At 61.2% G+C, this 45,336-nt stretch carries 35 protein-coding genes, 1 tRNA gene, 2 rRNA genes and 4 pseudogenes (2 of these 42 running past the window's edge); 21 read left to right on the top strand and 21 right to left on the bottom strand.

The window, feature by feature from the left end; all coding sequences use genetic code 11:
* The 3 genes from IZV00_RS17330 to IZV00_RS17320 all read left to right on the top strand — a co-directional run.
* Window positions 1-2,304, top strand: a 23S ribosomal RNA gene (locus tag IZV00_RS17330); it begins 490 nt to the left of the window's first position.
* Between the two features lie 170 nt (window positions 2,305-2,474).
* Window positions 2,475-2,589 (top strand): 5S ribosomal RNA (gene rrf / locus IZV00_RS17325).
* Window positions 2,590-2,673: 84 nt separating this feature from the next.
* Window positions 2,674-2,750: transfer RNA gene (locus tag IZV00_RS17320), tRNA-Met, on the top strand.
* Here IZV00_RS17320 and IZV00_RS21560 read toward each other — a convergent pair.
* Genes IZV00_RS21560 through IZV00_RS21245 form a run of 3 tightly spaced genes read right to left on the bottom strand, consistent with a single transcriptional unit; the run spans window position 2,707 to window position 4,344 of the window.
* Window positions 2,707-3,402, bottom strand: coding sequence for a recombinase zinc beta ribbon domain-containing protein (locus IZV00_RS21560; protein WP_443020085.1), 696 nt, complete (start codon window positions 3,400-3,402; stop codon window positions 2,707-2,709). The two genes, IZV00_RS17320 and IZV00_RS21560, sit on opposite strands and share 44 nt — an antisense overlap.
* On the bottom strand, window positions 3,362-4,192 hold the full coding sequence (locus IZV00_RS17310) for a recombinase family protein (RefSeq protein WP_196226862.1): 831 nt from the start codon (window positions 4,190-4,192) through the stop codon (window positions 3,362-3,364). The genes IZV00_RS21560 and IZV00_RS17310 overlap by 41 nt, the downstream gene beginning before the upstream one ends.
* Window positions 4,186-4,344 (bottom strand): hypothetical protein, encoded by a 159-nt coding sequence (locus IZV00_RS21245; RefSeq protein WP_230463400.1) that lies wholly within the window; start codon window positions 4,342-4,344, stop codon window positions 4,186-4,188. The genes IZV00_RS17310 and IZV00_RS21245 overlap by 7 nt, the downstream gene beginning before the upstream one ends.
* A 34-nt stretch (window positions 4,345-4,378) precedes the next feature.
* On the opposite strand from IZV00_RS21245, the gene IZV00_RS17305 reads away from it, so the two are divergent.
* Both IZV00_RS17305 and IZV00_RS17300 read left to right on the top strand, forming a co-directional pair.
* Window positions 4,379-4,636: a helix-turn-helix domain-containing protein gene (locus IZV00_RS17305; RefSeq protein WP_196226861.1), complete on the top strand. Its 258-nt coding sequence runs from the start codon at window positions 4,379-4,381 to the stop codon at window positions 4,634-4,636.
* Between the two features lie 54 nt (window positions 4,637-4,690).
* Window positions 4,691-5,432, top strand: a pseudogene (locus IZV00_RS17300) (IS3 family transposase); the annotation flags it as partial.
* Between the two features lie 221 nt (window positions 5,433-5,653).
* Here the strand turns inward: IZV00_RS17300 and IZV00_RS17295 are convergent.
* The 3 genes from IZV00_RS17295 to IZV00_RS17285 form a co-directional block, all read right to left on the bottom strand.
* The gene (locus IZV00_RS17295) at window positions 5,654-8,503 is read right to left on the bottom strand and encodes a TonB-dependent receptor domain-containing protein (RefSeq protein ID WP_196226860.1); all 2,850 of its coding nucleotides are present in this window, start codon (window positions 8,501-8,503) and stop codon (window positions 5,654-5,656) included.
* A 222-nt stretch (window positions 8,504-8,725) separates the two neighbouring features.
* Window positions 8,726-9,229 (bottom strand): MarR family winged helix-turn-helix transcriptional regulator, encoded by a 504-nt coding sequence (locus IZV00_RS17290; RefSeq protein ID WP_196226859.1) that lies wholly within the window; start codon window positions 9,227-9,229, stop codon window positions 8,726-8,728.
* A 95-nt stretch (window positions 9,230-9,324) separates the two neighbouring features.
* On the bottom strand, window positions 9,325-10,113 hold the full coding sequence (locus IZV00_RS17285; protein ID WP_196226858.1) for an HpcH/HpaI aldolase family protein: 789 nt from the start codon (window positions 10,111-10,113) through the stop codon (window positions 9,325-9,327).
* A gap of 147 nt (window positions 10,114-10,260) precedes the next feature.
* Between IZV00_RS17285 and IZV00_RS17280 the strand changes: the two genes are divergently transcribed.
* The 7 genes from IZV00_RS17280 to hpaH are packed head-to-tail and all read left to right on the top strand — an operon-like array spanning window position 10,261 to window position 18,168.
* Window positions 10,261-11,733, top strand: coding sequence for an aldehyde dehydrogenase family protein (locus IZV00_RS17280; RefSeq protein ID WP_196226857.1), 1,473 nt, complete (start codon window positions 10,261-10,263; stop codon window positions 11,731-11,733).
* A gap of 25 nt (window positions 11,734-11,758) precedes the next feature.
* Window positions 11,759-12,616, top strand: a complete 858-nt coding sequence (locus tag IZV00_RS17275) for an extradiol ring-cleavage dioxygenase (RefSeq protein ID WP_196226856.1) — start codon at window positions 11,759-11,761, stop codon at window positions 12,614-12,616.
* Between the two features lie 2 nt (window positions 12,617-12,618).
* Window positions 12,619-13,527 (top strand): fumarylacetoacetate hydrolase family protein, encoded by a 909-nt coding sequence (locus IZV00_RS17270; protein WP_196226855.1) that lies wholly within the window; start codon window positions 12,619-12,621, stop codon window positions 13,525-13,527.
* Window positions 13,524-14,501 carry a 2-dehydropantoate 2-reductase gene (locus tag IZV00_RS17265; RefSeq protein WP_196226854.1) on the top strand — a complete coding sequence of 326 codons (978 nt, stop codon included), beginning with the start codon at window positions 13,524-13,526 and terminating at the stop codon, window positions 14,499-14,501. The genes IZV00_RS17270 and IZV00_RS17265 overlap by 4 nt, the downstream gene beginning before the upstream one ends.
* Window positions 14,498-15,910 carry an FAD-binding oxidoreductase gene (locus tag IZV00_RS17260; protein WP_196226853.1) on the top strand — a complete coding sequence of 471 codons (1,413 nt, stop codon included), beginning with the start codon at window positions 14,498-14,500 and terminating at the stop codon, window positions 15,908-15,910. Before IZV00_RS17265 ends, IZV00_RS17260 begins: the two co-directional genes overlap by 4 nt.
* A gap of 7 nt (window positions 15,911-15,917) precedes the next feature.
* Window positions 15,918-17,351 carry an aldehyde dehydrogenase family protein gene (locus tag IZV00_RS17255; protein WP_196226852.1) on the top strand — a complete coding sequence of 478 codons (1,434 nt, stop codon included), beginning with the start codon at window positions 15,918-15,920 and terminating at the stop codon, window positions 17,349-17,351.
* A gap of 10 nt (window positions 17,352-17,361) precedes the next feature.
* Window positions 17,362-18,168: a 2-oxo-hept-4-ene-1,7-dioate hydratase gene (gene hpaH / locus IZV00_RS17250; protein WP_196227497.1), complete on the top strand. Its 807-nt coding sequence runs from the start codon at window positions 17,362-17,364 to the stop codon at window positions 18,166-18,168.
* Window positions 18,169-18,187: 19 nt separating this feature from the next.
* On the opposite strand, the gene IZV00_RS17245 is transcribed toward hpaH, so the two are convergent.
* A complete protein-coding gene (locus IZV00_RS17245) occupies window positions 18,188-19,087 on the bottom strand; it encodes a LysR family transcriptional regulator (protein ID WP_196226851.1) in 900 nt (299 codons plus the stop codon).
* Window positions 19,088-19,309: 222 nt separating this feature from the next.
* Here IZV00_RS17245 and IZV00_RS17240 point away from each other — a divergent pair, with 222 nt between their 5' ends.
* The 4 genes from IZV00_RS17240 to IZV00_RS17225 are packed head-to-tail and all read left to right on the top strand — an operon-like array spanning window position 19,310 to window position 23,855.
* The gene (locus tag IZV00_RS17240) at window positions 19,310-20,542 is read left to right on the top strand and encodes an aromatic amino acid transaminase (RefSeq protein ID WP_329604509.1); all 1,233 of its coding nucleotides are present in this window, start codon (window positions 19,310-19,312) and stop codon (window positions 20,540-20,542) included.
* Between the two features lie 36 nt (window positions 20,543-20,578).
* Entirely contained in the window at window positions 20,579-21,340 is a 762-nt protein-coding gene (locus IZV00_RS17235) for an SDR family NAD(P)-dependent oxidoreductase (protein ID WP_196226849.1), read from the top strand.
* Window positions 21,340-22,248, top strand: coding sequence for a DMT family transporter (locus tag IZV00_RS17230; protein ID WP_196226848.1), 909 nt, complete (start codon window positions 21,340-21,342; stop codon window positions 22,246-22,248). Before IZV00_RS17235 ends, IZV00_RS17230 begins: the two co-directional genes overlap by 1 nt.
* Window positions 22,249-22,274: 26 nt before the next feature.
* Window positions 22,275-23,855 (top strand): FAD-dependent oxidoreductase, encoded by a 1,581-nt coding sequence (locus IZV00_RS17225; protein ID WP_196226847.1) that lies wholly within the window; start codon window positions 22,275-22,277, stop codon window positions 23,853-23,855.
* A 58-nt stretch (window positions 23,856-23,913) separates the two neighbouring features.
* Here the strand turns inward: IZV00_RS17225 and IZV00_RS17220 are convergent.
* From IZV00_RS17220 to IZV00_RS17160, 13 genes and pseudogenes are all read right to left on the bottom strand, one after another.
* Window positions 23,914-24,150, bottom strand: a pseudogene (locus IZV00_RS17220) (cation transporter); the annotation flags it as partial.
* Window positions 24,143-24,619 (bottom strand): annotated as a pseudogene (locus tag IZV00_RS17215) (efflux RND transporter permease subunit); the annotation flags it as partial. The pseudogenes IZV00_RS17220 and IZV00_RS17215, both read right to left, overlap by 8 nt.
* 207 nt (window positions 24,620-24,826) lie before the next feature.
* Complete coding sequence (locus IZV00_RS17210; RefSeq protein ID WP_196226845.1) at window positions 24,827-28,156, bottom strand: glycosyl hydrolase; 3,330 nt, start codon at window positions 28,154-28,156, stop codon at window positions 24,827-24,829.
* 16 nt (window positions 28,157-28,172) lie between these two features.
* On the bottom strand, window positions 28,173-29,111 hold the full coding sequence (locus IZV00_RS17205) for an alpha/beta hydrolase (protein ID WP_196226844.1): 939 nt from the start codon (window positions 29,109-29,111) through the stop codon (window positions 28,173-28,175).
* Between the two features lie 27 nt (window positions 29,112-29,138).
* Window positions 29,139-30,449 (bottom strand): family 1 glycosylhydrolase, encoded by a 1,311-nt coding sequence (locus IZV00_RS17200; protein ID WP_196226843.1) that lies wholly within the window; start codon window positions 30,447-30,449, stop codon window positions 29,139-29,141.
* 20 nt (window positions 30,450-30,469) lie between these two features.
* The gene (locus tag IZV00_RS17195; protein ID WP_196226842.1) at window positions 30,470-31,309 is read right to left on the bottom strand and encodes an alpha/beta hydrolase; all 840 of its coding nucleotides are present in this window, start codon (window positions 31,307-31,309) and stop codon (window positions 30,470-30,472) included.
* 67 nt (window positions 31,310-31,376) lie between these two features.
* Window positions 31,377-33,731 (bottom strand): TonB-dependent receptor, encoded by a 2,355-nt coding sequence (locus IZV00_RS17190; RefSeq protein ID WP_196226841.1) that lies wholly within the window; start codon window positions 33,729-33,731, stop codon window positions 31,377-31,379.
* 24 nt (window positions 33,732-33,755) lie between these two features.
* Window positions 33,756-34,580, bottom strand: a complete 825-nt coding sequence (locus tag IZV00_RS17185; RefSeq protein WP_196226840.1) for a fumarylacetoacetate hydrolase family protein — start codon at window positions 34,578-34,580, stop codon at window positions 33,756-33,758.
* Window positions 34,580-35,479 carry a VOC family protein gene (locus IZV00_RS17180; protein ID WP_196226839.1) on the bottom strand — a complete coding sequence of 300 codons (900 nt, stop codon included), beginning with the start codon at window positions 35,477-35,479 and terminating at the stop codon, window positions 34,580-34,582. Before IZV00_RS17180 ends, IZV00_RS17185 begins: the two co-directional genes overlap by 1 nt.
* On the bottom strand, window positions 35,476-35,907 hold the full coding sequence (locus tag IZV00_RS17175) for a GlcG/HbpS family heme-binding protein (protein ID WP_196226838.1): 432 nt from the start codon (window positions 35,905-35,907) through the stop codon (window positions 35,476-35,478). Before IZV00_RS17175 ends, IZV00_RS17180 begins: the two co-directional genes overlap by 4 nt.
* Window positions 35,904-37,367: a bifunctional 3-(3-hydroxy-phenyl)propionate/3-hydroxycinnamic acid hydroxylase gene (locus tag IZV00_RS17170; protein ID WP_196226837.1), complete on the bottom strand. Its 1,464-nt coding sequence runs from the start codon at window positions 37,365-37,367 to the stop codon at window positions 35,904-35,906. Before IZV00_RS17170 ends, IZV00_RS17175 begins: the two co-directional genes overlap by 4 nt.
* An 18-nt stretch (window positions 37,368-37,385) precedes the next feature.
* Window positions 37,386-38,615, bottom strand: coding sequence for an amidohydrolase family protein (locus IZV00_RS17165; RefSeq protein WP_196226836.1), 1,230 nt, complete (start codon window positions 38,613-38,615; stop codon window positions 37,386-37,388).
* Window positions 38,616-38,706: 91 nt separating this feature from the next.
* Window positions 38,707-39,597, bottom strand: a complete 891-nt coding sequence (locus tag IZV00_RS17160) for a LysR family transcriptional regulator (protein ID WP_196226835.1) — start codon at window positions 39,595-39,597, stop codon at window positions 38,707-38,709.
* A gap of 446 nt (window positions 39,598-40,043) precedes the next feature.
* On the opposite strand from IZV00_RS17160, the pseudogene IZV00_RS17155 reads away from it, so the two are divergent.
* The 4 genes and pseudogenes from IZV00_RS17155 to IZV00_RS17140 all read left to right on the top strand — a co-directional run.
* Window positions 40,044-40,727 (top strand): annotated as a pseudogene (locus IZV00_RS17155) (transposase); the annotation flags it as partial.
* 81 nt (window positions 40,728-40,808) lie between these two features.
* Window positions 40,809-41,921 carry a helix-turn-helix transcriptional regulator gene (locus IZV00_RS17150; protein WP_196226834.1) on the top strand — a complete coding sequence of 371 codons (1,113 nt, stop codon included), beginning with the start codon at window positions 40,809-40,811 and terminating at the stop codon, window positions 41,919-41,921.
* A gap of 109 nt (window positions 41,922-42,030) precedes the next feature.
* Entirely contained in the window at window positions 42,031-43,215 is a 1,185-nt protein-coding gene (locus IZV00_RS17145; protein ID WP_196226833.1) for a cytochrome P450, read from the top strand.
* A 10-nt stretch (window positions 43,216-43,225) separates the two neighbouring features.
* A complete protein-coding gene (locus tag IZV00_RS17140) occupies window positions 43,226-43,546 on the top strand; it encodes a 2Fe-2S iron-sulfur cluster-binding protein (protein ID WP_196226832.1) in 321 nt (106 codons plus the stop codon).
* Here IZV00_RS17140 and IZV00_RS17135 read toward each other — a convergent pair.
* Window positions 43,515-45,131: a hypothetical protein gene (locus IZV00_RS17135; RefSeq protein WP_196226831.1), complete on the bottom strand. Its 1,617-nt coding sequence runs from the start codon at window positions 45,129-45,131 to the stop codon at window positions 43,515-43,517. The two genes, IZV00_RS17140 and IZV00_RS17135, sit on opposite strands and share 32 nt — an antisense overlap.
* 181 nt (window positions 45,132-45,312) lie before the next feature.
* Between IZV00_RS17135 and IZV00_RS17130 the strand changes: the two genes are divergently transcribed.
* Window positions 45,313-45,336 carry the 5' end (the start) of a TetR family transcriptional regulator gene (locus IZV00_RS17130; protein ID WP_196226830.1) on the top strand. Its footprint extends 687 nt past the window's final position, so only the first 24 of its 711 coding nucleotides appear in the window; the start codon lies at window positions 45,313-45,315; its stop codon lies off the right edge, out of view.

Genomic DNA, 45,336 nt, shown 5'->3' with positions numbered 1-45,336 from the left:
ACCGTGAGGGAAAGGTGAAAAGCACCCCGATGAGGGGAGTGAAACAGTACCTGAAACCGGATGCCTACAAGCAGTGGGAGGGTCCTTGAGACCTGACCGCGTACCTCTTGCATAATGGGTCTGTGACTTAGTGTATCGAGCAAGCTTAAGCCGTTAGGTGTAGGCGCAGCGAAAGCGAGTCTGAATAGGGCGAATGAGTTCGATGCATTAGACCCGAAACCCGGCGATCTATGCATGACCAGGTTGAAGGTGCGGTAACACGCACTGGAGGACCGAACCGTTTAATGTTGAAAAATTATCGGATGAGTTGTGCTTAGGGGTGAAAGGCCAATCAAGCCGGGAAATAGCTGGTTCTCCGCGAAATCTATTGAGGTAGAGCGTCGGATGATTGCCGTTGGGGGTAGAGCACTGGATGGTTGCGGGGGTCGCGAGATCTACCAATACTAACCAAACTCCGAATACCAACGAGTCTAGTCCGGCAGACAGACGGCGGGTGCTAAGGTCCGTCGTCAAAAGGGAAACAGCCCTAACCTACAGCTAAGGTCCCCAAGTCACGTCTAAGTGGGAAAGCATGTGGAACTTCCAAAACAACCAGGAGGTTGGCTTAGAAGCAGCCATCCTTTAAAGAAAGCGTAACAGCTCACTGGTCTAAATAAGAGGTTCTGCGGCGAAGATGTAACGGGGCTCAAGACGTGCACCGAAGCTTAGGGTGTGATCCTTTGGATCACGCGGTAGCGGAGCGTTCCGTAGGCCGTTGAAGCGATCTGGTAATGGGTCGTGGAGGTATCGGAAGTGCGAATGCAGACATGAGTAGCGATTAACAGTGTGAGATGCACTGTCGCCGAAATTCCAAGGGTTCCTGCTTAAAGCTAATCTGAGCAGGGTAAGCCGGCCCCTAAGACGAGCCCGAAGGGGGTAGTCGATGGGAACCACGTTAATATTCGTGGGCCTGGAGGTGTGTGACGGATGGCGTAAATTGTTCGGCCTTATTGGATTGGTCCGGGCAGTGAAGTTGTCCCAGGAAATAGCCCCTCCGTATAGACCGTACCCTAAACCGACACAGGTGGAATGGTAGAGTATACCAAGGCGTTTGAGAGAAGTATCCTGAAGGAACTCGGCAAATTGCCTCCGTACCTTCGGAAGAAGGAGGCCCCACATTAAGGCAACTTTTTGTGGGGGGCACAGGCCAGGGGGTAGCGACTGTTTAGCAAAAACACAGGGCTCTGCTAAGTCGGCTTCAAGACGACGTATAGGGCCTGACGCCTGCCCGGTGCCTGAAGGTTAAGAGGAGGAGTGCAAGCTCTGAATTGAAGCCCAGGTAAACGGCGGCCGTAACTATAACGGTCCTAAGGTAGCGAAATTCCTTGTCGGGTAAGTTCCGACCTGCACGAATGGCGTAACGACTTCCCCACTGTCTCCAGGATATGCTCAGCGAAATTGAATTCTCCGTGAAGATGCGGAGTACCCGCGGTTAGACGGAAAGACCCCGTGCACCTTTACTGCAGCTTCAGAGTGGCATTAGGAAAGAACTGTGTAGCATAGGTGGGAGGCTTTGAAGCGATGACGCCAGTTGTCGTGGAGCCATAGGTGAAATACCACCCTGTTGTTTTCTGATGTCTAACCTCGCACCGTTATCCGGTGCAGGGACCCTCTGTGGCGGGTAGTTTGACTGGGGCGGTCGCCTCCTAAAGAGTAACGGAGGCGCGCGATGGTGGGCTCAGGACGGTTGGAAACCGTCTGTTAGAGTGCAATGGCATAAGCCCGCCTGACTGCGAGACTGACAAGTCGAGCAGAGACGAAAGTCGGTCATAGTGATCCGGTGGTCCCTCGTGGAAGGGCCATCGCTCAACGGATAAAAGGTACGCCGGGGATAACAGGCTGATGATTCCCAAGAGCTCATATCGACGGAATCGTTTGGCACCTCGATGTCGGCTCATCACATCCTGGGGCTGGAGCAGGTCCCAAGGGTTTGGCTGTTCGCCAATTAAAGTGGTACGTGAGCTGGGTTCAGAACGTCGCGAGACAGTTTGGTCCCTATCTGCCGTGGGCGTCGAAATTTGAGAGGAGTTGACCCTAGTACGAGAGGACCGGGTTGAACATACCTCTGGTGTACCTGTCGTCGTGCCAACGGCGCAGCAGGGTAGCTATGTATGGACGGGATAACCGCTGAAAGCATCTAAGCGGGAAGCCTCCCTCAAGATAAGATTTCTTCGAGCGGTCGTAGACCACGACCTTGATAGGCCGGATGTAGAAGTGTGGTAACATATGGAGCTAACCGGTCCTAATTGCTCTGATCGCGCTTAAACGGTCCCTGCAAAAGTAATACTTTTGTAGGATCGTAGAGTCCCACCATCAATGACAATGCTGGAAACAGCGTCAGCCATTGAGCGTGGTGATCACCTCAAGCCAGATAACAACTGAAATACACTTACCGTGCACGGCATCGATTATAACCCAAAGCGCAAGCTTCATTGCTTGGTGACCATAGCGTCTGTGACCCACCCGATCCCATCCCGAACTCGGCCGTGAAACCAGTCTGCGCCGATGGTACTGTGGCTCAAGCCCCGGAAGAGTAGGGCGTCGCCAGGCATTGAAGCTTGCGCTTTGAAATAAAAACCCATCACATGTTTTACAAAAGGGCGGCCCATAAAGCCGCCCTTTTGCCTTTGGTGACGCGGGATGGAGCAGCCCGGTAGCTCGTCAGGCTCATAACCTGAAGGTCGTAGGTTCAAATCCTACTCCCGCAACCAACGCCATAGAACTCGATACGCCGCCCCACGGGGCGGCGTTGTCGTTCAGGGCGAATGCCGCCAGATCCGCCACCTTCGACACAATCTCTGCCTCGGGGCCGTTCGCGCCATCGGGGTAGATGGTCACCTTCTCGATCAACTGGTCCATCAACGCAGCCGCTTCGCTGCGGATCGCGCCATCGTCCAGCGTCTCGCGCAGCGTCGCAATCTTCTTTGCGAACATCTCCATCAAAACAGGGGCGGGCAGAATCTGCGCGGACGGTTGTGGCGGCGCCGTTCTTGGCAGGCGGAGCTCAATTTCGGTTTTCTCCGCTTCGCGGTCTGCAAGCAACTTCGCAAGCGCGGGGTTGAGAACGCCGCTCAGCATATTGGCTGCGAGATTGGCAAGTTCCGTCTCAACAACCGCCAGACGCTCCTTCTGCGCCGCACAGCGATAATAATCCTTGCCGCTGATCGTATAATTGGATCCGCAGCAACTGCACTTGATGAGGCCGGACAGGAGATGCTTCTTGCGGTTCTGGTCCGCAGGCGAAATCTCGCCGCCGGTCCGCTGGCGGCGTTTGATCTCGGCCTGCACGGCTTCCCACAGTCCATCGTCGACGATGCGCAGATCAGGCACTTCGATCTCCAGCCATTCCGACCGGTCGCGCATCTTGTAGCGCCGTTCGCGGTTCTCGCTGTCCGGATTGCCGCCACTGGCGTCGTCCCCAGACCACGCGGCCGACATAGAGCGGATTGTTGAGGATGTCGGCGTGTCGCTTGGGATCGCCGCGGATGGTGGACGCGTTCCACGCACCACCACGCGGACCCGCTATGCCCTCCTCGTTGAGCGCCTTGGCGATTTGGATCGAGGAAAGCCCATTCGCAAAATCACGGTAGATACGGCGCACGACCTCGGCCTTCTCCGGCGCAATCTCCAGATAGCCGCGAATTCGCTCGCCATCCTGATCGTACAGCTTTTGACTGGCATATCCATAGGATCGGCCGCCTGCGATCGGTCCGGCGGCCACCGCAGCGGCCATGCCGTGCAGCGTCTTGTCGACCAGGTTCTTGAGGAAAATGGCCCCGAGCAGAGCTGCGACGCCGAACTTGATCTGATCCACATGACCTTCAGTCACCGTATGGAGGCCGATACCGTGATAGCTGAGTTTCTTGCCCAACCAGGCGATGTCTTCGCCGTCGCGCGCTATGCGATCCAGCGCTTCGCAGACGATCATATCGGCGCTGCCGTCTTCGATCATGCGCAGCAACTGCTTCAATCCCGGCCTGTTCCGCTTGTAGCCTGATTCCGCCGGATCGTGGAAGGTCGCGACGACCGTCCCGTTCAGATAATCCACCAGCTTCATGCACGAAGCGGTCTGATGCTCGCTCGAGGTGACCGTTTGTAGGCTGGTGGAGTGGCGACCATAAAGTATGATCCGTGGTGCGGATTTCGTCAGCACGAGACATTGTCCTTCTTGGCGGAAGCGTTGTAAGATGGTTCGGCGGGATGCCCAGTGCAATGGGCGTGCGGGGCCTGCCTGGCGATCAGGCGCACGAGATCGGCCAGCGCGCGCTGCGCTGCCTCATCCCGTCGTGAACCTTCCTTGCCCATAAGGCATTTTTAGTACGGCGCTTTTAAGGCGTGCATGGACGTTACACATCGGCTTGGAAGCCTCCATGTCCCGCAACCTTCGACCTACCGTTACCGCCTGCCGCGCGGTTACAGTCACCTCAAGCCCGACATCGGAGGGATCATCAAGAAGCTGCGCCAAGACAGCGCGATGAAGCAGGAGTCGCTGGCCCATGATGTCGGCATCAGCAGAGGCGCCTTGTCGCGGATCGAGAACGGGGCCGCACTGCCGAGCCCCGAGACGCTCGACCGCCTTATCGAAGTGGACTTGTAACGGTTTTGTGCCGGTCACTTGAGAGTTTAGAGCTCGATCAAGGAGACCGACGAGATGATGAAGCATAGCGAAGAGTTCAAGCAGGAGGCGGTGCGCATTGCGTTGACCAGCGGTTTGCGTCGGATTTGGGGGCCGGCAAGTCGACGCTGAACAAGTGGGTGTCGCAGTATCGGCCCAGTGATCTGGTTTCAGCGCCGCAGGCAGATCTGGCGCGCGAGAATGAACGGCTTCGCCTTGAGAACCGTGTGTTCCGGGAGGAGAGGGAAGTTCTAAAAAAGGCCACGCAGTTCTTCGCGTGCCAAAGGCCGTGAAGTTCGCCTTTGTGCATAGCTGGCGGCACCGCTGGCCTGTTGAACTGCTCTGCCCCGTCGCTTGTCAGTGAACGCGGCTATCGCTCCTGGCGCTCGCGACCGATCAGCCGCCGGGAACAGACAGACATGAAGGTTTTGGCCCATATCCGCGAACAATACAGGCTGAGCCTTGGCAGCTACGGCCGCCCTCGCATGACGATGGAGTTGAAAGAAGTGGGGCTCGATGTTGGTGAGCGCCGGGTCGGGCGTCTGATGACCCGAAGGGCGGCGTAGCCAACAAGGACCCGGCGATCAGGGCATTGGATATGGCGGTGCGCCTGCGCCAGCCTCCGGAGGGCTGCTTTTTTTTTCATTCGGATCGGGGCAGCCAATATTGTTCTTACGACTATCAGAAAAAGCTGCAGGCCTATGGCCTGCGTCCATCGATGAGCGGCAAGGGTAATTGTTACGACAACGCCTCTGTTGAGACGTTCTTCAAATCCCTGACCGGCACAAAACCGTTACAAGTCCAGTTCGCCATCGGCCTCTGAGCGGCGAAGAAGTTCAAGCTCTACCCACGAGCGCCCGAGGAGCCGCATCGGTGGAATGCTGGAGGTGAAGATGATGGGAAGTGAGCAGCCTCGCGGCAGTTGCTTCCTGTTGAACGTCAAAAATTTGCCCAGCAAATTGCCTGCGCACAGTTTTACTTGTGCGCAGGCGGGGTGCATTACATCTTCACATTGACCCCGAAGCTGAACATCCGGCCGACCATGTCGAACAATGAGCCGTTCGTTTGCGCCGGATTTGAGGTGCTGCCGCTGGGATAGACAGGCGGCGTCTTGTTGAGCAGATTACGGACGTTCAGATAGAGCTCGACTGGCGTACCTTCCGGGCGGACAGCAATCTGGCCGTCGAAATAAAGGCGGCCTTTCACCTTCTGGTCCAGCAATGTCCCGGCCGCCGCCCGGACGCTATCGACAATTCCGCCACCAATATAGCGGGCTTGCAGGAAACCGGTGAAGCGCTCGCTGCCATAGGTCAACTGCGTGGTGTTGCGCCATTTGGGATTGGCGAAGAGGCCGACGTCGCCCGCTTGCTCCTGTGGAGTTGCGCCTGGATTGGTCAGCTTCTGCGAGATCAGCCGGTTCGTAACAGACCGCAAATTGAGCGTGTCGCCACCAGCGAGCGGAAGGGTGTAGTTCAGGTCGATATCGACACCGCGTGTCTGGAATGCGGCATAGTTGATCGGCCGGAGCAGCACCGTGCTCAAATTGCCATTTGCATCGCGAATGAAGTTGGAACAGGCGGCATTCACGCCGTTAAAGCATTGATTGAGCAGGTTCTGCGGTGTCAGCGTCGTGACGGCGCCCTTGATCTTGATGTCATAATAATCGACCGACAGGGTGAGCCGCGGCATGAAGCTTGGCTGGAACACGACGCCATAAGTCTGGGTATCGCTCTTTTCAGGCTTCAGGTCAGGATTGCCCGACGTCAGCTGGAGGATGCGAAACACCTGAACGTTGCCCTGGAAGGGGTCGGTTCCATTAAAGACGTCCTGCGTTCCTGCCACGAACAACTCGCTAAGCGAAGGTGCCCGGATGTCGCGCGACCGCGTGGCACGGAAACGGATATCGTCAACCGGCGTCCAGCTGCCGCTGACCTTCCAGGTATTGACCGATCCGCTGGTGCTGTAATGCGTGCGCCGTCCCGCCAAGTCCAAGGTGAGTTCACGGGCGAAAGCTACGTCGCGCAAGAGTGGGATCGAAGCTTCCAGATAGCCTTCCTGGACTTTCTGGCTAGCTGACCAGGGCAGCACATTCTGGATGTTGTAGGCGCGCTGTTGTGAAAGGGCGTCGGACGTGACGGCGGTCTTCTCCCACCGTGCTTCGAAACCGGCCGCAGCCTTGATCGGGCCAGCCCATCCTTCGAACAGCGTGCCGGAGAAGTTGATGCCCGCATTCTTCAGTGTGTTGTGAGTACGCGCGACGGCGGTTCCCGTGACGTAATCCACCGCTGCCGCGGATGGCGATCCCGCGCCGAAGATGTTGAAGGGCACGCAGCCATCATTGGGATTGGTCAGCGTCGAACGGCAGACGATTTGACCATTGGGAGCGGTGACCGCATCAACTGCGCGCGCATAATTGGCGATGATATAGTTGGAGGAGACTGCGTTGCTTGCCTTTGCATCCCCGTAGGAGAAGAAGGCATCGACATTCCAGCTGCCGATCTGGCCCTTGATCCCGGCAAGTCCGCGAGCGACCTTTTCGTTGTTGCGGGAGAAGAGATAGCCGTCCTCGCTATCGACGCGTGAGACAGTAAGGCTGGTCACGCCAGTCGCCAGCATTTGATCTCTTACCGACTGCGGAAGATAGGCATTATCCTGCTGGATGGTGAGATTTGTCGATCCCAGATGCAGGTTGGGGCCGTTGACATAGGCTGCCTTGACCTGACCGTACGATCCTTCGGCGAAGATTTCCCAACCGTCTGCGACTTCGTAATCCACATGGCCATAGATGGTCTTGCGATTATTCGGGCGGTTGAGCGGTTGGGTCGTCGTTGTATCAAAGCCGCTGCCGCCCGACTGAGTCCCGCTGGTCGTCAGCGTGCCATAGTCATAAGTGCCGACCGTGCCGCCGGGGCCGAACATGATGCCAGTGAACGCGGCGTTGGCGGCGGGAGTACCGCCATTACCCGACACGACATAGCCGCCGGTCGTGGCGCGGATGCGGGCATTGGGAGCAAGGATCTGTGCCGGGCTTCCCGTCGGATTGTTGATGACATTGATCCCACGGCGGGCCCAATCCCGTTCTCCGGGCGCGACGCCATTGTTCCTGAAATATTCGGCGCCGATGGAGACATGCAACTTGCCATCCATGAAGGCATGCCCGGCGGCAAATGTCAGCAGCCTTTCAGCATTGTCGCCATACTGGCTGATGCCCGCCTGCGCCTTGGCCCGAATGCCTTCCAGCTTTGTGTTGAGGACGAAGTTGACAACGCCCGCAACAGCGTCCGAGCCATAGGCGGCTGATCCACCGCCGGTCACGACGTCAATGCGTTCCAGCAATGCGGACGGGATAAGGTTGGCATCGACAAGCCCGGTCGAGGTTGCGGGCACGAAGCGACGGCCATCGACAAGCGTTAGCGTCCGGCTGGCGCCAAGCCCGCGAAGATCAAGGAAGCTGGCGCCGCCGTTGGATGCGCCGCCGGTAGATGGGTTGCGCGTGCTGGTGGCGGTTGCGGACAGCGCCGGTAGATCGCGGAGAGCGGCGACGGGGGTGGAGGGGTTGCCGCGTTGAAGCGACTCGCTCGACACCATTGTGACGGGAGTGGGCGTACGGGCACCACTTGCAATACGAGACCCGGTGACGACGATTTCTCCGCCGTCATCGGCGCTTTGCGGCGCGTCGGCGGGCTGCTCCGATGTCACTGCTGCCACGGGCGCGGGTTCGGCCTGCGCCTGGGCAAGCTGCGGGAAAGCGGCCAGTGCGATTACGGTCGCCAGACCTGAAACGCTGCCCCCCTGATAGAGAAACCGGCGGAAAGACGTTTGAACTATAGTCGCTTCACATGAGCGCATGACGGCCACCCCTCAATTAGTGATTTTTGGGAAAGTCCTATTTCCAGGATTTCTCATTCCCATGTGAAGAGATCAGCACTATTCTAATTGTAAAACAAATGAAACATTCGGATATCTTTGTTTAGAAAATTTCACAATATAATAGATTTAGGGATAAACAACATTAAAATGCCAAATAAATGGCACCGAAATATACAGTAGTATTGAGAATGATGTTCTAATTTATTCTATCCACTCGTCATCATCTACATTGGATTGAAGATGATCTTCAAGGCGATCGAGAAAGTTGAAAAACTGCTCGGCCTCCTCGGGCGAAAAACATTCGAGAAGAGCTTCACCCACTTGCTTGCGCTGCGGGGCGATTGCGTCATGGGCCGCAGCGCCTTCGGCCGTCAGGCTGATGATCTGCTTGCGGCGGTCGGTCGCGGAAGTCCGGGTCGTCACATATCCAAGCTCATTCAGATTTTGGACGACCCGGGTGATATTGGCGGCGTCCAGGCCCACCATCGCCGACAATTCGCGATTGGTCAGCGGCCCCCGGCTCGCCAGTTGCAGGATGACCCGCCAGTCGCGTGCGCGCACCACTTTGCCATCGGGCATTTTGAAATCCGACGGCCGGGCGATCTTGGCGGAAAGCAAATGGATGCGATGTGGCAGGAAACGGCGCAGGTTGATGGTGTCGCGCGGCTCGACGCCGGGGGGGAAATTCCGTTTCTTGGTCTGCATATCTTGTCCGCCAGCTATGATTTGATGAAGGCTCCGTGCTTCGCACAACATCGTGTCGTGGTCGACAGCGCGAGTGAGCGTAGTGGTTCGCATGGTCAATATCCCAGCGGCTCCAGTGCGCCCCTTGTGCAGAAGCGTGCCGCCAGACTGTCCACCCCGCTCGCCAATATCGTAGCATCCGTGCCGACACCCACAAAGGTGCAGCCCGCCGCGATATAAGCCCGTGCAAGTTCGTCGTTGAGCGTCAGCAGGCCGACAGCCTTTCCGGCATGTGTGACGCGACCGATCAAGGCGTCGATCACCTTTCGCACTTCGGGATGATCCGGCTGTCCCCGATGACCCAGCGATGCTGCGAGATCGGCCGGACCGATGAAGATGCCGTCGATCCCATCCACCGCCATGATCGCATCGAGCGCATCCATGCCCAGCTGGCTCTCAATCTGGGCCAGCACACAAATTTGCTCATTCGCGTCATCTATATAATTTCGATCCCTGCCCCAGCGAGAAGCGCGTATCTGGCCAGCGGCCAGACCACGGTTGCCTTGCGGCGCATATCGAGTCGCTGCGACGATAGCCGCGGCCTGATCGGCGCTTTCCACAAAGGGCGCGAGAATTGTCATGGCCCCGATGTCGAGAACTTGCTTAATACTTGTCGCGTCAGTCGCGGGCAGGCGCACTATGGGGTGCGAGCGAGACCCGTTCATCGCTTGAAGCTGAGCCATGAGATTGGGTATCGAATGAGGCGCATGCTCCGCATCGAGCAGCAGCCAATCGAAACCGGCGGCGGCGCACAATTCAACCGTGACGGGCGTGCCGAGCGTCTGCCACAGTCCGACCTGGACCTGCCCTGTGCCCAACGCTGCCTTGAAACGGTTTATCGTCATCGCGCGTCCATCTTACTGGCGAAATGCCTCTCAATGGCACGAACAGATAGATCAATGTCATTGACAACGCAACTAACAACTTTCATATGAAATGGCATTGAAGCGCTCGCAGAGCCTATCTCCGACATCATTTGGATGCCAAAACCCATGCCAGATATGATCAGCATCGAAGGATTCCCGATCTCGCCCCTCCATTATATCGGCGGGCAGAGGACGGCTTCCGATTCCAGTTTCGAGATATTCTCGCCCATCGACGGGCGCATTTTGGGGGAAGTTGCCGAAGCTTCGCCGGAGTTGGTTGGACAGGCTGTCGCGGCGGCGCTTTCAGCGTTTCCGGCCTGGGCGGCGTTGGGCGCTGAAGGGCGAAAGCCTTATCTTGACCGGTTCGCCGAAGAAATCAGCAGGCGTGCGGAAGCCTTGTGTTTCACCGAATCGAACGATGCAGGCGTGCTGCTTTCACGGATGCGGCACGGCATCGTGCCGCGCGCGGCGCTGAATATCAGCTATTTCGCCGAGCATGCCATGACCCTGCAAGACAGGGTGATCGAAACCGCGCAGGCGACCCATCATGTGCGGCACGATCCGGCAGGCGTGTGCGCGATCATCACGCCATGGAACTCGCCATTGATGCTGACGACGTGGAAGGTCGGGCCGGCGCTGGCTTCGGGCAACACCGTGGTCGTAAAGCCGCCTGAATGGGCGCCGCTGAGCTGTTCGTTGTTGGCGGATGCTGCTGACGCTGCTGGACTTCCACCCGGCGTTTTCAACATCGTGCAGGGCAGCGGCGCAGTCACCGGCGCGGCTCTGGTGGCCGATCCCCGCTTGGCGCGCATTTCGTTCACCGGTTCCGTGCCGACCGCGAAGCTGATTGCGCAGGTGGCCGCTGCAAATCTTGTTCCCGCCAGCCTTGAACTTGGCGGTAAATCGCCCTTCATCGTTTTGGCCGATGCCGATCTGGATGCGGCGGCGGCGACCGGCGCGCTCATGTACCGCAACGCCACGCAAGTCTGTCTTGCCGGTACGCGCTTCCTGGTGGACGCCAGTGTCCGTGACGAATTTGTCGAGCGCATGGCGAGCTATGTCGCAAAGCTGCGCGTCGGCGATCCGCGTGACGAGGCGACCGAAGTCGGGCCTATCATCCATCCCCGCCAGATCGCCCGGGTGCGCGGCTATGTCGAACGCGCCAAGGCGGCAGGCGCGCAAGTCCTGTGGGGCGGCGGTGATCATGATTATGGCGACCTCTACTTCCAGCCGACAATGTTTGCTGGCGTAGACGCCGATGCTGAAATCGTTCGCGAGGAAGTTTTCGGGCCGGTTCTGGTTCTTCAGACCTTTGAAGATGATGAGGAAGCCGTTCGTCTGGCTAACGACACCGTCTATGGGCTGGGCGGAGTATGCTATGGCGAAGAGGCCCATGCACAGGCGATAGCCGAGCGCGTGCGGACCGGCTTCATCTGGGTCAATTCCTTCGGCATTCGCGATCTTGCTGCGCCCTTTGGCGGACGTGGCCAATCGGGCATTGGCCGCGAAGGAGGCGAGTGGAGTTTCGAATTCTTCTGCGACGTCAAGGATGTCGTCGTGCCCAAACAGCCCTTCAAACCCAGCTTCAGCCACCGCTGAACACCAAATAACAGGATATTAGAAAATGGGCACTATCGTTGGCGCCGCATTGGTTTCGCATCACCCCGGATTGATGCAGCCGGAAGATTTCCGGATACAGATGGGCGCAGGCCAGGATTCCGATCTTGTCCCCGGTTTTGCCAGACTGCGCGAACGTATCAATGCGGTCGAAGCCGATACGCTCGTAATATTCGACAGTCACTGGTTTACCACCGGCTATCATTTGTTCGACGCGGGCGAACATTATTCGGGGACTTATGTGTCCGACGAGATGCCATGGTATCTTTATGACCAACCCTATGACTATAGAGGTGCGCCGGACCTGGCCCGCTTGTGCGAAGATGTCGCCGCCGAACAGAATGTCATGGGGCTGGCGACAGCCCATCCGTTGCTGCCGCGCCATTATGCGACGATCAATGTCGTCAACGCGATCAAGGCGCATGAGCGCGTGTTGACGGTCGGCACGTGTCAGAACTGCAAGTCCGAACATTTTCTGGAGTCCGGCCGCGTGCTGGCCGAGGCGATCCGGCGCAGCGACGCGCGGGTCGTATTGCTTGCATCAGGCGCGCTCAGCCACAAATTCAACGGCATCAACTGGGTCCAGAAAAATCCCCGCATATATGATCCGGAGAATGTCTCCAGCCCTGAAAATGTCGAGAGTGATCGTGAAGCGATCGCGCTGATGGAAGAGGGGCGGCACGATGTGATTGTCGACCGTTTCCCCACTTTGTACCGCAAGATACCCTGGGAAGGATTTGGCGGCCATTATCTTCAGATGATTGGAGCGCTCGGTGGGCGGGACTGCCGTGCGAAGGGGGAAACTCTTTCGGAATATGAGAATGCTCGCGGTACGGGCAATATCCACATGTGGTTCGAGGTTTGAACATGAGCGTCCTTAATGGTCCACGCATCGAGCGCCGCCGCGTCATCGTCAACAACAGCGCCTATTGGGGCACCATGCAGGATGATGGTCAGCTGAGGCTGGACGATGGCAGGGTCTTCGATCCAACTGGTCTCCAGCATCTGCCGCCGCTCGAGCCGATGCCGAGCAAGATCATCGCGGTTCACTTAAGCTATGCATCGCGCGGCATCGAATCACGCAACAATCCCAAGCCGACCGAGACCCCTACCTATTTCACTAAACCCATCACGGCCCTGAATGGCCATGGCGGCGAACTGGTGAAGCCCGACGGCATCAAATATCTGAATTATGAGGGCGAGTTTGCCGCGATCATCGGCAAGGTCACCCGTAACGTGACGCCCGAAGAAGCGTGGGATTGTATCGCGGGCTTTGCCCCGGTGCTCGACATGGGCGCGCAGGATTTCCGCGACACCGACCAGGGGTCGATGCTGCGGGTGAAGGGCATGGACGGTTTCTGCCCGATCGGCCCGGGCATCGTGTCAGGTGTCGATCCGCGAAATGAAGTGCTGCGCACCTATCGCAACGGCCTGTTGGTGCAGGAAGCGAAGATAGGCGAGGAGATGGTCTGGGGGCCGGACTATATGATCGCCGATATCGCCCGCTACATCACGCTGTTGCCCGGCGATGTCATACTGACCGGAACGCCTGCCCATTCGCGTTCGCTCGATCCGGGTGACACGATCGAGGTGGAGATCAGCAATATCGGGCGCCTGCGCAATCATGTCGTCGCAGGGCCGCGCCCGCGTGCTGACGGCATCGGTCATCCGCCGATGGACACGCCGGAGGTGCGCCGCGTGTCGCTTGGTTTCGATGAGCGCGTACGGGAAGATCTCAAGGCCAATTACCGGGCGGCCAAGGAGAAGCAGGCATGATGAAGGTTGGTATCGTCGGGGCTGGAGCGATCGGCTGCTGGCTGGGCGCGCGGTTTGCGGCGGCGGGGCATGACGTATCCGTTTTCGCGCGGGGCGAAACACTGGCGGCGCTGCGTGAACATGGATTGCGCCTGACCGACGATGGCGTGACGAACGCTTATCCGGTGAAGGCGGATGACGATGCTGCCCGGCTGGGGCATCAGGACTTGGTCATCGTCGCGGTCAAGGCTCCGGCCATGCGCGCCGTCGCAGCGGCTGTCGGCGCGATGATGGGAGACGGCAGCATCGTCCTGCCAGCCATGAACGGGGTGCCATGGTGGTTCGCCGACGGGCTGGGTGTTGCAGAGGAGCCGACCCGTTCGATAGTCGATCCTGATGGTGGCATCCGCGCGAATATTCCGTCAACTGCCGTGGTCGGCTGTGTCGTTCACGCCAGCACCTCGCTGGTTCAGCCTGGCCATGCGCGCCGGAACATGAGCGACGTTCTGATCATCGGGGAACCGGGCGGCGGCATCAGCGACCGGGTAACGAAGCTGGCGCAGGCGCTGGAGTCGGTTGGTCTTGCCGCCAAAGCCAGCGCCGCGATCCGGCAGGATATCTGGTACAAGCTGTGGGGCAACATGACCATGAACCCGGTGTCGGCAATCACCGGCGCTACTGCGGACCGGATCATCGACGATCCAGATGTGCGCGACCTGCTGATGGCGGTGATGGCGGAGGCCGCGACGGTCGGTGAACGCATCGGTTGCCCCATAGACGAGCCGGGCGAAAACCGCATTGCCGTCACCCGCAAGCTGGGCGCGTTCCGCACTTCCATGTTACAGGATGTTGACGCGGGACGCCCGATAGAACTCGACGCCCTGCTCGGTGCGCCTCGGGCGATCGCAGCCGCGCTGAATGTGCCTACGCCTGCCATGAACATGCTCTACGGCCTGACCCGCCTGTTCGGTCAGACGCGCGGACTCGTGCCATGACTGAAGACCGCCTCGCATCCCTGAAGGCGGTCTTCGCGGGGCGAACCTTCGTCGATCAGGCGGACATGGCTCCATTCCTGACCGACTGGCGTGGTTTGTGGCGTGGGGATGCGATCGCTGTCGTGCAGCCGCAAACGGTGCAGGAGGTCGCGGCGATCATGCGCTGGGCGAGCGAGACCGGCACGCCGGTGACGCCGCAGGGCGGAAACACGGGGCTATCGGGCGGATCGGTGCCGGAGAGCGGAAGCAGGGGCATCGTCATGTCCCTGACCCGCATGAACCGGATCCGTCGCGTCGATACGATCAACAACAGCATGACGGTGGAGGCCGGATGTCTGTTGGCCCAGGTTCAGGATGCGGCCGATCAGGCGGGACGACTCTTCCCCCTGAGCCTGGCAGCCGAAGGGAGCTGCACGATCGGCGGCAACCTCGCCACCAACGCGGGCGGCACGGGCGTGCTGCGCTATGGAAATGCGCGCGACCTGTGCCTGGGGCTGGAGGTGGTGACGGCGAACGGGCAGATATGGAATGGCCTGCGCGGTCTGCGCAAGGACAATAGCGGCTATTCATTGCGCGACCTGTTCGTCGGATCGGAAGGGACGCTCGGCATCATCACGGCCGCTGTCGTCAAACTGTTCCCGCGCCCAGCCGCGCAGGTCACCGCCTTTGCCGCCGTGGAGAGCCCGGCGGCGGCTCTGGCGCTGCTGGAGATGATGCAATCGCGGGCGAGCGATCGCCTGACGGCCTTTGAACTGATTAGCGACATCTGCCTCGATCTGGTATTCGATCATGTTCCCGGAACGCGGCTGCCGGTTTCACAGCCCGCACCCTGGTATGTCCTGGCCGAAGTCAGCGATCCTTTAAGCGACGAGGCGGCGACCGAGACTTTGCAGGGCGCGCTCATGGAAGCGTTCGAAGCTGGAGTGGTGCTCGACGTCGCTATTGCCTCGTCGATAGCCCAGAGCCAAGACTTTTGGGCCCTGCGGGAACATGTGTCGGAAGCGCAGGGCGCGGCGGGCAAGACCGTCAAGCACGATGTCTCCGTGCCAATCTCCGATATCGGCCTGTTCATTACCGAAGCCACAACTGCCCTCATGCGGCTCCATCCCGACGTCCGGCCAGTGATATTCGGTCATCTGGGCGACGGTAATCTTCACTATAATATCTCTCCTGCGATCGGGGGTGATGGCGAGGCGCTGCTCGCCCGACAGGGTGAAATCAATCGGATCATCCATGACATCGTAGTGGCGCATGGCGGTTCCATTTCGGCCGAACATGGACTTGGCGTCCTGCGCCGCGATGAGGCGGCACATTATAAGGCACCCGTCGAAACCAGCCTTATGCGCGCGATCAAGCACGCGCTTGACCCCGCCGGGATACTGAACCCCGGCAAGCTTATCGCTCAATGAGAGGATAATGGCCTTGCAATATCGCAACCTGATCGGAGGCGAATGGGTGAGTGGCAACCCATCGCCCAACATCAACCCGTCCGACACGAACGATGTGATCGGCGAATATCACCAGGGCGAACCCGCCGACGCTGCTGCTGCGATCGCCGCGGCGCGGGCGGCCTTTCCTGCCTGGTCGCGCGGGCCGATCCAGCAGCGGGCCGACATATTGGACCGGGTCGGCAGCGAAATCCTCCAGCGGACCGAAGAAATTGCCGATCTGCTTTCCCGCGAGGAAGGGAAGACGCTGCGCGAGGCGCGTGGCGAAGTGACCCGCGCAGGCCAGATATTCCGCTTCTTCGCGGGCGAGGTCGTGCGGCAGTGCGGCGACAAGCATGACTCGATCAGGCCCGGTGTCGAAATCGATATCACGCGAGAACCCGTCGGCGTCGTGTCGCTGATCACGCCCTGGAATTTCCCTATCGCCATACCGGCGTGGAAGATCGCGCCTGCTCTGGCTTATGGAAATACGGTGGTGTTCAAGCCCGCCGATCTGACGCCGGGCTGCGCGTGGCTACTTGCCGAGATTTTGCACCGCGCAGGCATTCCGTCGGGCGCGTTCAATCTGGTCATGGGGCGGGGATCGCGGCTGGGTTCGGTGCTGGCAGGGCCGGGCGTCGATGCGGTCAGTTTCACCGGATCGGATGGGGTGGGCCGCAATATTCTGGCCGCAGGCGCAGAGCATGGCTTCAAAGTCCAGCTGGAAATGGGTGGCAAGAACCCGCTTGTCGTCATGGCGGATGCCGAACTGGACGTTGCCGTGGAGTGCGCGCTGGACGGCGCCTTCTTCGCGACGGGGCAGCGGTGTACAGCATCCTCCCGCCTGATCGTTGAAGACGCTATCCACGACCGGTTCGTGGAAGCGCTTTCGAGGCGGATTGGTGAACAGGTCGTCGGCGATGCCCGCGCGGCTGACACCACGATTGGCCCTGTCGTCGATGAGCGGCAGTTGCGGAGCAATCTTGATCATCTCGCCCGCGCGCATGAGGACGGGGCGACGCTGGTGACCGGCGGCGAGCGTGTGGAACGTCGCACGCCCGGCTTCTTCCAGTCACCGGCATTGTTCGTGGACACCCGATCCGGGATGCGGATCAATCAGGATGAAGTCTTCGGCCCGGTCGCTTCGGTTATCCGGGTGGCCGATTATGACGAGGCGGTTACGGTTGCCAACGATGTCCGCTTTGGCCTTGTGGCAGGCATTTGCACGACATCGCTCCGCCATGCGAGCCGGTTTCGCCGCGACGCCCAGGCGGGGATGGTGATGGTGAACCTGCCGACTGCGGGGGTCGATTATCATGTGCCTTTCGGCGGTCGCAAGGCGTCCAGTCATGGCCCGCGCGAGCAGGGCTCCTACGCTGCCGAATTCTACACGACCGTAAAAACCGCCTATGTTCGGGCGTGAGGATGGAATGATGCCGCTTTCTCCGGAAGTCATAGACCAATTGGCTGCCAGCCTTGATCATGCCGAGCGGACCCAGACGCAGGTCGATCATTTTTCCATCGCTTATCCAGATCTGACGATCGAGGATGCCTATGCGATCCAGAAGGCGTGGGTCGCGGCCAAGATCGCAGGTGGTCGCAGGCCTATTGGTCATAAGATCGGGCTGACCAGCCGGGCGATGCAGCGGGCCGGGAATATCACCGAACCTGATTACGGGACCCTTCTGGACGACATGCAGTTTCGCGACGGCGGCGATATTCCAACCGCGCGCTTCATCGTGCCGCGCGTCGAGGTAGAGCTTGCCTTCATTTTGAAGGATCGGCTGTCAGGACCCAACTGCACCATCTTCGATGTTCTTTCGGCGACGGACTATGTCGTGCCCGCGATCGAGTTGATCGATGCGCGTATTCGACAGGTTGATCCGGCCACCAAAGCCACGCGCAAGGTGGTCGACACGATTTCGGACAATGCCGCCAATGCGGGGATCATCATGGGCGGCCGACCAATTCGCCCGCTCGATACCGACCTTCGCTGGGTATGTGCCACGATTGCCCGCAATGGCGTGATCGAAGAATCAGGTGTCGCGGCAGCGGTGCTGAACCATCCGGCAAACGGCGTCGCCTGGCTGGCGAACAAGCTGCATCCCTATGGCGTTTCACTCGAACCGGGTGAAATTCTTTTGGGAGGATCCTTCACGGCTCCTGTCGCGGCACGACCCGGCGACACATTCCATGTCGATTATGGACCGCTCGGGACGGTGTCCTTCCATTTCACCTGACGGCCTGGGACGCCTCACATCATTCGGGATTCATATGTTTCTGTATGAAAGCGCGCAACCGTATGACCTTTTCCGGCATCACGCGATCAATTGATTCATAGAGCGTCAGGTAACGGATGATCTCCGGTTCGACGACCCGCCGCATCGTCAAGCCCCAGCATATGGCGAAAGGTTCGACATATTGCGGGGAGAAAGTTACGCCCAGGTTGGCGGCTGCCATTCCCAGAGCAGTCGTCATATTGTCGAAAACCTGTTTAGGCGCGATCACAAAGTCATGGTTGAGCGTTGCCCCAAACGGCCCGACGCTATGTTCATGGTCCCGCCCTGCCATGAAAAAATCCACGCCTGCCAGATCGGACCATTTAACCACGGATTTGGCGGCGAACGCATGGTCAGGTGAACACCACAATACCCAGGGAGAGGCATAAAGGCGCGTAGCGGCAATATCGCCGCCCTCTGTGCGGTCCGGCCCCAGCGCCAAGTCCGCTTCCCCGCTTCTCAACCTTTCAGCCATCCATTCAACGCCTGTGTCGATGACGCGCACCTCCGTCCGGGGTTCAACCTCGCGATAGGCGGCGATGATTGAGGGAAGGAGCATGGCCGCAACCGCCTGGGGCGCTGCAACCCGGATCACATCGACCGACTGGTTAGCGATGTCTGCCGCCGCGACCGCCGCCGTGGTGAAACGGTGCTGGACCGAAATAGCGACCGGCAGGAATTGTCGGCCCTGCGCCGTCAACGCGATCTTGCGGGTGGTTCGTTCAAACAAGCTGAAGCCGATCACCTGCTCCAGCTCGCTGATCAGGTTGCTGACAGCCGATGGCGTGAGATGCAGGCGGCCAGCAGCCAGCGTGAAGCTGCCTTGTTCCGCAGCGGCGATGAACGCACTAAGCTGGCGAGTGGTAAAGCGTGGCGCCACCGGCTTCTCCTCAATCAGCGCTGACTTTTCACGAACCCTGCATTGCTTCTACCTCGCAGCTAAGGGTTCACCAAGCCGCAGGCTATGATAGCAGAGAAAATATCATTGACTAAGCAATGAATGACGTGCATTTGCAACATTATTGTTTCAGCTAAATTGGTTCTCTGCTAGAGAGTCGGCCCTAATCCTCGATCCCGTCTCAGGTCTTGTGAGCCGGTGCCGATGGAAATTGCCGCCCCGCAGCACCGCCCACTGACGGTTAGAAAGGCACCCATGTTCGAATTGCTCAAGCCAATGCCTGCAGACCCGTTGTTGCAGATCATCACCGCGCACCGGGCGGACCCGCGCGAGGATAAGATTGATCTTGGCGTTGGCGTATATCGCGATGAGGCCGGACATACGCCCGTGATGAGGGCCGTTAAGGCTGCGGAAAAAATCCTGGTCGGAGAGCAGCCGAGCAAGGGTTATTTGGGCATCGTTGGCGACCCCATCTTCACCGACCTGTTGCGGCCGATCATATTCGGAGCGGAGAGGGGTGATGCGGAACTAATCCCTGCGGTTCAGACGCCGGGGGGCGGCGGTGCGCTCAGGTTGGGGGCGGAACTGATCGCGACCGCGCGACCCTCCGCCAAATTATGGCTGGGCACGCCGAGCTGGCCGAACCACCGTCCGATTTTCGAAGCCGTCGGCGTCGAAGTGCGGGAATATGCTTTTGCGGATCTCCATAAGCAGGAGCTGCTGTTCGATCCCATGATGGACGCGCTGTCGGAAGCATCAGCGGGCGACGTGGTGCTTCTGCACGGATGTTGCCACAATCCCACCGGCCTCGATCTGGATCACGCCCAATGGGAGGCGGTCGCCGATCTCTGCGCCAGGAACGGGCTCGTGCCTTTTGTCGATCTCGCTTATCAAGGTCTGGGCGAAAATCTTGAGGCCGACGCCGCTGGTTTTCGCACTATATTCGACAAGGTGCCCGAACTGCTACTCGCCTATTCGTGCGACAAGAATTTCGGCTTGTATCGTGAGCGCACCGGCGCGCTATATGTCAAGGCGCCGAACAATGAGCTTGCGCGCAACGTCGCGAGCAACCTTGCCGTCCATGCGAGGGTGAGTTGGTCGATGCCGCCTGACCATGGCGCGGCAGTGGTGCGCAAGATCCTGGAAGACGCGGACCTCACTTCGGATTGGCGCGCCGAATTATCCGATATGGCGCAGCGGATCCATGCCGTGCGCAGTGCCATTGCTAGCGCGGCGGAGCCGCTGGCCCCGATCGCGCGGCAGCATGGGCTGTTTTCCAACCTCGCTGTGTCAACGGCGCAGGTCGATGCGCTGCGGAAGGAATATGGCATCTATATCGCCCCCTCGGGGCGGATGAATGTGATGGGACTGCGCATCGAAGACGCCCCCCGGCTTGCTGATGCGCTGACAAGCGTTGGAGTGATACCCAAGCAGTGAAACTCTGACAGCGTGGTTTTGGAAGGAACGGGGTCGATGCGCTTTAAGGATAAGATCATCATGGCGACCGGCGTGGCGACAGGGCTTGGCCGCGTCGCTGCCGGATTGTTCGCGAGAGAGGGCGCGAAGCTTCTGCTCGTCGATTATAATGAGGCAGAGCTTCAACAACTGGTGGCGGAGCTTCATGGTCAGGGAGTAGAGGCTGCGGCGGTTGTCGGGGATGTCTCGAGAAGCGAAGTCGCGAACGCCGCGATCGCCAAGGTCGAAGCAGTTTATGGCCGCCTCGACATCCTGCTCAACAATGCCGGGATCAATCCTGTCGGCAATATCGTCGATACGCCTGAAGATGTCTGGGATCGCACGATTGCTGTCAATTTGCGGTCGGCCTATCTGTTTTCCGCCCGCGCCATTCCGTTGATGGAGAAAAATGGGGGCGGCACGATCGTCAACACGGCCTCCATTGCTTCGTTCAAGGCTTCCACCGCGGAAGCCGCCTACAGCGTGTCGAAGGCTGGGCTGTTGCAGCTGACGCGCGTTATCGCCAAGGATTTTGCCGCGCGCGGCATCAGGGCCAATGCGGTTTGCCCGGGCTTCCTGCCGACATATATGGCCGACCGGCTGCAGGGTGCGTCCGATGAACAGCAGGCCGCTCGATCGCGCAAGGCGGCAGAGCTGGTGCCGATGGGACGCGAGGGTAGCTATGAAGAGATTGCCAACATCATAGCATTTCTCGCCAGCGACCAATCATCTTACATGAATGGGGCTGGCATCACCGCTGACGGCGGCCAGACAGTCTGATGGACGCCGCCCATCTCGGCTTGATCGCAGGGCTGGGCGTCGCAGCCCTGTCGGCTACCACCAGCCTGCTCGTCCGTTTCGCCGGAGCACGCATTCCAGCAATCACGCTCAATGCGTGGCGGTGCACTGTCGCGGCCCTGATCTTCCTGCCGTTATGGTTGGTGAATAGCGGAACGGTGCCCGATGGCTGGACGATCCTATGGATCGGCCTGTCGGTCCTGTTCAGCATCGTGATAGGCGACACATCCTTTTTCCTGGCGATCAAGAAAATCGGCGTGTCCAAAGCGACGCCGATCGCGAAATCCTTTCCCGTCTTTACCGTATCACTATCCTGGCTATTTCTTCAGGAAGCCGTTGGCCCGCTTAAGCTGCTGGGCGTAGCGCTGGCGGTGGGGGGGACGGCTCTCATGTCCCAGCGCGCTCCGGGATCGGTCATCGCCGCCGCGCAGGAGGGCGAGGAAGAGCGGCAATCGGCCCGGGATCATTGGGTGGGATTTGCGATCGCCATAGGCACCGCGCTCGCCTGGGCAGTGGGAACGGTCGTGCTGCGGGTGTCGCTAACCAACGCGGATGTCATTACAGTCAGCCTGTTCAAGACGATCATCGCAGGCTCCATCCTGTGGACGCTGTCGGGACCAGTCGATCATTTGCCGGTTAGAGCTGTGCTGCGGAACCGTACGAATTTCCTTCTGGCATTAGCGACAGGCATCACGCTGGCGGGCGCGGGTTTGTTGCTGGTCTATTCCATATCTGTCGTAGGCGCGGGCGCGGCTGCGGTCTATGCTGGCTTGGCTCCCCTTTTCGCGGTGCCGCTAGGTATGCTGATCTTCAAGGAAAGAATGGGGATCAGCGCAGGTATTGGATCCGTGCTGGCGGTGGCTGGCGTCATTTGCGTGTCGATGGGATAAGGCGCACCATGCAGGCGGAGGCTTGATTGGCGGGACGGGACAGGCAGTCGGTTGACGCGGTTGTCATTGGATCCGGCGCGGCAGGGCTGACGGCGGCGTTGGCACTGCGGCATGCGGGTGCGGACGTCATGCTGGTCGAGGCTGAGGATGTGCTCGGCGGAACATCAGCCATTGGCGGGGGCAATCTCTGGATTCCCGGTAGCAGCCCTATGGCGCGGGCTGGATATGGGGATGATCTGGATGCTGCCGCTACCTATCTCCGCCGCGTTGGCGGGACGCAGCCGCGATCCGACAATATCGACGCTTTCATCGGCCACGGCGCGCGCATGGTCGATTTCATCGAGGCGCGCGGAGCGCTTCGGTTCACCGCGATCCCACGCCATGATTATCATCCGGACTGGGATGGCGCAGGGTTCGGCCGCAGTCTGGAGCCGGAACCCTTCAGTGCAGGTGCTTTGCTGCAAGAGCGGGCAGGCTGGTTCCGCACCAATGCCGGTCGCGCGCCTCTCACCTATGTCGAATATCGTGCCGGCGGCAATCCGGCGACGGTAGCGATGCGCCGCGAGGAAGACATCAGGACGCAAGGCGCGGCACTTGTCGCCGGGCTTGGCTATTCCTGTATCGACATGGGAGTCGATATGGTGCGCAGCGTCGCGGTGAATGCTGTGAAGCGCCAGCAGAATGGCCGATTTGCAATCGAGCTGGCAGATGGCCGCGATGTTGATGCAGCATCAGTGGTCATCGCATCTGGAGGCTTCGCGGCAGATCCGGCCAAAAGGCGCGCCCTGCTGCCCGCCGTCGATTTCGTCCCTCTCACGGCCGGGCGCGCAATGGGTGACGGCCTTCGCTTCGGGCTGGATTGTGGGGCCGACCTTTTCGGCCTTGGCGATGGATGGCTGGGCGCGGTCCATGCACCGGACGATGGCAGGCCTCCCTTTCTGGTGGTGCGGGAACTTGCATTGCCCGGATCGATGCTGGTGAACGGGGACGGCCACCGCTTCGTCAACGAAGCCTTGGGATATAATGATGTGGGCCGCGGCATGCTGGCGTTCGACCCCGCACGGGGGAGCTATTTCTGCGCCCGCGCATGGCTGATCTTCGACGCCGCTTTCAAGGCGCGTTCCCCTGTTCTGGGCATCGCGCCAAGCGATTCTGCACCGATGAATTGGCGACAGGCTGATGACTTGGTGGAACTGGCGCGGAAGCTATCGATGCCAGCAGATGCTTTGAAGCGATCGGCTGAACGGATGAACGAAGCGGCCGACAATGGCAACGACAAGGATTTTGGCAGGGGCGGAGATCCCCACCAGCGGTTCAACGGTGACCCGTCGCATGTACCCAATCCCTGTCTGGGCGAAATTTCCACCCCCCCTTATTATGCCGCGCCCATCCTTCCGGGGCTGTGTGGCACGAAAGGCGGTTTATTGGTTGATGCCGAAGCTCGAGTGCTGGACCGGTCCGGCGACCCGATCCGTGGGCTTTATGCCTGTGGCGATGTTGCTCCTACGATCATGGGTTTCGGCTATGCCGGGGCGGGCGCATCTCTAGGACCTGGAATGACCGCGGCATTGCTAGCTGCAGAGGCTATCGCGCGAGATAGTATATGAGTTCATGCTGATCATCCTGGCTTCACAGTTCGGAATCGGACAGTCGCCTATCGGCCAATCGCGCGCTGGGATGGCGTTTCGAAAGCCACGCCGCCCCCCAAGCGATCAACAGGCCGAGCACATCTGATAGATTGTGCCCCGCATCCGCAAGCAGCGCCATCGACCCGGAAGTGATGCCATAGACAGCCTCCACGACCACGAACCCGAGGTTGAGTAACGTGCCCAGCGCAAAGGCGCGTCCGAAGTCCGATGGTGAATGGGCATGATCATGGTCATGCCCCGCGTGGCTATGCATGGTTGGATGCTCCTTCCGCCCCGTGGTCTGTCAACTTCTCAACCAGATGCTGGGGTTCCTCCAGATTTTCCTCGTAGGGCAAGTCCTTCTGCCCATAGCGGGCATAAAGCGTCGGCAGGACGAAGAGGGTGAGCAGCGTGGCGGAGATGAGGCCGCCGATGACGACCGTCGCCAGCGGCTTTTGAACCTCCGCGCCTGCGCCGGTGCCGAGTGCCATGGGCACGAAGCCAAGGCTTGCCACCAGCGCGGTCATCACCACCGGGCGCAGACGCTGGATCGCGCCGGTACGGGCCGCTTCGGCGCGGTCGACGCCCTTGCGCATGAGGTCCTGAATGGAGGACACCATGACAAGTCCGTTCAACACCGCGATACCGGACAGCGCGATAAAGCCCACTGCCGCCGAGATGGAGAAATCCATCCCTCGCAGGAAGAGCGCCAGCACGCCGCCCACCAGCGCGAGTGGAACCCCTTTTGGATGCCATGTCGTCCACTTGCCCCTTGAGAAAGCGGCCGAGCGGGCCTGAGATGGCGAGGTCCGGCAAAGTCATTGTCGATGATGACCCGCGCCAGCGAAGACCGGTGCGATGGAGCGGCCCCCAGCGTACCGGGTAGCGCCGCCATCATGGTGGCCGCCGACCCTAGAAATCCCTGCGGTCCGCGCGATGAGCAGGGGCTCTCACTGGGTCCACAGCGTTACCGGGCCGATCAGACCGCTGGGACGTAGGGGCGCGTTCCGTTTATAGGTAGGCGCGGCGGTGAAGGTTATCGGTTTGGCGCCCGGCTGCTTGTCGCCGATCAGACGGTTGACCCAGAGATTGGCGACTTTCACCTCCAGCTGGTTGCTGCCGGATTTGACGAAGCGGCCGATGTCGAGGCGATAGGGTGCGAACCAGCTGGTCCCGGCAAGCTGGCCGTTGACGCGGACTTCGGCGAGGTCGCCTACCTTCCCAAGATCGAGCCAGAGTGGCTGTCCGCGCTTTGCGCCCTTGGGCAGTGTGAAGCGGCTGGTGTAGGTGGCGATGCCGGAGAAGTAGCGGACGCCCTCTTGCCTCGCTTCATTGAGTGGCGTGAGTTGGGGCATCGGCAGGGTGGCGGGCGCACCCCGGCCGGGCTGGAAGCTGATCTGCCATGGCTGGTCGAGCGTCGCGATCTGGCGCGGGGTGGGCGCGGCGATCGTCGCGGCGGGGGCGCTGACGGGCTTGCGGAAGAGGATGAAGAAGGCATCTTCCGCGCCGACATCGAGGGGGATGACGGTTTCCTGGCCTTCGGTGCGGTAGGAGACAGGTGCTGCCGTGCCGTCGATGGCGCGCCAGATTTCGGGCTGGCGGCCGGTGACGCGGAAGCGGGCCTCGATCCTTTCCGCGCGGTTCTGGCGGTTGTTGACGAAATAGAGTTCGCCGTCCGGCAGCGTGCGGTGGACGAAGCGATACTCGGTGTCGGGCGCGCCGCCGGTGACGCGGAAGTCAGGGGCGATGCCAACGCGGGCAAGGGCGGCGTCCGGGTCCTGGCTGGGGATGATGCGTGGTTTGGCGGTGGTGGTGCCTTTCCACAGGCGGTCGACCAGCGCGGCGAAGGCGGCGGGATCATCCTTCATGGCGGGGTCGCGCTCGGGCGCTTCGCCGATGACGGGGATGCCTGCGTCGGCGATCGCGGCGATGCGGCGGAGGGTGGGGAGGGTCATGACGCGGCTCGACCCGCCGAGATAAAGGGCGCGGTAGCGGGCGCCGCCTGGGGCGACCAGCTGGCCGTCCTCGACCTTCAGGACATTGGCGAGTATGTCCGCGTTGACGAAGTCATAGCCATAGCCCTTGGGCAGTCCCGCCGGTTCGCCGGTTGCGAACAGGGCGGTAATGGGCGCGTCCTCCCCATGGAACCAGGCGATTTCGGCATGGTCGCGGCCCTGCTGAAGCAGGTAGCTGGTGCGGGCCATGTAATCGACCCAGGGGCGGGCCATTTCCGCCCAGCTTTCATGCCGGTTGAAATATTGGCCGAAGATCATGAGGCTGAGCCCCGGCACCTTGTCATCCACCGGCTGGTGGACGGAGGTGTGGACGATCGGGCGGTTGATGCCGGACGCGAATTCCAGATCGATGATCCGCTTCAGGTCCGAAGGCGCGAACGCCCAGGGCGAGGAGACGGAGGTCATGGATTCGGCGGCGACGATATTCTGACCATAGATATGGGCGACCGACGCCGCGCCCTTCATGTCGCCGAGCAAGGTCGGGCGGGGCTTTGCGTCGCGGTTCCAGGTCCAGAGCGCGGCCATGGGCACATCGGCATGGCTGCGCATGGTGAGGTCGTCGCCCAGCACCGGGCGCACATCCTCCAGCGCCTCGCCGTAGATGATAAGGCCATTTTCATGCGCGACCTTGGCAATGGTGCCGTAGTGCGCATCGGCGAGCAGATCGGCCAGCGTCTGGCGATAGTCGTGGAGGAAGGCGTTGCTGCGCGCGGGCGAGCCGACGATCGCGCCGGTGAGGACGGGTAGATAGGGCAGGGGGTCATAGCCGCGCCGGGCGGTGAATTCCTCCACCATGCGCGGGGTCCAGTTGGAGGGGCCGACCTCTATGCTGTCGGTCAGGAGCGCGCGGATGCCCTTTGCGCCGATCCATCCGGGGCCGACTGCGTCACGATACATGGAGAGGTAGGTTTCCATGTAGCGGCGGACGGCGGCGGGATCATATTTGTCGACTTCGAGGCCGGTCGCTTCGGCGGTCGCGGGATGGTTGGTCTTGCCGAGCAGCGAATAGCCGAGGCGCAGGATACGCCAGTCGCTGCCCGAAGGCGGGGTCCAGTCGAGCGTGCCGTCAGGGCGCAGATGACTGCTGATGTCGATGACCTTCGATGGGTCGATCGCGCCAGCGGTGGAGGATGATCCGGCAGGGAGGGCGGTGTAGTCGCGCAGGACGGTGAAGCCCGCCTTGGCCTCGAAGCGGTCGAGGCGGGGTTCGGCGGATAGCTGGAGCGCGCCGATGGCGAGCTTGGGTTTGGACGGTTCAGCGAAGAAGTCGATGGTGACGGCACCCGGAACGCCGTCGCCAAGGCCGGGCGCGCGGGGCGCGTCGTTGCGCCGCAGGACGATGCGGAAGCGGCTGGCGGTGACGGCGGGGAAGGCTATCGTGGTAGCGGCTTCGGACAGGGGAAAGTCGCCGATCTGGCGCCAGTCGCCGCCTTGCTGCGCCTCCAGCACCGGACGGTAGGCGGGGTCGCGGAAGGGGGGCTTGGCATTGGGGACGAAGAGGCTGGCGGAGCGGACCGTGACGGGCTTGCCATAGTCGAGGATCAGCGTGCCGGGCCGATCGGGGGTGCCGGTGGTGATTGGGGCGGTGGTGTTGAGATCGGCATCGTCGAGCGCGGCGGCATCGATGGCGGTGCCGTCGCCTTGACGCATTTGCGGGCGGGGCAGGTTGGTGGGCTTTACCGGATAAGCGAGCAGGCGGACGTCGCGATAGAGGGGGGCGAGCTTTTCCGCGCCGCCCATGCCTTCGAATGCGGCGGGGAGGGACGCGTTCTGGAAGGGACCGACCGTGGCGGGTGGTTGAGGCAGTGGGCCGGTCACGCGGCGGCCTCCCCGCACGGTGGTTTCCGCCCAGACGAGCTTCTTCATCGCGTCTTCTGGCTTGACCCAGGGGCCGCCAGTTTCGCTCCAGCCGGGGGAGGAGGCGATGGCGAATTCCAGGCCCTTGGCATCAGCGGTACGGACGGCGTGGGCGAAAGCGTCCTTCCACTCAGGCGTCATATAGACGAGGCGCTTGGGAACGATCTGCGGCGTTGCCAGGCTGGCGTCGAAATTCTGAACGCCGCCGATGCCCATGCGGGCCATCCAGTCGAGATCCTTGTCGATCCCGTCCTTCGTCACATTGCCGTTCATCCAGTGCCACCAGACGCGCGGGCGCGCGCCTTGCGGCGGATTGCGGAAGCCGTCCGCCAGGTCGTCAGCGAGCAGCGGCGTGGTGAAAGCCGTGCAGGCGAACAGAAACGCAAGACGGAAGACGCGGGTCTTCATGCCGGTATCCTTTGGATCAGCGGGCGGGGGGAGAGGAGAGGGATGCGGAGGAGCCGAGCAGGCCGCGCATGCGCATCCAGTCGGTGAATTGCGGCAGGAGCCCGGTGGTGGTGGTGCCGGGGCGGCCGGCACCGAAGCCATGTTCGCCCCGCTCATAGGCGTGGAGTTCGACCGGACGGCGAGCATCGCGCCAGGCTTCGGCAATGGCAAAGCCCTGCTTCTTGAACAGGCTGTCGTCCATGGCGATAGCGGCGAACATCGGTGGCGCGTCGGCGGGAACGGCGACGGCAGTCATGGGGCCGTAAATGTAGCCGATGAAGGCGGGGCGGGCGTCACCCTGCCCTTCGAGCACGGCGTTGAGCGCTGTCATGGCTCCGGCAGAAAAACCCATCATGCCGAGCCGGGCGGGATCGACGCGGAACTCCTTCGCGCGGCTGCGGATCATCGCGAGCGCGGTCAAGGCATCCTGCGTCGCGCGAGGCTCCTTGATATTGTCCGTCGCGCCCGGCCGGATCGCCTGCACCATCCGCTGGCCCACATATTTGCTGTAGGCCTTCGCATCCCGAGGCGATTCGTTCAGGCGATATTTGAGGACGAAGGCGGCAATGCCCTGGTCGGCAAACCAGCGGGCGATTTCCTCGCCCTCGCTGGTCATGGAAAGCTGTAGAAAGGCACCGCCGGGCGCGACCAGTACGCCTGCGCCAGTCGCCTTGGCCGGATCGGGGAGATAGGGAGTGATCGTGGGGCGGGTGACATTGCGGACAATGTCATTTTCCATTTTCACCTGACCATAGCGGATGCTGTAATGTTCCCACTGTTCGTTGTCAGCGTCCTTGGCAGACGGATAGAGGGGGATTTCAGCAAGCTTTGGCTTGGGGATCGGGGTGACCTGCGTCTGAGCGGTGGCGGGAAGGGCAATCGTGAGGGCCAGGGTGGCCAGAATCAGACGCTTCATCGAATGGGTCTCCTCTCTACCTGCGTATTAAATCGCATTGTTGCGTGCGATTGCACCATATACAGTCGCGCTCGGCTTGGGAATGCGCGTAAATGTCGCAGGATCGACGCTGTAAAGGCCGAATTTCGGGCGGTAGCCAAAAATCCATTCGAAATTGTCGAGGAGAGACCAGTGGCTGTAGCCGATGACGGGCACGCCAGAGGCGATGGTCTTTTGCAGTTCGGCGAGCGCGGCGGGAATGAGGCGGGCGCGGATGCTGTCGTCGTCGGTGCCTACGCCATGTTCGGTGACAAAGATGGGGACGCCGGTCGCTTCATACGCGTAGCGGACAGCCCCGGCTAGAGAGGGCGCATATACTTCCGCGCCGGAATAGTTGAGCTGCGCGCCCTTGGGCGGGGGAAGCTTGCCCTTGTCGCTCCACATGTTGCGTTCGTAATTCTGGACGCCGAGGAAGTCGTCGGCGCGTGCGGTGTCCAGCCATGCGCCGTAGAGTTCCCGCCGCTTGGCATCGCGCAGGCTGTTGCGGCCGATGGCCTGGTCGTCGAACATGGAGAGGGAGAGGCCGACGGGCAGATCGCTGCGCACGGCCTTGATCGCTGCCTTGGCCGCCTTGTGCGCGGGGACGAGGTTTGCCTGCATGGCGTCGAGATCGTCGATGTTGGCGGCATTCAATGCGGTGAATTTGGGCGTGCCCATGCGGCGGGCAGCTTCGGCGAGCATCGCCTTTTGCGCCTCCAGAACCTGCGGCGGCAGGACGATGGCGCGGAGGACCAGGAGGATGTTGGGTTCGTTGAAGGTGATGGCGTAGCTGATGCCGCCTGCCAGATGCCGGGCGGCGCGATCGCAGAAGCGGGCGAAGAGCTGGATGCCTTCGCTGTTCGTCCAGCCGCCCATGGCGCCGAACCAGCGCGGCGCGGTGAAATGGTTGAAGGTGACGACCGGGTTCAGGCCGCGTTCCCGAGCGCCTTCGATCATGCGCTTGTAATGATCGAGCATGGCGATGGAAAAGAGGCCGGGTTCGGGCTCTATCCGCGCCCATTCGAGGGAGAAGCGATAGCTGTTGAGGCCCATGCCCTTGGCAAGGTCCATGTCCTGCGGCCACAGGGCGAAGCTGTTGGCGGCGTCGCCCGAGGGCGTGGAATAGATTGTGGGCTTGATATTTTCGAGCAGCCACTGGTCGCTGGCGACATTATTGCCCTCCCCCTGATGCCCGGCGGTGGATGCGCCCCAGAGGAAGCCTTGCGGGAAATGGCGGCTGCTCAGCTTATCGGCGGCTGCAAGCGCGGGACTGGCGGCGAGGGCCGCGCCGGTGGCGATCAGGGTCCGGCGGTCGATCATGTCTCTCTCCCTTTTTCGGGTTAGTTTGTTGTGTCTTTGATGAAGGCGCAGATTTCGTCGGCGAGGCGGCGGTCGCTGGTGCCGAGGTGCATGGGCAGGCTGTAATGATTGTGGCCGCTGGCGATCATCGCGCGCGGCATGGTGCCGTGGCGATTGAGACGGTCGTGTATCAGCCCGAGAAATTCCTGTTGGAAACGGGCGGGGTCATGTTGGGCGCAGGCGATGAAGAGGGGGAGGGTGGTGGAAGCCACGGCTTCGAGCGGCATGCGGTCAGGGTAGAGGGCTGGGTCGCCATAATAGAGCGTGTCACGATCATCGAGCGGGGTGTAGCCGTAGAGGCCGGAGAGCAGGATGGCGGCGCGGATATCGGCGGTGCCGTGAAGCTTGATATAGCCTGCCACATGGACGGCGCCTGCGGAGGTGCCCATGAGGACGATGCGGCTGGGGTCGCCGCCATGCTGGGCGGCGTTGGCTTTTGTCCAGGCGATGACGGACGCTACATCTTCAGAACCTGCGGGCCACGGATGGTCGGGGGCGAGGCGGTAATTGGGCACGATGCCAACGAAACCCGCCTGCGACGCCATGCGGCCGACATTGGCATTTGGCCAGCTCTGAGAGCCGCCCTTGTCGCCCTTCAGGAAACCACCGCCGTGGAAGAAGATGAGGATGGGGATGGGGGTTGCCGCCGAGGGTGCGTAGAGGTCGAGGCGATGGCGTTCGTGCGGGCCGTAGGCAAGGTCGAGCGCCGTGGCGGGCAGGCGGTCTGCCAGGGCGCTTTGTTCGGCATCGTAAAGCGCCTTCGCCTGTTCAAGGACGGCTGGCCCAAGGGTCTGGCCCATTGCCGCGATATCGTCGCTCATCCCATCCCGTCCTCAAATGGCACCTTATGCGGCGAGCGGTCCCACATGGACCGCCCGCCCGCTTGGGTCAAAAGCGCGCTTCGAACGAAACGCCGATGGTGCGTTCGGCTTCCCGCGTCCGCCAGTTCACATAGCCGCCATCCGAAAAGGGCAGGCCCAGAATCGCCGAGTTGAAATCGACGTCGAACAGGTTGCGCACGAAACCGCCCACGCGCCACGCGCCGTCCGCATCGCCGATCCCCAGATTGACGTTCACCACCTCATAGGCAGGCTGGATGGTATTCCTGTCACCCACGGCATTCTGCGTCTTGGACCGGAAGGACAGGTTGCTCGAAGCGTCGAACGTGAGGCGGTCGGTAACCGGATATTCCCAGTTCGCGCCCAATACCACGCTATATTTGGGTGAGCCGGGCAGGACTTCCCCGCTGGCGTCGAACAACTGGCCTGGCGTTGATGAGGCATTACAGACCGTTGCCGCTGTCCCGGAAACGACGAACACGGTTGGACAGGCGGTCACATAATCGGTGAATTTCGCGTCCGAATAGGTGAGGGACGCGTTGACCGAGAAGGTCTTGGACGGACGGGCGACCAGTTCGACTTCAAACCCTTTTACCTCCGCGCCGCCGGCATTTTCGGTGAGGAATTCCTGACCATCGAAGACTGACGTCTGAAGATCCTTATATTTGTCCCAGAAGGCGTTGAGGTTGACGGTAAGCGTGCGGTCGAGAAACTGCATCTTCGCGCCAGCCGTGATGTCGTCCACCGTCTGCGGCGCGACCGTGCTGCGGGTTCCGGTGAGACCGGAGAAGGTGACGGTCGGTCCCAGATAACCGCGTGCATAGGTAGCGTAGAAGAGCAGGTCGCGGTTGGGCTTATATTCGAGGCCCGCGCGACCCGAAATGTCGGTCTTCTTTGCCCGACCGGACTGCGGTGCGCGCACGGTATAAGGTGCGGTGCCCGACGGCGTGAAATTATTGGCGGGCGAAGGCGGATCGAAAGGCGCCAATTCGGGATCGACATAGGAGTAGTTCAGCGCCTTCACCTTATCCCGCGTGAGGCGCGCGCCGCCGATCAGGCTCAGCGTGTCGGTGATATGATATTTGCCATCGAAGAATAGGGCGGCGCTGTCCGATGTGGTGCGCGTGACATTGTAGCCCGCCGTGATCGAAATGGTCGGGAAGGTCGAATAGGGCAGCGCCGGACGCAGGATGGCGCTCTGGCCGCCGCCAAGGCCGGTCTTCTGGCGCGAGAAGAACAGGCCCGCAATATATTCGAGCGGCTGGCCCTGCGGCGAGGTGAGGCGCAGTTCCTGCGAATAGAAGCGCTTGGTTTCGCCCTTCGATTTGGCGAAGAACTTTTCATAGGGCAGGCCGTCGATCGCATAGGTGTAGGGCGCTTCGTTGAATTCGCGCCAGGCGGAGACGGAGGTCAGGACATGGTCGCCCAGTTCGAGATCGACTTGAAGCGAGGCACCGTAATTTTCGACATCGTAGAAGCCTGCGCCGTCTTCGACCGACTCTTCATTGTGCAGGCCGGGCGTGACGCCCAGCGCCGCGAGGTTCACAATGGGAACGCCAGCGACGCCGCCGGGCGCGGTCTGCGCGGCGGAGAGCCTGTTGAGCGTCCAGGTCTGGCCCGGCCCCTTTTGCTTCTGGCGCGAATAATCGCCGATCAGGGTTACGGAGAGGCCGTCGGTGGGTTCGACCAGCAGCTTGGCGCGGGTGCCGTAATAATGCTGGCCACCCCATGTCTCATCGCGGACGACATTCTTGATAAAGCCGTCATAGGCGCGGTCGAAGGCATAAATGTTGAGCGCGGCCTTGCTGCCGATCGGGATGTTGACCGCGCCATGGATGTCGCGCTCGTCAAACGAGCCGTAGGAGGCGAAGACATTGCCGTTGAATTCGCCCAGCTCCGGCTTTTTGGTCGTGATGTTGATGACGCCCGAGGAGGCGTTCTTGCCGAACTGCGTGCCCTGCGGACCTTTAAGCACTTCGATCCGTTCGAGGTCGCCAAGGCTGTTCACCGGGCTGCCGAAGCCGATGACGACGTTATCGACGACGAGGCCGACCGGCGCTTCGGATGCGCTGGTGAAGCCACCCAATGTGCCGACGCCGCGGACGCGGAAACCGGCGTCGTTGGGGGTGGTGCCAAACTGTACGCCCGAGAAGGTGTAGGCGATGTTGGTCAGGTCCTTGAAACCGGTCGCGGCCAGCTGATCTCCGCTGAGGGCGGAAACGGCGATGGGCACGTCCTGAAGGCGCTCGGCGCGGCGGGTGGCGGTGACGATGATGTCCGCGCCGCTGCTGGCGGACTCGGCGGCCTGTTCGGACGTGCTGCTGCCTTCCTGCGCCCATGCCGGCGTGGCGAGGGCGAGCAGGCTGGCGCTGCCCAAGGCTATGCTGGTCGTGAACTTACGCATGATGTTTTCCTCTCCCCTTTTAGATTACTGTTCGTCGATGATGCGGTTGGTGAGCGTGCCGACGGTGCCGATGCTGATTTCGACCTTGTCGCCCGCCTTCATATAGAGCGGGGGGGTACGCTTATCGCCGACGCCGCCGGGGGTGCCGGTGGCGATGACGTCGCCGGGGGCAAGGGGCGTGAAGGCGGAGATATATTCGATGACGGTGGGGATATCCCAGATCATGTCGCTGATCGGCTGATCCTGGACGAGTTTGCCGTTGAGGCGGGTCTGGACGCGCTGGGCGCTGAGGTCGCCCGCCTCGTCCGACGTCACCAGCGCGGGGCCGAAGCCGCCGCTGTTGGGGAAGGTCTTGCCGGGCGTGAACTGGATATTGTGGCGCTGCCAGTCGCGGGCGGAGCCATCGTTGAAGCAGGCGTATCCCGCGACATGCGCCATCGCGTCGGCACGGGCGACCTTGTGCGCAGGCTTGCCGATGATGACGGCGAGTTCGCCTTCATAATCGTAGCGGCTGGTGACGGCGGGCTTCACCATGGGTTGGCCATCGGCGACGAGGCTGTCGGCATAGCGGACGAAGATGGCGGGATGCTCCTTCTGCTCGCGGCCGGTTTCCTTCACGTGCGCGGCATAGTTGAGGCCGACGCAGAGGATCTTGGCCGGGTCGGGGATGACCGGGAGGAGGACGATGTCGTCGCGGTTGAAGCGATCGCCTTCGCTGAGGGTGGCGAGGTTGCCAGCGGCGAGCGCGGCTTTCAGGCTCGGCGCGCCGGTGAGTTCGACGATCGCCTCGCCGTCGAGGCGGCCGAAGCTGGGGGTGCCGTCGGGGCGGCGGAAACTGACGTAGCGCATCAGGCTTGTTCCTCGGAAAGCGGTTGCGGGGTCCAGTCGCGGCGGTGGCGGAATTTCTCTTCGGCAGCGCGCAGGCCGGTCAGGTCCTTGTCGGACATGCCCCATTGGTCGATGCGGCCTTCGGGCCAGGTCCAGTCTTCGGGCGCTCCGGCCTTGTAGTCGTCGGGGACCTTCTCAACAGCGGTGGAGAATTCGATAACGGGGCCGAAGGGGGCGATGAAATAGGCGAAGACGTTCGCGCCGGGGCCGTGACGGCCGGGACCCCAGGCGGGGACCATGCCATGGTCGCGCAGGCGGCCGATGCCGCGCATGACCGCGTCCATGTCGGCCATCTCGAACGCGATGTGGTTGAGCGAGGAGAAGCCTGCGCGGGCGAAGGCTGTGGAATGGTGGGACTCGTTGCAGCGGACGAAGACCATGCCCTTCGTCCGGTCGGAGACGCGGAAGCCTAGCGCGTCCTCGATCAGGTGGCCGGTGGCTTCGGCGTCGGTGGCGTTGAAGACGACATGGGTGAGCTTGACGGGAAGGTCGCGGCCTTCGATCGGGGCGACTTCGCTCGCATCGGTGAGGAAGCGGAGCAGTTCGCCTTCGGCCAGTTCGACGATGATGCCGTGGCCGTTGCCCGGATCGGCCGAGGTGACGGGGCGGGCGGGGAGGTTCGCCTTGGTGACGCTGGCCTTCAGATGCTCCAGCCGTTCGGGCGAGCAGGTGAAGGTGGTGGAGCGGACATAGGGCTTGTCCGACTCTTCCAGCGCGACAAGATAGGGGAAGGGACCCGAGCCGCGCAGATAGTGGGTGCCGCCCCGCACTTCGGCGGGGGCCATGCCCCAGATGTCGGTCAGGAAGGCGGCGGCCTTCCCGGCATGGGGCAGCGCGAGTTCGATGCTGCGCAGTTTCATGTCATGTCTCCGTGGGTGAGGCCAGCGGCGGCGATGCCCGCGATGGCGCAGGCTTCGTCCATGTCGCCGGTGTCGCCGCTGGTGCCGACGGCGCCGATCATCCGCCCTTCCACGTCACGGATGATGACGCCGCCGGGTGACAGAGCGAGTTGGCCGCCGGTTACGGCCACCACGCTTTGAAAGAAGGTGGGGTTGGAAACGGCGCGGGTCGCGATGACCCGCGTGTCCGCCCCCAACCCCAGTGCGCCCGAGGCTTTTGCCCTGGCTATGTCGAAGCGGAAAAGGCTGGCGCCATCCTCGCGCGCGAAGGCGACGGGGTGCGCGCCTGGGTCGAGGATGATGATGGCGAGGGGCTGGGCCTGCCGCGCGCGCGCCTCCGCGAGGGTGGCGTCGATGATCGTGCGGGCTTGGGCGAGGGTGAGCGTCATGGCCGGAGCTTTGCCTCTAGCTGAGTAAGAAGGTCGGCGGGCGCGCCAGTGCCGAAGACATAATGGTCGGGGCGGACCAGCACGGCCTTAGCGTTGTGCGCGGTGAGCCAGTCGGCGATGGCGCCATTGGCGGGGACGACGGTGATTTCGGCGGGGGCGTCGATCGGCTTGCTCGTGAAGAGGCGCCAGCCGCTGCCGGTGATGTCGTCCAGTAACTGGCCGTTCATGCTCGGCTGGATGAAGCGTTCGCCTGCGCCCGGCGTGCCGTCGGCCACGATACCCTGCGCGATGGCGGGGATGAGGTCGGCGGCGGTGCCATGTTCCGTGCCCTTGGCGGCTTCGCGCATCTGGGTGTCGCGGGTGGCGGCCAGATCCGGGTCGAGCATGCAGATGTAACGGCCTGCGGCGACGGCGGCGGAGATGACCGCGCGGACATGGGGGTCGCGTTCAGTCTGGTAGGTGTCGAGCAGGGTTTCTGGGGCGCGATCGGCCAGCACCAGTTCCAGTTTCCAGGCGAGGTTCGCTATGTCGCGCAGGCCGTGGCACATGCCCTGGCCGAAGAAAGGCGGCGTCTGGTGCGCGGCGTCCCCGGCGAGGAAGACGCGGCCCTGACGCCATTGCTCTGCGATCAGGCCGTGGAAGCGGTAGGTGGCGGCGCGGACGATCTTGTGCGGTACGCCAGTCAGATAGGGGGCGACGAGCGCGGCGACATTGTCCGGCTCCATCATGACGGCGTCATCCTCGCCGGGGAGGAGCATGAATTCCCAGCGGCGGTGATTGCCGCGCCCCGGTACGATGGTCGCGGGGCGCTTGGGATCGCACATCATGACGGAGAGTTTTTGCAGGTCGGCGGCTTCCGGCACGCCCCAAATATCGGGGAAGCGGACGGGGCCATCGACTTCGGCATCGACGACGAGCCAGGGTTCCTCGAAATCGAGATCGTCGAGGGCGATGTTCAGTGCCTTGCGGACCATGCTGCGCGAGCCGTCACAGGCAATGACATAGCGGGCGCGTTCGGTGCGGTGGCCCAAGAGGCGGAGGGTGACGGCTTGCGCGTCCTGATCCAGCCCTTCGAAGGCGGTGCCGAGCTGGACCGTGACATTGGGATGGGCCGAAAGGGCATCGCGCAGATGCTGTTCCAGTTCGGGCTGGTAGAAGAAATAGTCGTTGGACCAGCTGAAGGGGCGGGGGCGGCCGACCGTGCCCATGTAGCGGATGACGCCATGATCCGCGCCGACATGAAGATGGCCCTCCGTTTCGCGCATATCGACCGCTAAGCGATCAATGACGCCTGCGGACTGGAACAGGCGCATCATCTCATGGTCGAGATGGACGGCGCGGGGCAGGGGATAGGGGTGCGCCTCCTGCTCCACGACAAGGACGGATAGGCCCGCCTTGCCAAGAAGATTGGCTGCGAAAGCCCCTACCGGGCCACAACCGATGATCGCTACATCGAACATCTTACGGGGTCAGTTCTTTCAGGCGGAAACGGGCTGGATTGCCTTGTGGAGGCGGCCGCCCTGCATGATCATCAGCAGGCGGGCCGGGTCCTGAAGGATGGCGACATCCTGCGTGGGGTCGCCTTCGACCAGGAGGAGATCGGCGAGATAGCCTTCCTTGATCAGGCCGACCTGCATGCCCATCAGCTGGCCGCCAAGCATGGTCGCGGCGCTTAAAGCTTCGGTGGGCGTGAAGCCGAAATAATCGACGAAATGCTGGAGGTCGCGGGCGTTGCGGCCATGGGGATTGAAGGGGAAACCATAGTCGCCGCCGATCAGGATGCGGACGCCACGGCGTTTGAGTTCGGGGACGAGGTTCGCTTCGAGTTGCATGCGCTGGGTAGCGCTGGCCTTCATCGCGCTCATGTCGATCTGGGGTGGGGGCGTGGCTTCCAGCGCTGCGACTGAGACGCCGGGGCCGGGGGCGTAGAAAATCTCATCCTTGTGGGCGGCGAGCGCGTCGATCGCGGCTTCGTCGGCGAAGGAGCAATGGTAGAGGATGCGCGCGCCTGCTTCGAGCGCAAGGTCGATCGCGCGCGGGGTGTAGGCGTGGGTGGCGATCAAGAGGCCGTTCGCCTTGGCCGCTTCGCCAGCCGCCTGCATTTCCTCGTCGGTGTAGAGGATGTCCTGCGCCGAGCCGGGCTTTAGCGCGTCTTCGCCGGAGATGACGAGCTTCACCGATTTGACGCCCGTGTCGCGGCAATGGTCCATGAAGGCGCGCATCGCGTCAGGGCCGCGGCCGTTGAAGACGTCGCCGGTTTCGACGCCCTCTTCGCCTTCGGGGCTGCGTTCCAGCGTCGAAGGGATCAGGCGGGGGCCGGGCGTCTCGCCTGCCGCGATGGCGCGGGCGAGTTCGGGCTCTATGCCTTCGCCCAGGGCGCCTGCGGAATAGGCGCTGGTGAAGCCATGGTCGAGCAGGACGCGGGCGTTGCGCCAGGCAGCGGTTTTGAGCTCGTCAGGCGGCAGGATGAACTGGTGATAGATATGTTCGACGGAGCTGCCCCAAGTTAGGTGGCAATGCGCGTCGATCAGGCCGGGCATGAGCGTGTTGCCATGGCCATCGATGCGGGTGTCGGCAACGACGGACTGAATGTCCGCATTGGCGGGGAAGATGGCGGCGATGCGATCCTGATCGATCAGGACGGCGCCCGGTGCGCTGGCAGCGCCGCTGCCATCGAAAATGCGCACGTTGTGGATCAGCTGCCGCATCTTGTTCTCTCCCCGGCATATTTTGTTTGCCGGGGCTTACATGCGCCTTATTCGTCCGTAGGAAAAATAATAATTTTTACTAATACCATAGTCAGGGCCTATGGATGAAATAGTCGAGCAGGCGTTGTCCCAGACCGGACAGGCGAGCGCCCTTCAACTTGCGGATGCCGATGCTTCGGGGAAAGATGGCTTCGCGGATGGTGACGGCGCGCAGAACGCCGATCGACAGTTCGGCGGCGGCGACCTGCATGGGTAATATGGTGACGCGGCTGCTGCTGCGCACGATCGCCTTTGTCGTCAGCAGGGAATCGCAGCGGATGCTGCTGCTGGGGACGGGCGCGTCGGCGGCGAGGAACAGGGCATCGACCTGCCTGCGGAAAGCGCCGCGCGCTTCGGGCAGCACCCAGCGCAGATCGGCGACGTCCTTCAACGACACTATGCTTGGCAGATGTTCGTTGGCGCGCCCGACGATCAGCGAAAAAGGGTCCTGCGAGAAGGTGAGCTCATCCAGATCATCGGGCGGCGTATCCATGCCGGTGGTGACGAAGGCGAGTTCGATGTCGCCTTGACGAAGGAGGGTGGCGAGGTCAGGATCGGGCCGTTCAATGACATGAAGCGCGAAGCTGCCAACATCCTCCTCAAGAAAGCGGACGGCCCCGGGCAGAAGGCTGACCAACGCGCCGGGCGTACCGCCGACGCGCAGCGGCCCAGCAATGCCCTGGCGGGAGAGGCGCAATTCTTCCTCGGCGTCCTTGAGCAACCCCTCCATCGCCTGCGCGCGGCGAAGAAGCACGCGGCCTTCCGCCGTCAGCGCTATGCCTGCGCGCGATCGTTCCAGCAGGGTGGCGCCGATCGACTGTTCCAGCTGGGCGATCGCGATGGAGACAGAAGGCTGGGAAATGTTGAGCAGCCGCGCCCCTCCGCTGATCGAATTGGCCCGGCATACGGCCAGGAAGGTGCGAAGGGCGCGAGGATCAATCATGCTTAGCGTCTAGCCCTCCAATACAGCAACGACTTGGATTAACTCGGCCTCCGAAAAGAGTAGGGATCACGAATCGAGCGTATTCGATCTATCTACATGAAGTGAAGGCAAATATTGGACGGCAGATATCACGCGGCACCTAAAAATCATACACCAGAGGCATTTGCGAACGCCTGGTGGCGTCTGACGGGCTATTTGCCACCTACAATTTCGATGTAGCGCCGATAGAGCCCCCGGACCGGTGTTGTCGATTACCGACGACTGCGAGATCCGCCCTTTGGGCACGACCCCACTTATAGCCGACGCTCGTCATTAAAATAGATCATTTCTTTCAAGCCGCTAGTCCATCAAAGCCGACGTTCGGTACCGCGCTCGCTCAGCCAGAGCCTCAAGGCGTTGCTGTCGTAGCCCTTATCCGCGACCAAATATTGTGAGGGCGGCACGGCGGGCCCCCCCGCACAGTATAGGACGCGCAGGTAGCTCAGGTGATCGAGCGCACGCTGAGCACGACGCCGAAGTATGCCACCCATTGGTCGATCCGCACCATGGCAGCCGAGTCTGGGCTGTCGCACACACCATCCGCCGAATCTGGGGTGCATTTGGCCTGTAGCCGCACCGGTCAGAGACATTCAAGCTGTCGAGCGATCCGCTGTTCGTCGATAAGGTGCAGGACATAGTTGGCCTGTATATGTCGCCACCGGCGCGGTGATCGGTAAGTGCTACAAACGACACCGGGCAACCGAGTTCCTCGACTTCCTCAATAGGATCGACGCCGAGATGCCAAAGGGTCCGGACATGCACCTCGTGATGGACAACTATGCCACTCACAAGACAGCGAAGATCAAGGCCTGGCGGCGCGCCGTCCACATTGGCATGTCCACTTCACCCCGACATCCGCTTCCGGGATCAATCAAATCGAGCGCTGGTTCGCCGAATTGACCCGCAAGCAGTTGCAGCGCGGTGTCCACCGATCCACGGCCGAACTCGAAGCCGACATCACCGCCTTCATTGCGGCTCACAATGAAAATCCCAAGCCCTACAAATGGGTGAAGTCAGCCGACGAGATCTTCGCCGCGGTCAAACGATTCTGCCAAAAAACAATGAACCGAACTTCAGATTCACGTGACTAGACAAGCAAAGCAATTCCCCGGGCCTTGGCATCGGCATATAAAGGCGTTCTTGGCCCTTAGCGGCGATCCAAGGATATGGGCATGCACGACGACCTGATCAGCGCGATCTATGATGGCCCTTTGTCTGATCGGCCCTGGGCGGCCGCTCTGCCGAAGCTGCGCCGTCTAACCGGGGCTCATCGGTTGATGTTGAAGTTCACGCCGACCAATGTCGGGGGGTGTAGCGCGATATACACGGATTCAGCCTGCCCGGAGAATGACCGCGATCCTGATAGGCCTACCGAGGCCTATCGCCGGATCTATCAATGGAAAGATCCCGTCTACTATGGCGGCATCCCCGGTGGAGAGGTGCGTCAGCTGGAGGCGTTGATAGATCGGCAGACCTTCAGGGCGTCGGACTATTATCGCGAGCTGTGCCGCCCACTCGACATCGAACATGCTTATTTCGCCTTTGTCGGGCGGTATGGCGGCACGGATGTGTGGTTAAACGGCTCCCGCGGCGGCGACACCGGGCCATTCTCGGCGCCCGAAATGGCGTCGGTCCGTCAATTTCTTCCGCATCTTTCGCGCGCGGTTATGATGCACCGGCGATTGCGCCAGCTGGAGGATCAGTCGGCGATCTACGCCCATGGCGTGTCAGCGCTGGCTGTGGGCATTGTGATGCTCGATCATCAAGGGGAAATCCTGGAGATCAATGCCGAGGCGGAAGCTATTCTCGCCGGGCAGTCTTCGGTCCGTCGCCTCGGTCGCAGGCTTTGTCTGTCAGGTTCGGCGCAACAGGAGTTCGCCAACGCCCTGCGGCAGCTTAGAAGCGCGTCTACGCCCGCCGCGCATGCTATCGCCGGACAGGACGGCTTATCCCCGGTCAGCCTGATCATCCGTTCGGCTGAGGGGTTGGTCGGGCAGAAAAGCGGCTCCGAAATCGCCTTTGTCGTGTATCTGAAACGCGATGCCCAATCCTTGCCAGCGACGGCAATCGATTATGTGTCCGATCACTTTGGCCTCACCAAAGCCGAGGCGCGGCTCGCGATATTGCTCACCAATGGCCACAGCATCGGTGAAGCCGCTTCCCTGCTTGGCGTGACCGTCACGACGGCCCGCACCTACTGCAAGCGCGCGCTGACGAAAACGGGGACGACGCGGCAGACGGAACTTGTCCGCCTGCTGCTAGGTAGTCTTTCCAGCCTCGCCTGAACTCAGGCGCTTGTTGTGAACTGTCTCCATTTGGAGGCAGAATGGCGGCGTATAGCGCTTTAGGGCACTTCGGACGGAACGACATGGCTGTTCCCGATGGAGAGAATGGATGCCTGCCCCTGCGCCCCTGATGCCGCACATCGACTTCGCCTATGACGAACTCCCGAACCTGCACGACATCCTTGAGGAGCTACGGGCCCATGGGCCTGTGGTTTCGGTCAAGAATCACGGCGCGCCGACCTGGCTCATATTGGACCATGCCGAACTGAATCGCGCGTTCACCGACGAGGCGCATTTCGATCCCAGCGACGGGTATCTCGCCATGACCGAAATTCCCATGGGCCGCAATTTGCTCGCGCTGACGGGGGAGGAGCATCGCGTGACCCGCGCTATGGTCGCTCCTTCCTTTCTACCCGCGCGCACGCGAAGCTATGTCGCAAGCCTGATCGAGCCCGTAGCGCACGAACTGCTCGACCGCATCGAAGGGCAGCGAGAGGTCGAATTCGTGGGGTCATTCACGCGGCTGTTCCCCTTTTCGGTCATCACCCGGCTGTTGAGCATTCCCGTCAGTGACGAAAGCCTGCTTTTGAAGTGGGCCGTCAAGCTGATCGATTATCCCTGGGATCCGCAAGGGTCGCTGGAAGCCAAGGCAGGCTTCGACGCCTATATGGAGGCCATCATCGAGGAGCGTCGGCGGCAGCCTGGCGATGACTTCGTATCGATGCTCATCGCGGCTGAATTTCATGGGGAAAAGCTCGACAATGAGCGTATCCTGTCCCTCTTCCGCTTACTTTTCCCGGCTGGGTCAGACACCACCTACAAAGCCGGAGGGAGCCTGTTCGCCTGCGTCCTTGCAGACCCCGGCCTGCGCAGCCTTGCGTTGAAGGGCGAAGCGGAACGCGCGGCAATCGTGACGGAAGGACTGCGCTGGCAGCCGCCAACGGCCCTATTGCCGCGAATGGCGTCCGCAGACGTGGACCTTAGCGGCGCACAGATCAGCAAGGGCGATTGGATTTTGTTCGGCATCACGGCGGCCAATAGCGACCCGAAAATATTCCAGGACCCGCGCCGGTTCGACCCGTTCCGCGACAATCGCGAACTGATCAGCTTTGGGCGAGGCAGGCATTTCTGCGTCGGCATGCATCTCGCCCGGCGCGAACTGGAGGTGGCGCTGCGGGTCGTCCTTGAACGCTTTCCCAACATTCGCCTGTCTCCCGGCAAGGAGGTCGAATTCGTCAGCGCGGTGCTCCGGGGTCCCAGGGAATTATGGGTTCAACCCTACGGCGCGGCATGAAAGGGGAAGAATGATGAAGGTTAGATTTGTTGATCCGGACGGGAACGAACATCTGGTCCCCGCTGAACCCGGCGAAAGCGTGATGCGGTGCGCTACACATCACTATATCCCCGGGATTGTTGGTGAATGCGGCGGAGCGCTCGCCTGCGCGACCTGTCATGGCTATGTCGCGGAAGATTGGGTGTCCCGCTTGCCGCCGCCCTCTGAACTGGAAAAGGAGATGCTGGAGGGCTGTATCGCCGTGCGGCCGAACAGCCGCCTGACTTGCCAGTTGATTCTAAATCAGGAAATGGACGGCATTACCATTCATGTTCCTGAATCGCAGACTTGATCCCGTCGACACCCGTTCCCTCTGCTTTCCGTGTTACGATGCTACGGCAAACGTCGCCTGGCGTGACCGGTTGGAGCCATTCGCGCAACATGCAATCGATCCACACCGTGCCCTGATATAGGCCATTTTGGACGATCCGATCGTCAAAGCGATTGGCAATGTCCCGATACTCTTCTTCCGTCAGCCGTTCAAAGAAGTAGTCGGATACCCATGCGACAATGACATAAAGGGCCGTGGAGAACAGCGACGCTTTGTATTGGAAATGAAGCTCATCAAAATCAAGTCGAGGACCGCCGAGGCGATGATATTCATCAATATATGTCCTGTGAACATCGGCCACGATGCTGATGTGCTTCTCTGGTATCTGCATCATCAACATGCCGCTCATCGCTTGCGCAATGCTCATTTGGCCCGCGCCTGCCCAGTCGAATAATCCGGCCTGCAATGTGCCACCGGCATTTCGCCAGAACCACGCATTGTCGATATTCAGATTGGGGTGGCACATCCCCGTATAATCGACCTTGTCGTGGAGATAGGCCAATAGGTCGTCCTTATGCGCGAAACCATAGAGCAGGTCTTCGCGGAAGGTTTTCAGGAAGGCGGGGTTCGACGCCTCGGTGATGAACAGTTGCGGGGCGATGCGGCCAATAAAGTCGATCAGGCGGTCGATCTGGGGGGTTGGGTCCTCAAGGAAGCTGTAATCGCGTGCGGCTCCCTTGAAGGGAAAGAGGCTTTCCAGATCATGCCCAAGCAGCCCTGTTTTGTGCGCGGCGGTGAGGCTTGCCATCGCCTTTGCCAGGGTGCGGTAATGTTCCTCGATATCCGGCACCTCATGGTCGAAGCCCTTGCGATAAGCAGGTTCGATGGTGCCCTCGCCGAACCGCAGGCGTTCGGTGATGAGTATGTAATTGTTGGTCAGCGATGAATAATCGCCGAAGTATAGAAAGGGGACGCGGACGGGCAGATTGCGTTCTCGCCCAAGGTGCAGCATCGACACTTCGCCGTGCGCCATATGTGCAAGGCTGTATTTGAACTCGACATCCTTGGGCGGGAATTTGATGAACAGGTCGTTCTCGATGCCGGGCTCTGCCTTCGCATAGGAGACCGTGAGGATGGCATTTTCCGAAGCCCCCGGAACGTCCAGCGGCTGGATGGAGACGATCTGCGTGACAGCATTGTCGGGCAAGATCGTTCCTGCCGATCGAAAGGCATTCGTCAGAAACTCCGGTCCGAATTCCCGAACCATGTCGAGAGATATCGGGAAATCCAGCCCATAATGATCGCCTGGGGCGATTTCGAGATGGTTCTGACGAAATTGCTCTAACGTGCGCTGGCAAGGGCGGGCAGGGCTGATGGGTTCCAGCAGATCACTGTCGAGCCATCCTGCCGGACTGCTGATCCTGGCACGCCCATCGCTGTGGCGAACCTCGGCGACGAGCACGGGCGTTCCGGATGGCAGCTGGTGAGAGATGTCGGACAGGCGTGAGGCTGTCGCGGTCACGCCGGTCGCGCCCGTCAATTTGTAACGCTGGCCTGGCTGTGCATGGGGACGCGCACTCACGCCGGGATTATCAACGGATTTCATGTTATTGCATACTCTCCAAGCACGACGAAGATGGCAGGATGGGCCGCCCCAATCTCTTCACCGGTTTTTCTAAGCATATATGACAATTTCGAGCCCTCCATCAAACTTTTTCGACATTGTCTCGAAAATGACGACACTTCCCCGTCTTGAAGTGCTCGCCGTTTGCTGACATCGCAGGGGTATGAAGGTTGACCACAAAACTCGC

This window comes from Sphingobium sp. Cam5-1, assembly GCF_015693305.1.
Taxonomy (GTDB): Bacteria; Pseudomonadota; Alphaproteobacteria; order Sphingomonadales; family Sphingomonadaceae; genus Sphingobium.
Note: the sequence above shows the minus strand (reverse complement) of the source record. Positions and strands in the feature narration are given on the sequence as shown.

Coding starts and splice junctions, on each gene's coding strand:
- IZV00_RS21560 (WP_443020085.1), bottom strand. CDS start 3,402: ATGCGCGACCGGTCGGAATGGCTGGAGATCGAAGTGCCTGATCTGCGC.
- IZV00_RS21245 (WP_230463400.1), bottom strand. CDS start 4,344: ATGGGCAAGGAAGGTTCACGACGGGATGAGGCAGCGCAGCGCGCGCTG.
- IZV00_RS17305 (WP_196226861.1), top strand. CDS start 4,379: ATGGACGTTACACATCGGCTTGGAAGCCTCCATGTCCCGCAACCTTCG.
- IZV00_RS17295 (WP_196226860.1), bottom strand. CDS start 8,503: ATGCGCTCATGTGAAGCGACTATAGTTCAAACGTCTTTCCGCCGGTTT.
- IZV00_RS17290 (WP_196226859.1), bottom strand. CDS start 9,229: ATGCAGACCAAGAAACGGAATTTCCCCCCCGGCGTCGAGCCGCGCGAC.
- IZV00_RS17285 (WP_196226858.1), bottom strand. CDS start 10,113: ATGACGATAAACCGTTTCAAGGCAGCGTTGGGCACAGGGCAGGTCCAG.
- IZV00_RS17280 (WP_196226857.1), top strand. CDS start 10,261: ATGCCAGATATGATCAGCATCGAAGGATTCCCGATCTCGCCCCTCCAT.
- IZV00_RS17275 (WP_196226856.1), top strand. CDS start 11,759: ATGGGCACTATCGTTGGCGCCGCATTGGTTTCGCATCACCCCGGATTG.
- IZV00_RS17270 (WP_196226855.1), top strand. CDS start 12,619: ATGAGCGTCCTTAATGGTCCACGCATCGAGCGCCGCCGCGTCATCGTC.
- IZV00_RS17265 (WP_196226854.1), top strand. CDS start 13,524: ATGATGAAGGTTGGTATCGTCGGGGCTGGAGCGATCGGCTGCTGGCTG.
- IZV00_RS17260 (WP_196226853.1), top strand. CDS start 14,498: ATGACTGAAGACCGCCTCGCATCCCTGAAGGCGGTCTTCGCGGGGCGA.
- IZV00_RS17255 (WP_196226852.1), top strand. CDS start 15,918: ATGGCCTTGCAATATCGCAACCTGATCGGAGGCGAATGGGTGAGTGGC.
- hpaH (WP_196227497.1), top strand. CDS start 17,362: ATGCCGCTTTCTCCGGAAGTCATAGACCAATTGGCTGCCAGCCTTGAT.
- IZV00_RS17240 (WP_329604509.1), top strand. CDS start 19,310: ATGGAAATTGCCGCCCCGCAGCACCGCCCACTGACGGTTAGAAAGGCA.
- IZV00_RS17235 (WP_196226849.1), top strand. CDS start 20,579: ATGCGCTTTAAGGATAAGATCATCATGGCGACCGGCGTGGCGACAGGG.
- IZV00_RS17230 (WP_196226848.1), top strand. CDS start 21,340: ATGGACGCCGCCCATCTCGGCTTGATCGCAGGGCTGGGCGTCGCAGCC.
- IZV00_RS17210 (WP_196226845.1), bottom strand. CDS start 28,156: ATGAAGACCCGCGTCTTCCGTCTTGCGTTTCTGTTCGCCTGCACGGCT.
- IZV00_RS17205 (WP_196226844.1), bottom strand. CDS start 29,111: ATGAAGCGTCTGATTCTGGCCACCCTGGCCCTCACGATTGCCCTTCCC.
- IZV00_RS17200 (WP_196226843.1), bottom strand. CDS start 30,449: ATGATCGACCGCCGGACCCTGATCGCCACCGGCGCGGCCCTCGCCGCC.
- IZV00_RS17195 (WP_196226842.1), bottom strand. CDS start 31,309: ATGAGCGACGATATCGCGGCAATGGGCCAGACCCTTGGGCCAGCCGTC.
- IZV00_RS17190 (WP_196226841.1), bottom strand. CDS start 33,731: ATGCGTAAGTTCACGACCAGCATAGCCTTGGGCAGCGCCAGCCTGCTC.
- IZV00_RS17185 (WP_196226840.1), bottom strand. CDS start 34,580: ATGCGCTACGTCAGTTTCCGCCGCCCCGACGGCACCCCCAGCTTCGGC.
- IZV00_RS17180 (WP_196226839.1), bottom strand. CDS start 35,479: ATGAAACTGCGCAGCATCGAACTCGCGCTGCCCCATGCCGGGAAGGCC.
- IZV00_RS17175 (WP_196226838.1), bottom strand. CDS start 35,907: ATGACGCTCACCCTCGCCCAAGCCCGCACGATCATCGACGCCACCCTC.
- IZV00_RS17170 (WP_196226837.1), bottom strand. CDS start 37,367: ATGTTCGATGTAGCGATCATCGGTTGTGGCCCGGTAGGGGCTTTCGCA.
- IZV00_RS17165 (WP_196226836.1), bottom strand. CDS start 38,615: ATGCGGCAGCTGATCCACAACGTGCGCATTTTCGATGGCAGCGGCGCT.
- IZV00_RS17160 (WP_196226835.1), bottom strand. CDS start 39,597: ATGATTGATCCTCGCGCCCTTCGCACCTTCCTGGCCGTATGCCGGGCC.
- IZV00_RS17150 (WP_196226834.1), top strand. CDS start 40,809: ATGCACGACGACCTGATCAGCGCGATCTATGATGGCCCTTTGTCTGAT.
- IZV00_RS17145 (WP_196226833.1), top strand. CDS start 42,031: ATGCCTGCCCCTGCGCCCCTGATGCCGCACATCGACTTCGCCTATGAC.
- IZV00_RS17140 (WP_196226832.1), top strand. CDS start 43,226: ATGATGAAGGTTAGATTTGTTGATCCGGACGGGAACGAACATCTGGTC.
- IZV00_RS17135 (WP_196226831.1), bottom strand. CDS start 45,131: ATGAAATCCGTTGATAATCCCGGCGTGAGTGCGCGTCCCCATGCACAG.